The sequence below is a fragment of the Pedobacter sp. AK017 genome, from assembly GCF_014200825.1.
Lineage (GTDB): Bacteria > Bacteroidota > Bacteroidia > Sphingobacteriales > Sphingobacteriaceae > Pedobacter > Pedobacter heparinus.
The window spans coordinates 230687-288357 of the sequence record NZ_JACHCW010000002.1 but is presented as its reverse complement, the minus strand read 5'-3'; the positions used below and the strand labels follow the sequence as shown (position 1 = coordinate 288357).

Here is a 57671-nt window from a genome sequence, read left to right as displayed (position 1 = left end):
GCAACAGGGAAACCATTGCCCATGCCTTTTGCCATGGTGTATACATCGGCATCAACGCCTGCATAGTCGTGCGAATAAAATTTGCCGGTCCTGCCATAACCACATTGCACACTATCGGCAATGTAAACGGCGTTGTATGCATCGCAAAGTGAACGGATCTTCTGTAAAAAGCTTACCGAAGCTTCTTTTATTCCGCCAACGCCCTGTATGCCTTCAATAATTACTGCAGCAATTTCATTTCCATAAGCTGCAAAAGCCGCTGCTAATGCATCCTCATCGTTATGGGGCAAAAAAACGACATTGTCTGTTTCATTTACCGGGGCAATGATCTTTGGATTGTCTGTAGCCGCAACCGCTAAAGATGTTCTGCCATGGAAAGCGCCTTTAAAAGCAATTATTTTTTTTCTGCCATTATAAAATGAGGCCAGTTTTAAAGCATTTTCATTGGCCTCGGCACCTGAGTTACACAGGAACAACTGGTAGTCTGTTTTACCCGATACCTTACCCAGTTTCTCCGCAAGCTCAGCTTGCAATGGGATTAAAACGGAATTGGAGTAAAACCCAACCTTATTCAGCTGTTCGGTTAAACGCTTTACATAATGTGGATGGGTATGACCGATAGAAATTACAGCATGACCGCCATAAAGGTCAAGATATTCCTGACCTGTGGCATCCCACACTTTACTGCCTGATGCTTTTACTATTTCTATATTGTTTAGTGGATATACGTCGAATAAGTTCATTTTATTAAAAGTTGTTGCCCTTTAACAGAGCAGGGTTATACAAATTGTTTTTTGAATCGGGTAGGGAAAGGGCCCGGCTTAGAATGCCTGGGCCTTAAGCCGCAGTCCTTCAGCTTCCGGCAATCCAAAAATTAAATTCATATTCTGCACCGCCTGTCCGCTGGCACCTTTTAACAAATTATCGGTTATACTTACAATAAACAGCTTGTTACCATGTTTTTCCACATGTACCAGTGCTTTATTGGTGTTCACCACCTGTTTTAAATCAATATTTTTCCTGCTTACATGCGTAAAAGGATGTGCAGCATAATAATCTTCATAAATGCGCTGGGCCTCTTCAGCGGTTAAATCGCTTTCCAGATATATCGCAGCAAGTATGCCTCTGGTAAAATCTCCGCGCTGCGGTATAAAATTTATGACCTGATCAAATACAGGGTCCAGTTGTTTTAAACTCTCCCCAATTTCATTCAGGTGTTGATGTTCAAAAGCTTTATATACCGACAGGTTATTGTTACGCCAGCTGAAATGTGAGGTTGCCGACAAGCTTTGTCCCGCTCCTGTTGATCCTGTTGTGGCATTCAGGTGTACCTCGTTTTTCAATAATCCCTTAGCTGCCAATGGTAGCAGCCCCAGTTGAATACAGGTTGCAAAACAGCCCGGGTTGGCAATATAACTTGCCTTTTTGATCAGCTCACGATTTAATTCTGGCAAACCATACACCCATTTGCCACCAGCATTGGCCTTTAACCTGAAATCCTGGCTCAGGTCTATGATCTTAATCCCTGTGGCAATATCATTTGCCTCAAGAAATTTCCTGGCATCGCCATGGCCAACGCAGAGAAACAGCACATCAATATCCTGTGAAAGCGCATCCGTGAACCTTAAGTCCGTATCCCCGAGCAAGTCAGTATGCACATCAGCAATCCTATTGCCGGCATTGCTCTTGCTTTGCACAAACTTAATCTCAACCGAAGGATGGTTTACCAGTATACGGAGCATTTCACCCCCGGTATATCCGGCACCGCCAACTATACCTGCTCTAACCTTCATGACTGTTCACTTTATGCCAGATCATGACCTGGTTACCAAAAATTTTAGAGAAGCCTTTCACATCCTCACCACTCCAGGTATTGTTCATCTCGCCATAGCTGCCAAATTTATTGCTCATCAGGTCATGCTCCGATTCGATACCGATGATGTTAAAACGATAAGGCAACAGTTCAACAAACACCTTTCCACTAACCACTTTCTGTGTATCCGTTAAAAAAGCCTCAATATTGCGCATTATCGGATCATGAAACTGCCCCTCATGCAGCCAGTTACCATAGAAAGAAGACAATTGCTCTTTCCAGGAAAGCTGCCATTTGGTTAATGTATGTTTTTCCAGGGTATGGTGTGCTTTAATGATCAGCACCGGGGCCGCAGCTTCAAAACCTACACGTCCCTTTATACCAATAATCGTATCGCCCACATGAATGTCACGGCCAATCCCATAAGGTTGTGCAATAGCCTGTAATTTCTGGATGGCCCTTACCGGTTCAAACCTCTCCCCGTCAATAGCTACCAGTTCCCCTTTTTCAAAACTCAGCTCCAGTTTACGGGCCTTGCTTTCCGAAACCTGGGTAGGCCAGGCCTCTTCAGGCAAAGTTTCATTCGAGGTCAGCGTTTCTTTACCGCCTACAGAAGTACCCCAAAGTCCCTTGTTTATAGAATATCTTGCTTTCTCGGCACTATATTCAACACCATGTGCATTCAGGTACTCTATTTCCGCTTCGCGGGATAATTTTAAATCCCTTATCGGTGTAATGATCTCTACTTCAGGAATAATGATGTTAAAGATCATGTCAAAACGAACCTGGTCGTTACCAGCGCCCGTACTACCATGGGCTACATAGTCAGCCCCAATCTTTTTTACATAATTGGCAATGGCCGTAGCCTGGCTTACACGCTCTGCACTCACAGAAAGCGGGTAGGTTGCATTTTTAAGGACATTCCCGAATACCAGGTACCTGATACAGCTGTTATAATAGTTTTCGGTTTCATCCACCACTGCATGAGAAGCTACACCAAGGGCATAAGCACGTTTTTCTATTTCCTTTAGCTCTTCGTCAGAAAAACCACCTGTATTTACAATCACAGAATGAACTTCCAGTCCACGGTCCTGAGCAAGATAAATACAACAAAACGAGGTATCCAGACCTCCGCTAAATGCTAAAACAACTTTCTTCTTCATCTTAATATAACAGCTATTTAAATAATACAGTAAATAAAAAAAACAGAGATTTTAATCCCTTCTTATTGGGTTTGGACTTAAGCACCAATCGTTGCTTAATGCTCATAAAACGCTCATATAATGTAGGATTCTTATGCAGTTCTTCGGCAAACTTCTTTGCTGCATCATGCTTTTGCTCAACCGGATCGTACAGCATCGCCGTACACATACAGTTTTTACGTTCCTTCATTTTTAATATTTCGAAGTTCACACAGCTCTGACAGCCTTTCCAGAACTCTTCATCCTGGGTAAGCTCTGAATAGGTAACCGGTTCATAACCCAGATCTGAATTGATCTTCATTACAGCCAGTCCTGTTGTCAGGCCAAATATTTTCGCTTTAGGATATTTTTGCCTCGAAAGTTCAAAGATCTTTTCTTTAATGGCATGCGCCAATCCTGCCTTGCGGTACTTAGGGCTTACGATCAGGCCCGAATTGGCCACGAACTGTCCGTGTGTCCAGGTTTCGATATAACAGAACCCGGCCCATGAGCCATCTTTATGAAAGGCAATAACGGCTTTCCCGTCAGCCATTTTAGCCGCTACATACTCCGGAGAGCGTTTGGCGATACCTGTACCTCGTGCTTTCGCCGATTCAGCCATCTCTTCACAGATCTCTTCTGCAAAGACACGATGTTCAGGAAGTGCAACCTGCACTATAAAATCGTTTATATTCATTAATATGATAACGAAAAAATATAAATGTTCTGATTAATTGTTTTTTGAGAGGCAATCCTCTTCGTAAATGAGTTTTGTAAAAGATTTACTCAGATCCGCGGCGTGTAGTTTTGCCGGTTTGTTGTCACAAAAAATATGGGTCGCAAGCGCTCAATAAACAAACTTCTCGAAGCAATATTTTTTGCTTCAACAATAGAAAGTTTATGTGTTATGTGCTTAATCATTTTCTGTGTATAATAATTTTTTGAATGAGTTGAGGCGCAAAGGTTTAAATAAATATTGAGTTGTGCAATACGTTTTTCATTTTTTTACATTTTTATAATGAAACCATGCAATTAATTTAACGTTGAAACCTGAAATAGTGCGATAATAAGTCGGGCCTGCCTTCCATCATTTCCGTGATCATGTCCGCACCTGTTACCGAAAAGGTAATTCCGTTCCCTCCAAAGCCCAAAAGAAAATAACTATCCGCGAATTTAGGGTGTGCCCCTATATAGGGTAACCCGTCTTTTGTTTCACCAAAAGTTCCACACCAGCAAAAGTCTTCAATAAATTTGGTTTCGGGCAGATATTTTTTTAACGTTTTCATCAGCTTATCTCTCTTTTTATTCAGCAGCAGGTCCCGGCGTATTGCATTTTTGAAGTTTTCATCCTCCCCACCAACCAGCATGCGGCCTTCATCGGTGGTACGCATGTACAAATAAGGCTTATCCGTATTCCAGAATAAAGTATGCTCACAAATTTTTTCGTGTACATCTCCCCGCTCACTGATCATGGCATAAGTACTTTTTAAATCCACCACTTTATCGGGCAGCATGTTTTGTGTTTCGTAACCCGTACAGTAAATAATCTTTCCGGCCTTTATCTCTGCTCCGGTATCCAGCAGCACAGTAACACCATTTTTTTCATATTTTACCTTTTTCAGTGCTGTTTTATCAAAAACCTTCAGGCCTTTCTCCACATTGTAATGGATGAGGTCATGCGCCAGGCAAAATGCATCCACACTTCCTCCCTCAGCAGATAAGATCGCTCCTTCAGCCAGCAATCCATAAATAGCTTTTATCTCTTTTTTTTCCAGCCACTTTACTTCAAATCCGGCTAATTTACGGGCCTCATATTCTTTTTTCAGCCAGGCTACATCTTTACTTTTCCCCGCAAAATAAACCGACTCCTTTTTTTCAAAACTACATTCCGATCCGATCTCCTGCACCAGGTTTTCCAGTTTGTAAATCGCATCCCTGCAAGCTTTATAGCTGGCAATTGCCCCCTGCTCTCCAATCAGTTCTTTCAATTGGTACAAAGGAACATCTATTTCATACTGCAGCATAGAAGTAGTGGCAGATGTACTGCCATAAGCAATTTCTCTTTTGTCTATCAAAATAGTGTCATAGCCTTTTTTGATCAAAGCATGGGCCATTAATGCTCCGGTAATGCCAGCACCAACAACCAGCACTTCACAAGTTGCGCTTTCCCGCAAAGAAGGATAAGCATGTTTTATTCCATTTTTTACCAGCCAGAAGGGTTCATTAGACCGTATATCCATCATTTCAAATTAGTTCTTTTTATAACACCAACTTGTCCAATCTGTTTTAATCCCTCTTATTATTATATATTTTTGTCCAACAACAGAAAGAAACAACATACTTTAAACCAATTTCTCTTAATTTCGTTGTTTAATAAAAAAGACAAACACATTATGTTCGATAAACTGATGGCCGCGCAGCAAAAGGCCGATGAAATAAAAAAAAGGCTCGACACAATTTCGGTTTTCGCCGAAGTTGAAGGTGGTGCCATTCGCATAACGGCTACTGCAAACAAAGCCATTACTGCTGTAGAAATTAAAGAAGACTTTTATAAAGAGGCCGATAAAGAAGAATTGGAAGAGCTGTTGCTTACGGCCATAAACAAAGCCCTGACACAGGCAGAACAGGTAAGTGCTGCCGAAATGCAGGCCGCAACCAAAGACATGCTTGGAGGCCTGGGCGGCATGTTCGGTGGCTAACCATAAATAACCTTAAAAAATATACTCCAATGAAATATACCTATTACGGACAATCGTGTTTCTTATTGGAAGCCGATGGAAAAAAGTTTCTTTTCGATCCTTTTATTACCCATAATGCGCTTGCAAAAAACATAGACCTCAAAACCATAAAGGCCGATTATATCCTGGTAAGCCATGGTCATGGCGACCATATTGCAGACCTCGTCCAGGTTGCCAGCCAGACCGATGCACAGGTAATAGCCCTGGTTGAAGTGGCCGACTGGATAAGAAAACAGGGGGTAAAAAATGTAACCGATATTAACTTTGGCAAATCTAAATTCGACTTTGGCACCCTGCGTACCGTCTGGGCCGTACATTCCAGCAGCAATCCCGACGGCAGTTATGGAGGTAATCCAGCCGGTTTTGTATTGGAGCTAGGCGGAAAAACAGTTTACTTTGCCGGCGATACGGCGCTTACCCTTGAAATGAAGCTCCTTGCCGACCTCTATAACCTGGATTATGCTATCCTTCCCATAGGCGGACATTACACCATGGATGTAGATGATGCCTTAATCGCTACCAAATACCTGGAATGTGAAAAAGTAATAGGCGTGCATTACAATACCTTTCCACCTATACAAATTGATACGGCAGAAGCTGTTGCCAAGTTCAAAAGAGAAAATAAAACACTCTTATTACCAGCAATAGGTGAAACTATAGAACTTTAATGTGCAGCGAGCCAGTTTTCGCCCTCACCAATCTCTACTTCAATGGGTACTGTCGTTTTGATCGCTGTTTTCATCCGATGGGCAATGATCTTCTTCATGGCCTCAGCTTCTGATTTCAGCACATCAAACACCAACTCATCATGCACCTGCATCGTCATTTTAGATTGCAGGCCCTGATCCTGAATGTCCTTGTGGATATTGATCATCGCCACTTTGATCATATCTGCAGCTGATCCCTGGATCGGGGCATTTATCGCGTTTCGCTCGGCAAAACCACGTACAGTCTGGTTGGCAGAATTGATGTCGCGCAAATACCTTCTCCTGCCCAGAATGGTTTCTACAAAACCATTCTCACGGGCAAAGTTCATGGTGTCCGACATGTACCTTTTAATTCCAGGGTACTGCGTAAAATACTGTTCTATAATTTCTGCAGCTTCCTTACGTGGAATACCCAGATTTTGCGACAAGCCAAAAGCCGACTGACCATAAATGATCCCAAAATTTACCGCTTTGGCATTCCGGCGCTGTGTAGGTGTTACCTCCTCAATAGCAATCCCGTAAACCCTGGCTGCAGTAGCCGTATGAATATCAATTCCATTCTTAAAAGCATCCAGCATATTTTCTTCCTTGCTGATGTCGGCTATAATCCGCAGCTCTATCTGCGAATAATCCGCAGAAAGCAAAATATGGTTTTCATCTCTGGGAATAAATGCCTTACGTACTTCCCTGCCCCGTTCTGTACGGATCGGGATATTTTGCAGGTTTGGATTGTTGGAGCTCAACCTTCCTGTCGCAGCTACCGCCTGGTTAAAACTGGTATGTACACGCCCCGTTTTAGGGTTAACCAGCAATGGCAGTGCATCTACGTAAGTAGATTTTAACTTTTGCAGCTGACGGAAATCTAAAATATCCTGGACAATATCACTTTTATGTGCCAGGGCCAGCAACACATCTTCACCGGTCTGGTATTGCCCTGTTTTAGTCTTTTTTGCTTTAGGGTCAAGCTGTAACTTATCAAAAAGCACTTCCCCCAATTGTTTTGGCGAGGCCAGGTTAAACTTGATGCCACATTTATCATATACACTTTGTTCAAACTTCCTGATATCCAGCTCCAGCTCTTTTGAATAATTGATCAGGGTATCCATATCAATCCTCACCCCTTCCTTTTCAATATCTGCCAATACATAAATCAAGGGGTTTTCTACTTCTGTAGCCAGCTTTTCAGCATTTAACTGCTTCAACAGGGGCTCAAAAACATTGGCCAGCTGTAAGGTAATATCCGCATCTTCTGCTGCATAATCCACTACCTTTTCAACAGGCACATCACGCATAGTACCCTGCGATTTACCTTTAGGGCCAATCAGTGTGGTGATGGAGATGGGCGAATAATTTAAATAATTTTCCGACAGCACATCCATGTTGTGACGGGTATCCGGATCAATCAGGTAATGGGCCAGCATGGTATCAAACAACCGCCCCTTTACCGATATGCCATACCATTTCAGGATCAGCATATCATATTTAATGTTCTGTCCTATTTTAACAATATTTTCATTCTCCAGTACTGGTCTGAATTCTTCTACAATCTGCTGCGCAGCTTCCATTTCGGCAGGTACAGGGATATAATAACCCTCACCGGGCTTAATGCTGAAAGACAGCCCTACCAGTTCTGCCAGGTTTGCATCCGTACCCGTTGTTTCGGTGTCAAAAGAAATGCTTTCCTGCTTCAGCAGCAAATCAACCAGTTCCCTGCGCAGTTCCGGGGTATTGGCAAGCTGGTAATTGTGGCTTGTATTTTCTATGGTATTTAGTGGCTTTGTTTCCTCCAGCTCTGTGGTCTCGGGTACAGTTTGTACAACCGTTTCTACATAGCTGATGGTTTCACTAACCACATTTCCAAAAAGATCGGTTTGCTGCGAAACCACCATTGTTGCCCCTCTGTTGAAGCCCTCTCCAAATACCCTTTTACCTATGGTCCTGAATTCCAGCTCAGCAAATAAAGGTTCCAGCAATTCCCGGCTTGGCTCTTCCAATTCAAGGGCCTTCTCATCAAATTCTACCGGAACATTGAGTATAATGGTGGCCAGTTTTTTAGAGATCAGGCCCTGTTCAGCATAAGTTTCCACATTCTCACGCTGTTTGCCTTTTAATTCATGCGAATTGGCAATGATATTTTCTACCGAACCATATTGTTTAATGAGTGCTTTTGCCGTTTTTTCTCCTATGCCAGGTATGCCCGGAATATTATCTACCGCATCACCCCATAGTCCGAGGATATCAATGACTTGTTCAACACGTTCAATTTCCCATTTGGCCAGCACTTCTTTCACCCCCATTATTTCCATTTCATTGCCCATACGTGCTGGCTTATAAATAAAAATATTGTCCGATACCAATTGTGCAAAATCCTTATCCGGGGTCATGCAAAATACCTGGAAACCTTTTTTTTCTGCTTCTTTGGCCAAAGTTCCAATAATATCATCCGCCTCAAAACCGTCTTTTGTGATCACCGGGATCCTGAATCCTTCGATCAGTTTAAAAATATAGGGAAGCGCTGCAGAAAGGTCTTCCGGCATGGCCTCACGATGGGCTTTATACGCCTCAAAATCGGTATGCCTTTCAGTTGGGGCATCCGTATCAAAAACTACAGCTATATGTGTGGGGTTTTCTTTTTTTAACACTTCCATCAAAGTATTGGCAAAGCCCATTACTGCCGAAGTATTGATACCTGTTGAAGTAAATCTTGGGTTTTTACTCAGTGCAAAATGCGCCCTGTAAATCAGCGCCATACCGTCAAGAAGAAAAAGTTTTTTCATATACTCTATAATGTTACTCCGATAAAGGTACTAATAACCTAATAATTTCCGTTATTTGATCGCTATGAGATCAATAAAGGTATATGTGATGCTGTTGCTGCTTTTAACCACATCTATCGTGTTAAAAGCACAGGATGCGATAGTAATTTCCGAGGGAAATTTTGTTCGCGGCACCATTCAGGGCACAGATTTTTCGACTGTTGTGCTCAAAAATGAAGATGAGTCCCTCTCCCAGTTTAAGGCAAAGGACATCCGGGAATTTCTATGGAACGGTGAAACCTATGTAAGCAAGCCCATCGTGATCAAAAAAAAGATGGAACACCGCTTCTTTAAGCTGATAGAAAACGGTGCCGTAAACCTTTACAGCATTGGGGGCAGCACCGGCGGTGTTGAAGAAGTACAACCCAAAAGGGCACGCATAAGGCCAAGCGTAGGTATTGGTGGTGGTACAGGTGGTTTTGGCGGACTGGGTGGCGGTGTAGGAATTACCATTGGCGGGGGCAGGAACCGGCAGGAAGAACCGCAATCCAGGGTAACAGGGCCTACGGCCTACTTTATAGAAAAATTTGGCACCGGCCCAATGCTGGAAATTCCCGAAGGGGGAAATTCTGACAGCAAAAATCAACAGATTAAAAATATACTGCTGCTAAAGCTAACCAATGATGAAGACCTGGCCGAACGCATAAAAGCAACCGAAAGCTTCGATGCAAAACTGATCAGATCATTTGTAGCGGCTTACAACTCCATGCACAAACAATAAGTTAGCGACAAATACAGTCTGCAACATGGTCGTTCACCATTCCAGTAGCCTGCATGTGTGCATAACAAATGGTCGTACCAAAAAACTTAAAGCCTCTTTTTTTCATGTCCTTGCTAATGGCATCTGATATTTCTGTCCGTGCAGGAATATCTTTTAAAGTGCGGATGGGGTTCTGGATGGGCTTTTTATCCGGAAGGAAGCCCCACATATAATCAGCAAAAGAGCCAAACTCTTTTTGTATGGCTATAAAAAGTTTAGCATTGTTAATGGCAGCCTTTACTTTTAACCTGTTTCTGATGATCCCCGTATCGTTCATCAACCGCTCTTCATCTTTTTCATTAAATGCCGCTACCTTTTCAACATCAAACCCGGCAAAAGCTTTTCTGTAGCCTTCGCGCCGCTTCAATATTGTAATCCAGCTCAAGCCAGCCTGCGCCCCTTCTAAAATCAGGAACTCAAAAAGCGTTTGATCATCGTAAACAGGTTTACCCCATTCCTCATCATGATATTTTACATACAAAGGATCGGTACCACACCATCCGCATCTAACTACATCTGCCATAATATATTTGTTATAACTCTTGCAAGGGGTCCCAAAAGTACTTTTTAAAGTGCTGGATTTTATCGTCTTTTACAACAATGCCTTCCTTCTCGAGCAGCTCCTGCATTAAGTCGGGTGTTTTAAAATGAAACTTCCCCGTAAGCAGGCCACTACTGTTTACTACCCTGTGTGCCGGAACCGGCGGATCGGCAAGGCCGGCATTGCTCATGGCATAACCTACCATGCGGGCCGAGCCCCCGGCCCCTAAGCTTTTGGCAATGGCCCCATAAGAGGTTACCCTTCCTTTAGGGATCAGTCTCACCAATTCAAACACCTGGTCGTAAAACGATTGTTCCATTACTCAAAAGAGAATTGTATATAATTGATATTTTTATCATGCTTTAAATAAATCCGCTCGTAATGCGTTTTAATAGAAAGCACATCATCGTACAGCTCCGATTTATACAGCTGGTCTGTCTTTTTATGACATTTCAATCCCAGTTCTTCAACTTTCTCTACCGTATAAAGATACAGCCCGTCGTTGTCGGTTTTTAAATTAATTTTGCCCCCCGGTTTTAAGAACATTCTGTACCTGTCCAAAAATCCAGGAAAAGTAAGGCGTTTTTTTTCACGGCTGTCCTGTGGCTGGGGGTCAGGAAAGGTGATCCAGATCTCATCCACTTCATTTTCCCCAAAAAAATCTACAATATCCTCTATCTGTATCCTTAAAAAGGCAAGATTGGTAATCCCTTCATCTACCCCGGTACGGGCCCCTCTCCATATCCTGTTGCCTTTAAGGTCTACTCCAATAAAGTTCTTTTTAGGAAACATCTTCGCTAAACTAACGGCATATTCGCCTTTACCACAAGCCAGTTCAAGTACAACAGGATGGTCATTTTTAAAATGCTGTGCTGCCCATTTGCCCTTCAATTCTTTACCTTCATCCAGCTGGTACACATTTGGAAAAGTATCTATTTCAGCAAATTTTCTTAATTTATCTTTACCCACTATTTTTGTATTGTAATTTTCAAACAGCCTTTTTTTATTTCATACAAACTTAAATAAAACTTAGGTAAATATGTATTTTCAATTGCTTACCGTACTTTTGCAACAAATATTAAGGCATACGTGGAAAAAAACGCAAAAATATATGTTGCAGGACACCGGGGAATGGTTGGATCTGCTATTTACCGCAAATTACAAAAAGAGGGCTACCAAAACCTGATCGTCAGAACATCTGCAGAACTTGACCTGCGGGACCAGCTGGCCGTTACCGGTTTTTTCCAAAAAGAACAGCCCGAATATGTATTTCTGGCCGCAGCAAAAGTGGGCGGTATTGTTGCCAACAACACCTACAGGGCCGATTTTTTATATGAAAACCTTTGTATCCAGAACAATGTGATCCATCAGGCTTATAAAAATGAGGTTAAAAAGCTCATGTTCCTGGGTTCCAGCTGTATTTACCCAAAACTTGCCCCACAACCCTTAAAGGAAGAATACCTGCTGACCGACCTGCTCGAAGAAACCAATGAGCCCTATGCCATTGCAAAAATTGCAGGCATTAAAATGGCCGATGCCTACCGTGCCCAATATCACTGCAATTTCATTTCTGTGATGCCCACCAACCTTTACGGGTATAACGACAATTATCACCCCCAAAATTCCCATGTTTTGCCTGCCCTGATCCGCAAGTTCCACGAAGCCAAAATTAATGGCAGCGAAGAAGTCAACATCTGGGGTTCTGGTACACCAATGCGGGAATTCCTTTTTGCCGACGACCTGGCGGATGCCTGCTACTTCCTGATGCAAAACTTTAACGAACCTGGGTTTATCAATATTGGAACTGGCAAAGACCTGACCATTAAAGACCTTGCCCTGCTGATTAAAAACGTCATCGGCTTTGAAGGAAAACTGACCTTCGACAGCAGTAAACCAGATGGTACCCCACGCAAATTAATGGATGTATCCAAACTGCACAGCCTTGGCTGGAAACATAAAACAGAACTGGAAGAAGGGATAAAATTGGCTTACGCAGATTTTTTAGCCAAACATAGTTAAAACCAATATCTTTGCTAAAGAAAATAAACTTTAGCTATATGACATTGGTACAACTGGAATACATTGTAGCTGTAGATACTTACAGAAGTTTTGTAGGCGCTGCAGAAAAATGCTTTGTTACCCAACCTACTTTGAGCATGCAGGTCCAAAAACTGGAAGAAATGCTCAATGTAAAAATCTTCGACCGCAGCAAACAGCCCGTTATACCTACCGAAATTGGTACCCAGATTATTGAGCAGGCGCGCCTGGTTTTACAGGAAAGCCTGAAAATTAAAGAGATCATCAGCAACCAGCAGCAGGAGGTAAGTGGCGAGCTTAAGGTAGGCATCATCCCTACTGTAGCCCCTTATTTATTGCCTAAAGTGATTGCCGCAATGATGGAGAAATTTCCGGATCTGAAGTTATTGATCTGGGAGTATACCACTGAAGATATTATCCACCACCTTAAAACAGGGGTGCTCGACTGCGGGATCCTGGCAACCCCTTTGGTTGATGCGGTTATTGAAGAAATGCCGTTATATTATGAGAATTTTGTCACTTACATCAGTAAAAACAGTAAACTTTATAAAAAGAGGACCATCGACGCCGACGACCTGGAAGATGAGAATATCTGGCTGTTAAATGAAGGCCATTGCATGCGCTCACAGGTATTAAATATCTGTCGGTCAACCAAACACAACCGGCTTCAGGGCCTTACCTATAACACGGGAAGCGTAGAAACATTGATCCGTATGGTAGACAGGAACAATGGCGCGACATTATTACCCGAACTGGCGCTGGAAGAGCTGAGCAGCAGACAGCTGAGCAAAGTAAGACATTTCAAATCACCAGAACCGGTAAGGGAAATCAGCCTGGTCACGCATAAAAACTTCATTAAGAAACGGATGTTAAATGCCTTGAAAGAAGAAATCCTTGCCGTAGTCCCGAAAGCCATGAGGCAGAAAAAGAAAAGAGATGTTGTAGGGATATAAACAGGCCCCGGCGTTCTCACACCAGGGCCTCTTTATATATCAATGATCCTGTTCTTACACAGGAGAAATAAACTACGCTTTTTTGAAACGTTCTGCTACAGCATCCCAGTTTACTACACTCCAGAAAGCCGCAATATAATCAGGACGTCTGTTTTGATATTTCAGGTAATAAGCATGCTCCCATACATCCATACCTAAAATTGGTGTTCCTTTTACTTCAGCGATATCCATTAAAGGATTGTCCTGATTAGGCGTAGAGGAAACCACTAATTTCTTGTCAGCACCAACACTTAGCCAGGCCCAGCCTGAACCAAAGCGGGTTGCTCCTGCTTCCGCAAATTTAGTTTTGAAATCCGCAAACGAACCAAATGCAGCATTGATCGCATCAGCCAGTTCACCTGTTGGCTCTCCACCTTTATTTGGGCCTATCACTTCCCAGAACAAGGAGTGGTTAAAATGACCGCCACCGTTGTTTCTTACTGCTACAGGGAACTTAGAGATATTTTTAACAATTTCTTCGATGCTTTGGCTTGCCTCTGGCTTGCCTTCTAAAGCTTTATTTAGGTTGGTAACGTAAGCCTGATGGTGTTTACCATGGTGGATTTCCATAGTTTGTTTGTCGATATGCGGTTCTAGTGCATCTGTTGCGTAAGGTAACGCAGGTAATTCAAAAGCCATATTAGTATGATTTAAGTTTAAAAAATTTATTATTTCGGGCCCATTTGTTTATGCCAACGGGCTTCACCAGCAAATATAACAATCGGGGTTAAGTTTTGTTCAATACTTTGTCAAGTTTAGCCCCTTTTATCTGCAAAGAATTTTGTCATCAATGCCCCGCATTCCTGTGCCAAAACCCCGCTCTTCAAAACCGTTTTTGGATGCAGCAATTGATTGCTTTTTGTGGTAAAACCTCTTTTGGGTTCAGGGGCGCCATACACCAGCTTGCCGATCTGTGTCCAGTAACATGCCCCGGCACACATTACACAAGGCTCAATGGTTACGTACAGGGTGCAATCTTTTAAATATTTGCCCCCTAAGGTCTGTGATGCCGCTGTAAAAGCCTGCATTTCTGCATGTGCCGTCACATCGTTCAGCTGCTCAGTTAAATTATGCCCCCGGCCTACTATTTTGCCTTTACAAACCACAATGGCCCCAATCGGGATTTCCTTTAAATCATAAGCTTTTTGTGCTTCCTGCAAGGCCAGGCGCATAAAATGTTCATCCTCTGCCGCAGGGTTCTCTTCTGCTGAAAAATTATAATAACTCATTATATCATTTTACTCCCATTCGGCACTTTGCCGTTTAAGGTGGTCAACACTATATTCCCGTTTTCATCAGCAAAACCCGTTACCAGGAATTCTGACATGAACTTGCCGATCTGTTTTTTAGGGAAATTGACTACACCAACGATCTGTTGGCCGATCAGCTCTTCCCTAGCATACAGTGCTGTAATCTGCGCACTGCTCATTTTAATTCCAAACTCACCAAAATCTACTTTCACTTTATAGGCCGGCTTTCTGGCTTCAGGATAATCGAGGACTTCCAGGATTGTCCCTGCACGCAGTTCCACTTTTTCAAAATCGTTCCAGGTTATTTCTTCCATGCGATAAAATTACAACTTATCAGCAATACTGTCTACCATATCTCTGCTGTTCTCTATATATTTGTAAAGTCAGGGCCATAACCCCCTGATTCCTATACAAATGATACCACTCCAGGAAATTTCCTATTTTGCCCTGGCCGCCCTGCTCCTGGTGATCAGCCCCGGTCCTAACATGATCTATTTAATCTCCCGTTCCATTACCCAGGGACAGCGATCCGGGTTAATTTCACTGGCCGGCATCATTTCCGGTTTCCTTTTTCACATCATCATGGTCTCTGCCGGACTCACAGCAGTACTTTTTGCCGTTCCTTTTGTATACTCCACCATTAAAACCCTGGGGGTGTTGTACCTCCTGTACCTGGCCTACCAGGCCATTAAGCCCAACGGAAAAAGTCTTTTCGAAGTCAGACAAGACCTGCCAAACGACAAACCGGCTAAATTGTTCAAAATAGGGGTTCTTACTACCATCCTGAACCCTAAAGTTGCCGTATTCTATTTGTCATTCTTCCCCTATTTTATCAAACCGGAATATGGCTCGGTCTTCATACAAAGCCTTCAACTGGGCATTACCCAGGTAAGTATCAGCTTTACTGTTAACTTTATCATCGTTTTAACTGCATCAAAAGTTGCCCTGTTTTTTTCAAAAAGTCCCGGCTGGGTAAAAATCCAGAAATGGTTTATGGCAAGTATCCTGGCATCCCTTGCGATAAAAATGGCCTTAAGCAAGGAAAAATAAAACAGTTATACCGCTTCAAAGACGCTATGCCTTTCCAAAAAAATTGGATCTCCGAAAAGGCATAGCGTCTTTCGCCTTTTCGGCGAATTATGCAGCCTTAGAGGAGATACCAATTTTTTACCTTTATATTTGCGAAATGATCGATGTAATCCTAAAAAAAGGCAAAGAAAAAGCCGCTATGCTCCGTCACCCCTGGATCTTTTCTGGTGCAATTGATAAAATAAAGGGGAATCCTGAAAATGGAGAAGTGGTAACCCTAAGGTCAGCAGCAAAAGAATTTCTGGCCTATGCCTATTACAACAATCAATCGCGGGTAGCCCTTCGTTTGCTCGAATGGGATGAAAATACCACGATAAACAAGTCCTGGTACCGGGAAAAACTCAAAGCCGCCATCGCCTCAAGGGCCCATGTATTAAACGAAAATACCAACACCTGCAGGCTGGTATTCAGTGAAGCAGATTTTTTACCTGGCCTGATCGTAGATAAATATGCCGGCTTTCTTTCCCTGCAAATATTAAGTGCAGGCATGGAAAGCGTAAAAGCAACACTCATCGAGCTCCTCAGGGAATTGCTAAACCCAACAGGGATATTCGATAAAAGTGATGCCGGCGCACGTAAACATGAAAACCTGGAAGCTACACAAGGTCTTTTATGGGGAGAAACCCCTCCTGAATTTATTGAAGTAAAAGAAAACGGCATTCTTTACCACATCAACATTGCCGACGGCCAGAAATCAGGCTTCTATTGCGACCAGCGCGACAACCGGAAAATCCTGGCTGATTACACCAGGGGCAAATCCGTTCTGGATTGTTTCTGCTACAGTGGGGGATTTACCTTAAACAGCCTGAAATCCGGTGCCGCATCCGTTACCAGCGTAGACAGTTCTGCACTGGCCATTGAAACCCTGCAGCACAATCTGGAACTGAACGGTTTTAAAGGATCCGATCAGCATAGCATACAATCTGATGTCAACAAGCAACTGCGCATTTTTAAAGACGAAGGAAAAACCTTTGATGTATTGGTGTTAGACCCGCCAAAATACGCGCCTTCAAGATCCGCACTGGACCGGGCAGCAAGGGCTTACAAAGACCTCAACAGGCTGGGCATGCTCCTGCTTAAAAAAGGGGGCATCCTGGCTACATTTTCCTGCTCCGGAGCAGTAGACATGGAAACCTTTAAACAGATCATTGCATGGGCCGCATTGGATGCGGGCCGCGAAGTACAGGTCATCACACAGTTCTGTCAGCCTGAAGACCACCCGGTAAGCCTTTCTTTCCCTGAAGGAGAATATCTAAAAGGATTATTGCTAAGGACACTTTAAATTTATAAACTATCGTCGTCGGGTAGCTTGTCGTATTCACCTTTAAGTGCGTACCAGCCAAAAATAACCAGCCCCGCGCTGATGGGAATAAAGATAAACAAGATAATCCCCCACTGCAATGCAGTATTTGTTTTGTGTACACCTTCTTCAGCCAGGCCAACCTTTTCGAAAGCCTGCATAAACATAAATATAATGGATACCGGACCAAGTATGATCCAAAGTAATCCTAATGCTTTTTTTAATCCGTTCATGATTGAAATTCTTAAATGTTTTCAGATTCAGCCTCTTTGTGGTCCGGCTTCTTATTAGATAAATAAACTGTGCCTATAATTAAACTCAATGCCGCTATGCCGATCGGGTACCATAACCCCGATAAGGGAGTAGAACCCGAAAAGCTGGCAATAAGTGTAGCAATAAAAGGTACCAGTCCGCCAAAAACCCCATTGCCCACATGATAAGGTAAGGACATGGAAGTATACCTGATCTTGGTAGGGAACAATTCTACCAGGAATGCCGCTATTGGCCCGTAAACCATGGTTACCAGCAAAATCTGGAAAAAGATCAGGAATACAAATTTCCAGAAAACAGGTGTGGAAAGCTTTTTATCCTTATAGGCATCCGGTAACTCCACTATAGGCTTGCCCGCATCTGCAAATTTGGTGTGCGACTGTATCTTTTGGAAAGACGCGCCGTTCAGTAAGGTTACCGTTGAACTCGTGCTGATCAGACTGTCGGCAGTTCCGGTAACCGCAGTACGTGTAACCACAGGGTCAGATACGGAGGCAATATCCTTTTGTTCTATTTTGGTAACATCGGTATCATCTAAAAAGATCTGGTAAATGGGCCTGTAAAATATAACGCCCAACAACATCCCGGCCAGCATGATCCATTTTCGGCCAACCTTATCGCTCCAGGAGCCAAAGATCACAAAGAAAGGGGTAGCAAAGGCTATGCCCCACAAAAGAATATACCTGGAATCGTTAAAATCAACATGGCAGGTATTTTCAATAAAGGACTGCGCATAAAACTGCCCCGTGTACCAGATCACCCCCTGCCCCATCGTAGCGCCAAAAAGTGCGAGCAAAACCATTTTAAAATTGGCCTTATTGTTAAAACTCTCTTTTAAAGGGTTTTTCGAGACTTTACCTTCCGATTTCAGCTTGCTGAACATCGGCGATTCGTGCATTTTCATCCTGATATAGATGGAAACACCAACCAGCAGGATAGACAGCAAAAATGGGATTCTCCAGCCCCAGTCGGCAAAGCTTTCAGCGCCCACCAGGTTTTTGGTCAATACTATAATACCCAGAGAAAGAAATAAACCCCCGGTTGCTGTAGTCTGTATCCAGCTGGTAAAAAAACCTCTTTTATTGGCCGGTGCATGTTCTGCAACATAAGTGGCCGCACCACCATATTCACCGCCAAGGGCCAGGCCCTGGATTAGCCTCAAAATCAGCACCAGGATCGGCGCTGCATAACCTATACTTGAATAGGATGGTATTAAACCGATCAGAAAAGTAGAACCACCCATCAACACCAATGTGAGTAAAAAGGTATACTTCCGGCCTATCAAATCGCCTAACCGGCCAAACACCAGTGCACCAAAAGGCCGAACAATGAAGCCTGCGGCAAATATGGCCAGTGTGTTGATCAATGCAGAAGCACCGGCATCTGCGGGAAATAACTGTGATCCGATAATAGTGGCCAGACTTCCAAAAATATAGAAATCATACCATTCGATCAGCGTCCCCAGTGATGAGGCGCCTATAACTTTAAAAATACTGCTCTGTTGTGGTTCCTGGCTCATATTTGGTTTAAAAGGTTTGCTTAAAGAACTAAATCTACAATTTATTCTCAATTATAAGCAAGATTTTAAAACTATAAAAGCAAAAAAATTAACATCGTTACCGTACCCATGTTAATTATAGAGAGAAAAATCTATTGCTCTTCCCTAAAAAACACCTTATAATAATTCATAGATTTATCGTCATCAAAGCCTTTTTCAATCAGCTCTTTATCGCCATGAATATAGATGTGAAAGTTCTTGTCCAGCTTTAATACGCTTTTATAAACCCTGGCCTGTTTTTTTACCGCAGCCCCGGAAATGTCAAAGCTATCCGGAATAGGCTGGTCAAATTCTTCTTCAAAGCTTTTCTTATAGTTTTTAAAAGAGGCTATCCCTTCTGCATTGCCAATCACTTCATTCGAGAACTCTTCCAGGTCAAAGCTCTCCTTTTCCTTAAAGTACTTCATGGATTTGTTCAGCAGATCTATTTTATCTGCCTTTGAGATTTCAAATTCCTCATCCAGCTTTTCAGTGACAAAATTTTTATATACCCCCAGCACACTGCTGGTCTGGTTAAAATTATCATTCCTGATCTTCAGCTTCAAAAACTCATCCTTCCAGTATACCGCTTCTGCACTTCTGTTGGTCTGGTCAATCACTGCTACCCGAAAACCTTCTGCTTTATCTGTATTGAAAATCAGGCAGCCTTTATCCAGCTTATTGATGTTAATGGCTTCCTGCTCATAACTTAAGCCAAAGCCATCCTGCTCCGGAAAAACTTTTAAATAACTCTCCTTGGTCTCTGATTTAAAGATCCCGATAGCATCATGCAGCTCTCCTTCTATCTGCACATTTTCAAAATAGGCCACATACAGTTCACCGGGTTTAATCTTCGGATGACCCGAAACATCATACAGGTATTTAGCCAGTTGTTTGCTGTTCTCATGAAAGGTTTCTCCCTTTTCAAAAATGGCTGCGGCAAAATGATACGCTTCATTAAGGTTCAGGTCACCATTTGGATGAATAAAACGATATACTTCGTTCACCTTTTCGTAAGGGCCTAAAAAATATTGCTGCAATAGGTTACTCAGCATGGGGTCTTTAATCATTAAAGATTTTTCAGACAATACGTAAAACTCCTCTTCAGACTTGTTCCCGATTCGGTGTATAGATAATTCGGCCAGTGAGGCCTCAAAAAAAGAAATCATTAATTATTTTTCCTTGGGTTGTTTTTCATTAGGTGTATTGCGCAGCTCGACGGGCTTCTGCGCATTTTTTTTCATTTTAAGGTTCAGCATCTCTACCAGGATAGAGAAGGCCATGGCAAAATAAATATAGCCTTTTGGTATGTGCTGGTCCAGACCTTCTGCCAGCAGGGAAACCCCGATCAGCAACAGGAAGGAAAGGGCAAGCATTTTTACTGTAGGGTGGTTATTTACAAAATTACTGATGGCACTTGCCGACACCATCATCACAATTACCGCAATAACAACTGCGGCAATCATAATTTCAACATGCTCTGCCATGCCTACCGCTGTAATTACAGAGTCCAGGGAGAATACGATATCCAGCAGCAGGATTTGAACAATAACCCCACTAAAAGAATATACTTTCCCCTTAATCTCCTTCTCTTCCTCACTTTCCAGTTTATCATGGATCTCATGGGTACTTTTATAGATCAGGAACAAGCCCCCGATAATCAGGATCAGGTCGCGGCCCGATATGGCCAGCTTTTCCAGCCATTCCGTACTGCTGATATTGAACCATGAACCAATGTTAAACAATGGAGTAGTAAGGGTCATTACCCAGGTTAAGGACAGCAACAGCAAGACCCTGGTGATCATCGCAAGGGCCAGGCCAAGCTGCCTCCCTTTTTTCTGCTGATGCGCCGGTAACTTACCAGACAAAATGGAAATAAAGATGATGTTGTCTATGCCTAAAACGATCTCCAACACGGTCAGCGTTAATAAAGAGATCCAGGCTTCCGGGCTACTTAAAAATTCCATAGGTAAAAATTAGGTATGCGAAGATATAAAAAAAGCTTGCTGATTTTATCAACAAGCTTTGCCCCGTTTATGTTTTTAAGCAAATCTAGTTTAAATTCAATGAACCATAATCGGCCTTGAGCATAATTTGGGCTCCGCCACCGTTTCCTATGGTACCTGCATAATTTTTAATGTTCCCTTTTTCGGCTACCAGTTTCGAGCTTACTCCTGCACCTGCTTTGAATGGCGAATAGCTGGTCCTTAATTCAAAGTTCCCCTGGTAATTGTCGCTGAACTTTAAGGAAGTATGTGAATAACTGCTCAACAGGTTTAAATTTTTACACCCTGAGCCTATTTGCTCGACAGTCAGTTTGCCATAGGCAACACCAAAATTACCCGGGCCATTTAAATTCCCAATGGCAACTGTTGTGTACTGGCTCTTTAGGTTTAATGTGTTTACAGACCCGATCGAGAGTTTGTTGTATTGCTGTTTGATATTCGCATCCCCGATAACCGTTCCCAGTTTTACATTGGCATATTGTACATTCAGGTCCAGGTTACTTACCCTGCCAATGTCCAGTCCCGGTCCGTATTGCTGTTTAACCACAGCATCCCATTTAATGGTGCCAATGGTTACACCCGCATACTGTGCCTCCAGATTCAAGCTGCCAATGGTACCAATGTTAAGCCCCGCCCCGTATTGCTGTTTAATCGTAGCTGCATTTATTTCCTGAATTTTAGTAAAGCCATATTGAATTTCCAGGATATTGCTGGCGTTTTTCAGATTTCCCACCGTTAAACTCCCATATTGAACCTTAGCGATCAATGCGCCGGAAAAACTGCCTATATTTACATTTCCATATTGATTACTTAAGGTTAAAGCGTTGGTCGCAGGCATATATACGACGTAATTTACCCTGATTTCCCTTCTGGATATCGTTTTTCCATTCCTGAAACTGGCACCTGATTTACCACTCTCTGTTGCAAAATTGGTTTTAAATGAAACCTGGTCGCCGCTTTTATCTGCAGTTATAACTGTTCCATCTACCAAACGCTGCGCATCAGCCTCGTCCTTGCTGTAAGCTTTAATGTCAATGTCTACCCGTATTTCTTTTTTATCCCAGGTTTTGATCAGCATCTCCCCGTACCTGTTGTTCAGGTTTACCTTATCATTCCCATCTAATGGAAAACTTTTTGAAAAGGTTTTCGAACGAACGGGATCATTCGGATCTTTGGTGCCCGCAATGGCAAAATTTATTGCCATCATCAGCCCAATAGCTAAAATATAAGATTTCATAACTGGTTCTCCTCTTTGTACTGGTTCACATCATTAATAATTGACAGTTGCTGGTTGATCACCTGGAGCTGCAGCTCCAGGTTTTTTACCATAGCCCTTACTACTACCCTTTGGTTCGGACTTTGAGGCAATTCCCTTTTAAGGGCCTCATAATCGTTCCCCAACTCATTCAGGTCTGCATTAAAACGGGCATACAACTTGGGGTTCTTGCTGGCATATATCTGTAAACTGTCTTTTTTCTCTTCAATCAGACTGGCAAACCGCAGTTCCTTCCTTGCATATACCCGACTGATATCGGCCAGCTCCGGCTGATGAGCTGCCTTACGATGATTAAACATTAAAACTCCCAGCACCAGCAGCAAGGACGCTGCAACACCTACCCAAACCGGCCATTTAACCGTTTTTTTTTCCTTTTCTCTATCCAAAGCAGCATCTATCCTGCTCCATACCTCATCAGATGGCATTTTTACGTCAAACTCCTTTCGATGTGCCTTAATGAATTCTTCCATTCCCTTATCTTTCATCTTATACTCCTCTCTTTGCTAATAAGTCATTTAATTTCATCTTTGCCCGCATATACTGGGTGCGTGAAGTCCCTTCGGTAATTTTTAAAATATAAGCGATCTCTTCATGGTCATAGCCCTCAAACAGATACAGCGTCAACACCACCCGATACCTGTCAGGAAGCATTGCTACCGCTGTCCTGATTTCCTCTACCTTCCATTGCAGGTCTTCGGCCGGTTCATTTTCTTCCGCTACATCCACCTCCTCTATATTTACGAACTCCACCTTACGCTTCCGCAGCTGGTTGATCGATTTATTGATCACGATCTGCTTCAGCCACAAGCCAAAAGTAGCCTCTCCTTTAAAATTGTCTATCCTTGTAAACGCATCTAAAAAAGAATCCTGTAAAACATCTTCTGCCTCTTCTTCAAAATTTACGATCCGGAGGGCCACATTATACATAGCTTTAGCATACAATTTGTAAATTTCAAATTGTGCCTTACGGTCGCCCCGCCTGCAGCCGTTGATCAGTGCCGCATTTTTATCGATGTATACCGGTTCCAATGTTCTTCTTTCAAATAAATAGACACTTCATTTTTTAAAACGTTGCAGCTTTAACAAAAATATTTTCAATATACCAAGCTAAATTCATCGAAGGCTTAAATATCCCGTTCAAAATCAATATTTTTGCCGCTTAATACTTTAATAAGAATGTTAAGAACAACTACTTGCGGAGCTTTAACCATTAAGAACTTAGGAGAAAATGTAATCCTATGCGGTTGGGTACAAAAATCAAGAGATTTAGGAGGAATGACTTTTATAGACATTCGCGACAGATATGGTATTACCCAGTTGGTTTTCAATATGGATGACAACCGCGAACTGTGTGAGGCAGCCCGCAACCTTGGCCGTGAATTTGTAATCAAAGCAAGCGGCCTGGTAGTAGAGCGTTCCAATAAGAACCTGAAAATGCCAACCGGCGAGGTGGAAATAAAGATCACTGCCCTGGAAGTGTTAAACGCAGCTAAACTGCCCCCCTTTTTAATAGATGACGAAACGGACGGTGGTGACGACCTGCGCATGAAGTACCGTTACCTGGATTTACGCCGTAACCCGGTACGCAACAACATGATCATCCGTCATAAAATTGCTCAGGCGGTGAGACGTTATCTTGACGGACTCGACTTTATAGAAGTGGAAACGCCTGTCCTCATCAAATCAACGCCCGAAGGGGCAAGGGATTTTGTTGTGCCAAGCCGCATGAATGCAGGCGAGTTCTATGCTTTACCTCAGTCTCCGCAAACTTTTAAACAATTGTTAATGGTTTCGGGCTTCGACAGGTATTTCCAGATTGTGAAATGCTTTAGAGATGAGGACCTGCGTGCCGACAGGCAGCCCGAGTTTACACAGATCGACTGCGAAATGTCTTTCATTGAACAGGAAGATATATTGAATACATTTGAAGGCCTGATCCGAACTTTGTTTAAAGAAATTAAAGGAATAGACCTGCCCGAAGTACCAAGGATGCAATATGCAGATGCCATGCGCCTGTATGGATCTGACAAGCCTGATACCCGTTTTGACATGCAGTTTGTAGAATTAAACCACCTGGTTAAAGGCAAAGATTTTCCGGTATTTGACCATGCAGAGCTGGTGATCGGGATCAATGCCAAAGCTTGCGCAAGCTATACCCGCAAACAGGTGGATGAGCTCACAGACTTCATTAAAAGACCACAGGTCGGGGCAACAGGTTTAATCTACCTCAGACACAACGAAGATGGCTCCCTGAAATCATCTGTAGATAAATTCTATAACGAAGAAGATTTAAAGGGCTGGTCGGCCGCCCTGAATACCCAACCTGGGGATTTGGCACTGGTAATGGCCGGAACTACAGATAAAGTGCGCAAACAACTGAGTGAACTACGCCTGGAAATGGGTAACCGCTTAGGCTTACGCGATAAAAATGTTTTCAGTGCATTGTGGGTGCTCGACTTTCCTTTACTGGAATGGGATGAAGAAACGGAACGTTATCATGCCATGCACCACCCTTTTACCTCCCCTAAACCGGAAGATATTGTGCTGCTGGACACTAAACCTGCTGAGGTTAGGGCCAATGCTTATGATATGGTTATTAATGGCACCGAAGTAGGTGGGGGTTCGATCAGGATCCACGACAGGGCCCTGCAGGCTTTAATGTTCAAACACCTGGGCTTCTCAACAGAAGAGGCACAAAAGCAGTTTGGGTTTTTAATGGATGCCTTTGAATTTGGGGCACCTCCGCATGGTGGCATCGCTTTTGGATTTGACCGGTTATGCTCCATCTTTGCCGGACTGGACAGTATCCGCGATGTGATTGCTTTCCCTAAAAACAATTCAGGAAGAGATGTAATGATCGACAGCCCGTCAACAATTGACGAAAAACAACTGAACGAATTAAAAATAAAGTCTACTGTTTAATTTGCAGGCTTAAAATAAAAGGCCCCCATTTTAAAATGAGGGCCTTTTTTATTCAATAGGTTTCGCTATCGGGCGGAATCCCATAATCCACATATTGCTGTGATTTTTCTTTTTTATTTTTTGAACCGCTAAACCATGATTTTACAGAGTTAAAGATGGCCGACAGGTGTTCGGCATCAAGGGTCTTACCCACCTTATTTGAAGCCAGCCCAACAAGGGTCTTCGTTAAAAAACCCGAGCCTTTAAATAAAGTACTGTTCATTACAAAAGGTAACACCAGCGACATTAAACTGCTGCTGATGTTCAGTTTATCATCAATTTTAAGAAAAGAAGAAGGTGTGGCGTACTTTTTAATCAGTCCGCCCAAAGTAAACTGCTTTAAATACGCTCTGCTGTCTTTTAGGAGCAGTTCGCTTTTGCGCTGGTGTTCAGCCTTTAAACTGCACACCATCGCATGAAGCTCCTCTAAATTGTTGATGTTATATCTTCTGTTCATCTTCTTCATCCTTATCTGCCAGTTTGTTAAAGTAGTTTCTGATCGTAAAATTAATAATGGCCTTCTCTATGTACTTCTCCTTGGTATAATACACAATAAGTGCCAGCAGTATATAAATAACAGCCACACAGCCAAAGCCCCTGGCATAACTGCCCAGCACATCCGATAAAAATAAGGCAAGCGTAAACGTACCGAACAGGAAGGCCAGAATAAAACAGATGACCACCGCTGCATTGGTCACAATGTCAGCAAATATCTTCGATACCTTTTCTACCAGATACAACCTGGTATACTCTACCCGGGTATCAATATAGCTTTTAGCATCTTCGTATAGCTCTTCAATATTCTTTTCTTTATTTTCCTGCATCATTCAATCGGTTTAGCAAATAGTTTTAAGCGTGTTCCAAATCGTCGTCAATAAATTCTTCTTCAGATTGACGGAGTTTACTTTTAACAGAGCTAACAACTTTGTCTTTTAAATTACTCAGGTTATTGATCTCGTCTGCAGCCTTATCTTTTATAGAATCGCCCAGATCCTTTAACGACTGGCTCAATCTATCTCTTGTTTCACTACCCTTTTCCGGAGCAAACAATAAACCCAATGCGGCACCGGCAGCCAAACCTACCAACAATCCAACCAATACTTTTGAATTATCATTCATAACATTTAAATTTTTATGGTTAACGATATATTAATTATCCGGAACACCTTTATTATAACTCATCGTGCTCAGAAATTGTTTTAATTCTTTCCAATCTTTCAGAAGCCATAGCGCTTGTTTCGTATATTTTAATCAATAATATGAAATACGATAACAATAGCGGACCGAATACCAGTCCTAATATTCCGAATAAAGGCACACCAATAACTACGCCAATTACCGTAATGATGGGATGAATATTGCCAACTTTTTTTGCAATTATAAACCTCAGCACATTGTCAATGTTTATAATTACCACAAAACCAAATATGAGCATGGCCCAGCCTGCAAAATTATTGCCATTTGCTATTTGTATTAAAGCTGCAGGCACAAAAATTACAGGTGGTCCCAATAACGGGACAAAAGAGATAAAAGTAGTGATTACACCCCAGAATACAGGATCGGTATACCCGAGCACAAAAAAGCACAAGCTCAGCAACGAGCCCTGCACCATGGCAATAAACCCTTGTCCCAAAACATTTGCATAAGTTGTATTGCGCATTTCTTCAGCAAAACGTTGGGCATTCTGTGCCCTGAATGGCGCGTATTTGATCAATGCATTTTCAAAGCGCTCCCGGTCAACCAGCATAAAGTATAGCAAAAAGTACATGAGCAACAGGCCCAGCACGATGTTAAACGCTCCCGATATCAGTGAAGGAAACAGTTCAGTAGCCCAGGTACCTGCCTTTTTTAAACCCTCTTCAATCAGCCGCTGAACGTCATCGCCCACCGGGATCAGATGTTTCAACTTGAAAAGAAGGTTCTTAAAATAGATGGGGTCATTTTGCAGCTCAGCAATCTTATTGATCACCATCGCACTTAAGGTATAGAACGGGAGGATGATCACCACAACAGAAACAACAAGCAGCAAAAGGGCAGAAAAATTTTTATTGTAGCCCTTAACATCCACCATATAGATAAATGCAGGCCTTAAAATGGTAAACAAAACCAATGTACTCAGGATTGAACCAAAAATTCCCTGCAGGGAGTACGCAATCAAACAGCCCAATGCTATAATAATAACAAGGTTGATATTATTGCGCTGTTTATACGTAAATATCGACATAACTAATGACCAGCTATTTTTCCAGGTTTATGGCCCTCATTTTATTGTATAGTGTTTTACGGTCTATATTCAGGATTTTTGCAGCCTTGGTCTTATTAAAATTCACTTCCCTCAAAACCTTTAAAATGGCATCGTACTCCGCTTCTAAAGCTGCGTTTTTTAAATCCCTTGGCCGTTCATTGCGCGACATGGTATTTTCTATGGCATTTGCCCTGGCGTAAGTAGAAATTTCAAGTGGAAGGGCCTTTAGCTGAATTTCCTGATTCTCAGTAAGCAAGGTAGCCCTTCTGATCACATTTTTCAGTTCCCTTACATTACCTGGCCAGTTATAGGTCAGAAAACAATCTTCAACTTCCTGCGAAAAACCCTGTACACTCCTGCCCAGTTCCTGATTGGCCACTTCCAGAAAGGTATTGGCAAAAATCAGGATATCCCTTCCACGCTGGCTCAGCGGAGGAAGGTCGATAGAGAATTCATTAAAGCGATGGTACAGATCCTCCCTGAACTTCCCTTTTTGAATGGCATTGGCAAGGTTCTCGTTGGTCGCCACAATGATGCGGACATCCAGGTCAATTTCTTTAGTACTGCCAATACGTTTTATTTTGCGTTCCTGTACAGTCCTCAGTAAAGCCGCCTGTATGTCGTAAGAAAGGTTTCCAACCTCATCCAGAAACAGCGTACCGCCATTCGCCATTTCAAAATGGCCGATCTTGGTATATAAGGCTCCTGTAAAAGAACCTTTTTCATGTCCGAAAAACTCGCTTCCGGCAAGCTCCTTGGTCAGGGAACCGCAATCCATCGCCACAAATGGATTGTCTTTTCTCGGACTGTTTAAATGGATGGCCTTTGCCACAGATTCCTTACCTGTACCACTTTCTCCAGTCAAAATTACACTGTAAGAAGTTGGTGCCACCAATTGGATCTGTTTTAGCAAATGCCTCGAAGCATTGCTCTGGCCAGCAACAAAGTTATCCGTCTGGTTGTACAGCTGTTGTTTCTGGGCACGCTGTTTAGGCGCCTCAGAAACCTCTGGCAAGGCTGCATCATTCAGCGCCATCTGCGTTTCAATAGACTTATTGATCGTATTCAGGATCTCGTCCGGATAAAGGGGCTTGGTAATGTAATCGTAAGCGCCCAGCTTGATCAGTTCTACCGCAAGCTTAATATCAGAGTAGCCTGTGATGATGATCACTCCTGTTCTTGGATATTTCTCTTTTATTTTGATCAGCATTTCCTTGCCATCTGTATCTTCCAGACGATAATCGCATAAAACCAGATCATAATACTCTTTAGCCAGATATTCCATCGCCGAAACACCACTTGTAGCCGTCGACACACTAAAAGAATTTCGCGTTAAAAATTTAGATAATAGTATCCCAATATTTATTTCATCATCAACAATTAATATTTTTCTCATAGATATTTATTGAATAATACTGAGATAAATATAAGAGAGTTTTTTTGTTATGGGAAATATTCTCTACACTTTTTGCAAAGCAATTCCCCTCAAAAGCAAAAAGATGCGTTCAAAAAAATGTCAGGAGGACAAAAAAACGGGTCTAAACAGCTGTTAAGCGCCTATTTCCCGATAAACAGGGGTTTTCTCTTTTCTAAAAAAGCACCTGCCCCTTCCTTGAAATCCTGGGTGTTAAAACACTTTCCAAATTCTTCAATCTCCGTTTCAAAGCCGTTTACATCAAAAGTATGTGCGGCGTTGACAGCTTTTATTGCAGCAGCTATGGCCAGGGGAGCACGCAATTTAATTTTAGCAAAAATAGATGCTGCTTTGGCAATCAGTTCTGCCTGTGGAACTACATAATTTACCAGGCCAATTCTTTCTGCCTGTTCTGCAGAGATCATATCGGCAGTGGCAATCATTTCCAGGGCCCGCCCTTTCCCTACCAATTGGGTTAACCGCTGCGTTCCCCCATAACCCGGAATCAGGCCCAAAGAGGTCTCTGGTAAGCCCAATCTGGCATTTTCCGAAGCCACACGGATGTGACAGGCCATAGCCAGCTCCAGCCCCCCGCCCAGGGCAAAACCATTAATAGCAGCAACAACCGGCTTAGGGCATTTTTCTATCGCATCAAAAACATGCTCCTGCCCATTTCTGGCCAGCGCTTCTCCCTGCGCAGCATTGTAATCAGAAAACTCCGAAATATCAGCTCCGGCTACAAATGCCTTTTCTCCGGCACCGGTCAGCAAAACCCCTCTTATTTCATCATTTCCGGCTGCATATTCAATCACATGGGCCAGTTCGGCCAATGTTTCTTTATTTAAGGCATTTAACTTTTGCTCCCTGTTAATGGTGACATACAATACCTGTTCTTTTAATACGGATAAAATGTGCTGATAAGTCATGGTCTAAAAATTTCTGTTTTCGGTTACCCAGTTCCTGATATAGTTAACGATACTTTCCATAGTTGTTCCTGGGGCAAACAACTCCCCTACGCCAATCTCTTTAAGCTTTTTCATATCTCCCTCCGGAATAATTCCACCACCGGTAAGCAATACGTCTGTTACCTTTTTCTGCTTCATGAGCTCAACGATCTTTGGAAATACCGTCATGTGCGCGCCCGATAAAATCGAAATTCCTATGGCGTCAACATCTTCCTGTAATGCAGTGTTTACCACCATCTCTGGCGTTTGGCGCAAGCCGGTATAGATCACCTCCATGCCTGCATCCCTTAAGGAAGTTGCAATAACTTTTGCCCCCCTGTCATGACCGTCCAATCCAACCTTGGCCACTAAAACCCGGATAGGCCTGTTTAATGCATTGCTCATAATTTATGCTAATAAGTAGGTTGTAAATGTAAGTAAATTAGCGGTTTTATGTTAACTTTGACCACTAAAATTACAGTTTATATGAGTGAGGAAAGATCATTGAACTTTATTGAAGAGATCATTGAGAACGATTTAAATACCGGAAAATACGAAAAACTGATTACCCGTTTTCCACCGGAGCCTAATGGGTATTTACACATTGGCCACGCCAAAGCAATCTGCTTAAACTTTGGTTTAACCAAAAAATATGGCGGCTATACCAACCTTCGGTTCGACGATACGAACCCTGTTACCGAGAAAACAGAATATGTAAACAGTCAGCAGGCCGACATCCAGTGGCTTGGCTTCGAATGGAAAAACATTCATTATACTTCTGATTATTTTGATACCCTTTATGAATACGCAGTTAAACTGATCCATAAAGGCCTTGCTTATGTAGATGACAGTACAGCAGACGAAATTGCCCTGCTAAAAGGCACGCCCACAGAACCCGGCAAAGATAGTCCCTATCGCAGCCGCAGCATTGAAGAAAACCTGGAGCTGTTTACCCGCATGAAGAATGGCGAATTTCAGGATGGCGCCTGCACCTTAAGGGCTAAAATTGATATGGCCAGTCCGAATATGATTATGCGCGACCCGATCATTTACCGCATTAAACATGCTGCACATCACCGTACGGGAGACAAGTGGTGCATTTACCCGATGTACGATTTTGCACACGGACAAAGCGACAGCATCGAGCACATCACCCATTCTCTATGCTCCCTTGAGTACGTTTCGCACCGGGAACTGTACGATTGGTGCATAGAAAAACTGGAAATCTATCCTTCCAAACAATATGAATTTGCCCGCTTAAACCTTTCTTATACCGTAATGAGCAAGCGTAAACTGCTGCAACTGGTTAATGAAGGCGTGGTGAGCGGCTGGGATGACCCCCGCATGCCAACCATAAGTGGCTTAAAGCGCAGGGGTTATACCCCCGAAAGTATCCGTGAATTTTGCGAACGCATTGGTGTAGCCAAAAGGGAAAACCTGATTGAACTTGGCCTGCTGGAGTTTTGTATCAGGGAACACCTGAATAAAACGGCCACACGTGTTATGGCTGTTATGGATCCGATCAAACTGGTCATTACCAATTATCCGGAAGGTAAAAATGAAATCCTGATCGGCGAAAATAATCCTGAAGCTGAAGATAAAGGTGGCAACAGGGAAATCCCTTTCAGCAATGAACTTTGGATTGAACGGGAAGACTTCATGGAAGAACCCGCTAAAAAATGGTTCAGGCTAGCCCCGGGGGCAATGGTAAGACTGAAACACGCTTATATTGTAAAATGCGAAGATTTTGTAAAAGACGAAACCGGCAAGGTAACCGAAATACACTGTACCTATTTCCCTGAATCTAAAAGCGGGGAAGATACCAGTGGCATCAATGTAAAGGGAACCATCCACTGGGTAAGCACCAAACATGCAAAAAGCGCAGAGATCAGGATGTACGACCGCCTGTTCAGTGTGGAATCTCCTGACACTGAAGAAGGCGATTTTAAAGACTACCTGAACCCGAACAGCATTGAGGTAATCAAACGGGCCTATATAGAGCCCTACCTGAGCACCGCCAGTCAGGATGCCCGCTATCAGTTTATCAGAAAAGGTTATTACTGCCTCGATAAGGATTCTACAACAGCACACCTGGTGTTCAACCGTACGGTATCCTTAAAAGATGCCTGGGCAAAAGGAAACAAATAAAAAAAGCGCCTTAAAGGCGCTTTTTTTATTTACATGTATTTTTTATATACGTTAAACAGGATCAGCTTATCTGCCGGCGTAAGCACCTGGCTAATGTCTGTCTGCACAAAGTGGATCTTAAACGCTTCAATTGCAGCATTCAGGTTTTTTACATTATAACCTATAATCCTCAATGCAGCTACCGCATCAAAATCGTCAGGCGGCATCACCAGCACATCATCATACCAAAAGCCAAAACCTTCTGCCGCCATTCTTTTCCATGGAAAATTCCTCGGGTCGTTTTTACGTCCCGGCGCAATATCCGCATGGCCTATAAAATTTGCCGTAGGGATGCCGTATCTCTTTTTTAATGCCCGAAGTACCGTGATCAAACTTTTTATCTGTACTTCCGAATAAGGTTCTTTTCCATTATTGTCTATCTCTATCCCAATAGACGAAGAATTGAGGTCCATTTCATTTCCCCACCTGGACACGCCCGCATGGTTTGCCCTTAGGTAATCGTTTACCATCTGAAATACTTTTCCATCACGGCCAATTACATAATGAGAGCTTACCTGTGTCCGTGTAATGGTAAAGGTCTTTAAAGTTTGGGCCGAAGAATCCTGTGCGGTATGGTGCAGCACTACAAAATTTGGTTTACGGATGCCAAAATTAACGGAGCCTACCCAGGACAAAGGATTGGCCGGTAACGAATCTATGCCCTGGTTTAACGGCGGTGCCGCTTTTATGGTCTCGGCAAAGCCCGAAGCCTGTTTTTTGTACACCTTATTGGTAGCAGCATACTTGTTTGTTGAGCATGCCGTAAGTAAAAACAGCGGGATAAAGTAAAGGTAGTGGCGTTTAAAATGCAGTTGTATCATAATGGAAGTATATAGGATGTGAAATTACTATTTTTTACTAATTTCGTTGCCATCTATTAATGTATTAACAGCACAAGGAAATCAGCCCATGAAGATAAGTAAAATAACAATGATCATTGCCGCATGTACCATGCTTACCGGCATTGCCGCTTGTACCAATTCGCAGAAAAAAAGCAATAACGAAACTAAAAATAACAGTTCAGGCAACGATAGCCTTCAGCGCTATGTAAATGAGCGCCTGGGCATTTATGAAACGGTTAAACTGACCACCAACCTGAACGATTTAACGGTTAATGAACGCAAAATACTGCCCCTGCTCATCCAGGCAGCTAAAATTATGGACGAATTGTTCTGGAAACAGGCATACCCTCAGCGCGACAGCTTGTTAAGCACCATTAAAGACGAAAAAACAAAGGCCTTCGTAGAAATAAATTATGGCCCCTGGGACAGGCTGAACGGCGACAAACCTTTTATAGCTGGCATAGGCCCCAAGCCGGCCGCAGCTAATTTTTATCCTGCAGGGATGACCAAAGAAGAACTGGAAAAATCTGATGTAAAAGACAAATTCGGACTATATTCAGTTATTCAAAGAGACACGGCCGGAAAACTGACCGCCGTTCCCTATCACATCCTTTATGCGGCTGAACTGCAAAAAGCATCCAACCTGCTTAAACAGGCCGCACTGCTTGCCGAAGATGCGGGCTTTAAAAAATACCTGAACCTTCGTGCCGATGCATTGGTTACTGATGTTTACGCCCCAAGTGATTATGCCTGGCTGGACATGAAAACCAATACGCTTGACATCATTATTGGCCCTATAGAGAACTATGAGGACAAGCTTTTCAATGCAAGGGCCGCTTATGAATCGTATGTGCTGGTTAAAGATAAGGTATGGAGCAAACGGCTTGCGAAATACGTTAGCATGCTGCCGGATCTGCAAAAAGGCCTTCCGGTTGAAGCTAAGTATAAAACTGAAAAGCCAGGTACAGATTCTGAACTGAATGCCTATGATGTACTTTATTATGCCGGAGATTGTAATGCAGGATCCAAAACCATAGCAGTTAACCTGCCCAACGATGAAGTCATACAGCAAAAGAAAGGAACCAGGCGTTCGCAGCTAAAAAATGCGATGAAAGCCAAATTTGACAAGATCCTCGTTCCAATTGCAAAAGAGCTTATTGACAAAGAACAACAACAGTATGTCAATTTTGATGCTTTTTTTGCCAATGTGATGTTCCATGAGGTGGCACACGGACTGGGTATCAAGAAAACGGTTACCGGAAAAGGCTTTGTGAAAGAAGCACTGCAGGAACAATATTCATGGCTGGAAGAAGGAAAAGCAGATGTACTGGGTCTGTATATGGTTACCGGATTACTTAAAAAAGCTGAACTGCAGGGCGACATTAAAGCATTTTATACCACCTACATGGCAGGAATTTTACGTTCTGTAAGGTTTGGGGCTGCCAGCGCACATGGCAAGGCCAATATGCAGTGTTTCAACTTCTTTAAGGAAAATGGAGCCTTTATCAGGAACAGTGATGGCACCTACAAAGTCGATTTCAGCAAATTTGAAGGTGCAATGAACAAGCTGAGCCGGATGATCATTATGCTGCAGGGTAATGGAGATAAGGCCACTGTAGAAAGCACCCAGAAAAAGATGGCCGTAATTTCACCTGAATTACAGGGAGATCTGGATAAATTAACCAAAAGAGGAATTCCTGTTGATATTATTTTTGAACAGGGGGTCGATGTTTTAGGCGTTAAATAACCTACATGGCTAAATGCTTGCTGATGATATCTTCCAGCTCTTCTATATCGAAGGGCTTGGACAGGTAACCGTCGGCACCAGCCTGATCTGCGAGCGATTTGACATCATTGTTGGCCGAAAAATAGATCACAGGGATGTTTTTTAACAAGTCATGCGATTTTAATTCCCGTGTCGCATCAATGCCTCCCACATCAGGAAGCCAGTTGTCCATAAAAATGATATCAGGTGTATAGGCCATAACCTGGTCTATGATATGATTAGAGGTAGAGGAAGTTTTAATGTCATACCCGGCATCCTGTAAAATAATGGTACACAGCTCTAAAATGTCTGTATTGTCGTCAAACACGAATACTTTTTTATTCCTTGCCATTTATAATCTTAAGATTAGGGTAGCAAATTTATGAAATCTCCTATAGCTTCAATACTTAATTCATAATCTATTTGCACATTTAGCTTTGCCTGTGCCGGCATATAGGCAACCTGCGCGGTCTCCGGATCCTGTATTACAGTTGTTCCACCCCAGATTTTCACGCTTTTCAGCCCACTTACCCCGTCGGCATTAGAGCCCGAAAGCAACAGGCAAACCAGCTGCGACCGGTATACCTCTGCCGCCGTCTGGAAGGTCGCATCAATTGCAGGGCGCGAATAATTTATTTTCTCAGAATAATCCAGGGAAAAGGTCTGGTCCTGCTCAATCAGCAAATGGTAGTCTGAAGGTGCAATGTAAATGGTACCCGCCAATATGGCCTCTTTTTCATCCACTTCCTTAACCCTCATTTCAGTCCGTGTCGACAATAAAACAGGCAGTAAAGAATCTGTTCCATGTTTTCTGTGCACCACAATAATGATCGGGAAGCTAATGTCCGGCCTTACTACCGGCAATACTTTTAGCAATACATCTAAGCTACCGGCAGAACCGCCTATGATAAGTGCCTTACATTTTTCCATCAGCCTATCTTCCTCCATATCTTTTCTCCGGGTAACCGCTTATACCGCTTGGCAATCCTCGAAAAATCAACCGTTTCCTTACTGCCCAGGGCCAGATAACCCAGACCTTCCAAACTATTGTCAAAAAGATCAAGCACATTGTGCTGCAGGTCACGGTCAAAATAGATCAGCACATTTCTGCATAAAATCAGCTGGAACTCATTAAAAGAATGGTCGGACACCAGGTTATGGGTCGAAAATATAATCTTGCTTTTCAGGTCCTCATTAAACTTTGCCAGCGAATAGCTGGCCGTATAATAGCTCGAAAAATCTTTTAGCCCCCCTGAAAGGATATAATTTTCAGAGTACTGCTTCATCTGGCTCATGGCAAACATGCTTTGGGCCGCTTTTTCCAGCACAGCGGGGTTCAGATCGGTTGCATAGATCAAAGATTTATGCAACAAATTCAATTCTTTTAAAAGGATAGAAATAGAATAGGCTTCTTCTCCGGTTGAACAGCCTGCCAGCCAGATACGAATAAAGGGATAGGTGCCCAGCTTGGGCAGCACTTCCTCCCTTAATGTTCTAAAAAAAGAGGGGTCCCTGAACATTTCGGTCACATTTACGGTAATCTGCTCTACAAACCGCTTAAAATAAGCCTGATCATCCGAAATCCTGTACCTGAACTCGGCAAAGCTCAAGGCTTTATCCAAAGTGTACAACCTGGAAATCCTTCTTTTTAGCGAAGCCCGTGAATAACCCGTGAAATCATAGCCATATTGTTCCAGCAGATCGGAAAGCAGGATCTCTACATGTTCGTCTTGAATTACGGGGACCTCCAGCATCTGTTCCGTTAAATATAATCGTTTAACAAGCGGGTTAATTCATCAACATTTATCGGCTTGGAAATATAACCCACAGCTCCTGCATTTAAGCACCTTTCCCTATCACCCATCATTGCCTGGGCCGTAACCGCAATCACGGGGATATCCTTTAATGAAGGATCCTTACTCATCCTGTGCATCGCTTCATAACCATCCATTCCCGGCATCATCATGTCCATCAGTACTACAGTAATGTCTTTATCCTGTTCCAGTATGTCAAGTCCTTCCTGCCCGCCTATAGCAGACATACATTTATAACCTTTAGCTTTCAATACTGCCGTTAAGGCAAAGATATTCCTGCTGTCATCATCTACTATCAATATTTTATTAACTGCCATATATTTTAAAACATGGTTACTAAATTACACCCTATCGTAAAGCCACACCCTTAGCAATGAGATCAGCTGATCAATGTCAACCGGTTTGGAAATATAATCTGAAGCTCCGGCAGCAATACATTTCTCCCTGTCGCCCATCATTGCTTTTGCTGTAACAGCCAAAACAGGCAATTGTTTGTATGCTGCAATCTTTCTGATTTCCTTTGTAGTCTCATATCCGTCCATTTCAGGCATCATCATATCCATCAGCACAATATCCACCAAAGGGTTGTCTTTAAGCGTTTGCAGTGCCTCTTTACCGTCTGTCGCAGCCAGTACTTTCATTTTATGCTGTTCCAGCGCTTTGGTAAGGGAAAAGATATTGCGCACATCGTCATCGGCAATCAACACGGTTTTATGGTGCAGTACTTCATATAAACCGCCAAGCTTCTCAGATGGCGTTTTTTTCTGTTTCCCATCACCTTCTTTCTCTTCTACCAGGTGAAGAAACAAGGCCGCCTCATCCAGGATACGCTGATAAGAATGTGCTGTTTTTACAACAATAGAATCTGCATATTGCTTGATGCGGCTTTCCTCTCCTTTCGAAAGGTTTTTACCGGTAAAAATAATAATGGGCAGGTTTTCCAGCCCCTTGCTTTTCTTTATGGTATCCAGGGTTTCATAAGCACTCTTGTCAGGAATACCCATATCCAGGATCACACAGTCTACTTCCTGTTTGTTTAATGCGCCAATGCTTTGTGTTACATTGTCTGCTACCTCTGTCTGAATGTTGTAATTGCTCAGGAAATAACTCAAAGCCTCTGCATGCTGCTTATTTTCCTCAACGATCAGCACCTTTTTAGGATGGCGGCTCAAGGCCAGCTCCAGCTTTTGAAAAATCTGCTGCATCTGTTCCAGAGCAACAGGTTTATTGATAAAATCGACAGCCCCCTTCAACAAACTCTCTTTTTTTACTTCCAGGGAAGACATGATGTGAACAGGTATTGGCCTTGTCAAAGGGTTAGATTTCAATTCCTCCATCACCTGCCAGCCATCCTTTACAGGAAGTTGTATATCCAGCAGTATAGCCAATGGCCGGTAATGATTGGCCAGCTCTATTCCTGCATCTCCCCGGACCGCAACGATACCTTTATAATTCCGCTTACGCGTAAAGCGCAGCAGTGTTTTTGCAAAATTAGTGTCGTCTTCAATAATCAGGATTACCCTGTCATCCGGCTTAATGTCGTTCCGGTCATCCTCAATCTCCTGCGGAATATGATCTACAGTAAACCGCTCTGCTGCAACAAGTTCTCCTCGGTCTATATAAAGGGGCGAGGCTATAACATCCTGCCCTGTCTCAACCTGCACAATTGTCTTCCGGTCTACCGGTAAAGCAAGGGTAAACTCACTGCCTACATTTTCCTTGCTTGTCAGCTCTATCTCGCCCCCCAAAAGCTTGGATAGCTCCCTGCTGATGGACAGGCCCAGACCAGTTCCGCCAAATTTACGGCGCGTTGATCCATCCGCCTGCTGAAAAGCCTCAAAGATCAGTCCCTGTTTATCCAGCGGAATACCAATACCGGTATCTGTCACTTTAAATAAAATGGCCTTACCAGCATCGTCCTGCTTCACTGTTAAAGCAACTTTTCCTGTTGAGGTGAACTTAATCGCATTGGATAGCAGGTTTTTTAAAATCTGCTCCAGCCTCATCCTGTCCGTATTGATCCCTGAAATATCACTTTCAACATCAATCACCAGATCCAGGTTTTTATTTTTTGCAAGCGGACTAAACAGCGAACGCATATCTGTTGCCACCTCTGTAATATTGACATCAGTAAATTCCAGCTTCATTTTACCCGCCTCAATTTTAGACAGGTCAAGGATTTCATCAATCAGGCCCAGAAGTCCCTGTCCGGAGCTTTGTATCACCTCCGCATATTCAATATATTCCTTATCCAGTTCCTTGTTTTCAGACATCAGCTTCGACAGCAACAGGATGGAATTTAATGGCGTGCGGAGCTCGTGCGACATATTGGCCAGGAATTCCGACTTGTACTTGGTACTCTGTTCCAGCTGTTCGGCCTTGTGCTGTATATCCAGGTTCCGCTCCTGTATCAGCTGGTTCTTTTCTTCCAGTAAACTTGTTCGCTCTTCCAGTTCCTGGTTGCTTTGTAAAAGTTCCTCCTGCTGTACCCTTAATTCTTCTTCCGAAGTCTGGATCCTTTGGGTTTGTGCTTCCAGTTCCGCATTCAGGCCTTCCAGCTCTCTATGCTGCGCCTGTAATTCTTCGGCCTGTGCCTGTGTTTCCTCCAAAAACTCCTGCAACTTCTTACGGTTCTGGGAAACATGGATGGCAATACCAATATTGGTTGAAATGCTGTTTAAAAAGTCGAGCTGCAAAGGGGTATAACTTTGTAAAGCGCCAAACTCCATTGCCCCAACAACCACCCCATCTCTAAAAACCGGAACAGCAACCACATTGCGTGGCTTGGTATGGCCGGTCGCATAGCTGATCGTCAGCCCATCTTCAGCAATATCGTTGATTAAGATTTGCCTGCCCGATTGTGCAACCTGTCCGATTAAACCCTCACCCAGGCTCAGACTTTTCTTTTTCTGGTCTTCCATCAGTGCATATCCCCCGGTAAGATATAGCCTTTCATCCTCTTCAAGCAGATAAAATGCCCCTACCTGACTATGGGTAAGCCCCGCAATACTTTCCAGAATATCGTGAGTAAGCTCTTTTACGCTTTTTTCTCCCACCATTTTATCATTCAGGGTAGCGATCCCCGATTGTAACCACTCTTTATCTGCCAGCAAAGAAAAAGAGTACTGCAAAGACTCAGCCATGGCATTTAATGATCCGGCCAGACTGCCCAGCCCATCTTTTTCCTCCTCATCAAGCCTGATCCGGTAATCACCGCTCGAGATCTGAGCCGCAATGCCTTGTATCACCTCTATCCTGTTGTCTATTTCATCATTTTTATCCTGTAGCTCCTGCTGCAACCTTGTCCGGGTATTAAAATCAGCCGAAACTTTCCGGTAAAAAAAGAAAGTAATCAGAATAGCTAAAAAAGCGGCCAGCACAATCAATGAAGGCGTATAACCTGCCAGCTTGTTCAAATCGGCAGTCCTGAGCTCCAGCAATCTTTTCTCTTCGGCCTGCATTACCCTGATGAGATCGCGGGCCGAATCCATATAGGTCTTACCATTGATCAGCTCCCCAACACTTACATTTCCACCCCTGCTTTTTATCGCCACTGTTTTTTTTAATATCTGCAACCTGCCTGTAATCACCTCCCGCAATTTTTTTACGTTCCTTTGCTGAACCGGATTGTCTTTGGTTTCAGCAGCTACCTCATCCAGCAAAGCAATTGCTTGCTGTTCGGCTCCGTTATAGGGCTCCAGAAAGTCTTTATCTCCTGTAAGCAGGTAGCCCCGCTGCCCGGTTTCTGCATCTTTCAATACCGAGATCACCCCATCCAGATTGGTCATCACATCATTGCTGTGCTGCACAAGGTCGGCACTGCCGATCAGGTTCTTTATACTTAAATAAGAAGCCAGGGAAGTGATAAACAGGATCAGCAGGGATAGCCCCAAACCGATCCTCAGATTATTTTTAATCGTTCTTTTACTCATAAAATTCCTTTTTAATCTGCTTCAGGAACAGCATTTAACGGCAGGGTAAAATAAAACTCCGATCCCTCTCCGGGCTTGCTCTTCACCCCTACCTCTCCTCCATGCCTGTTAATAATTTCGGCCGAAATATATAAGCCTATACCCAGCCCCTGAAAATGAATTGCTGTTTCTTCTACCCTATAAAATTTCTCAAATACATTTTTTTGTAGTTCAGGTGCTATACCTATCCCAAAATCACGGACACCAAGGTACAATTGGCCTTCTCCCACCTTCACATTAACTTCTATCTCATTTGTTCCCGGCGAATATTTTATGGCATTGGTTAAAAAATTAACAATTACCTGTTCAATGCGCATTTCATCTGCATAAATTTCTTGTGGGGCATTCCCCTTTCTGACGATGTTGAAGGTCGGGTTCGCCTGATGAATCACTTCCAATACCCCGTCAAGCAAGGCATCAAGTACAAAATACTTTTTGTTGAACTTTAATTTTCCGCTTTCTATTTTTGAAATGTCCAGCAAATCTGCAATCAGCTCATTTAACTTTTCCAGCTGTACCTGCGCCTTGGCCAGGTGTTTTTTTACCGTAGGGATATCTCCCTTATCTACGCTCCTGCCCAGCAACTGCACATAACCTTTAACACTGGTAAGCGGGGTTTTTAATTCGTGGCTCGCAATGCTGATAAATTCATCCTTTTTCCTTTCTGCCATTTTTCTGAACTCAATTTCATCCAGCAAGGCTTTTTGTATTTCTATCAGTTTCCGGCTCTGTTCATAAATCCGGTAAAATGTTTTCACTTTTAACAGTAAAACCCCCATATCTACAGGCTTGGTAATGTAATCCAGTCCACCTGATGAATAGCCCTTGGTAATAAATTTAAGCTCTGTATTTGCTGCAGATAAAAAGATGATCGCTGTTTCTTTCGCCTTGCTATAGCCAGAAATTGCTTCTGCTACCTCAAAGCCATCCATTCCGGGCATCTGAACATCCAGAATGATCAGTACATATTCATTTTTAAGTACTTTTTTTAAGGCTTCTTCGCCTGATGATGCAGTATCAACTTCAAAGTTATGTCTCTCCAGAACCTTCTTTAATGAAATCAGGTTCTCGGGGGTATCATCTACTATTAATATCATTATTAAAAATAAATAAGGCTTTTAGCATCTTGTGTAATTGTTAAACATTAATTTATACAAGTTTATAAGTTTAAACTTATATATAACCATTTTGTTGCAGAAACATCACAGACTACTGGAATTAAAGGTATCACCCTGCCTTATGTCTCCGGTATCAAAGCCTTTTTTAAACCAGTACATCCGTTGTGCCGATGTACCATGGGTAAATGCATCTGGCACCACCTCTCCCTGTGCCTGTTTCTGAAGCTTATCGTCGCCAATGGCATTGGCAGCCGTCAAAGCCTCTTCAATATCGCCTTCTTCCAGTTTAAAATCTTTTAAATTCTGTGCCTGATGGGCCCAAAGCCCTGCAAAAAAATCTGCCTGTAATTCCAGTTTAACAGACAGGCGGTTGTACTCCTTTTCACTTACACGGCCCCTGGCCTGCTGAAGTTTGTCAGAAATCCCCAGCAGGTTCTGTACATGATGCCCAACCTCATGTGCAATCACATAGGCCTGAGCAAAATCTCCTGCGGCACCAAAACGGTCCTTTAAATCCTGATAAAATGTTAGATCTATGTATACTTTATGGTCTGCGGGACAGTAAAAAGGGCCTACAGCCGAACTCGCATTTCCACAGGCGGATTGTACCATATTGGAAAACAGCACCATCCTGGGTTTTTCATATTGCTGACCCATGGTTTCAAACTGCTTTTCCCAAACCTGGTTGGTCGACTCCAGCACGCCGTCAACAAATTTACCCTCTGCGTCCGTAGGATCGCCGGTCTTGCCCTCTGTTTGTGTTACCTCTCCAACAGGCAACTGACTAACTACTCCTGTAAGGTCTTTACCAAAAAGTAAACCTAAAACAATAATGATAATACCAACACCACCCCCGAGTTTTGCGCCTCCGCTCATGCCTCTTCTGTCGTCAATATTACCACTTCCTTTACCGAACCACTGCATATCAATTTTTTTAGTTTTGTTTATAAAAATTGCGACAATTGTTATACCAAAAATAAAAGAAAATGCAGATTAATTAAACGCGGCTATCGCTTTATGGATTCTTTTGATGGTTTCTGCTGCGCCAAGGTTTACTGCAATATCAAAAACCCCAGGTCCAAATTTTCCGCCTACCAGCATAATCCTTAAAGGGAGCATCAGTTCTCCCGGTTTAAAATTATGCGCTCCGGCAAGTTCTTTAAACTTTTCTTCCAGTTCCGCTGCAGCCGGTCCATCTTTTACGTCCAGGGTATAAGCTTCAAAAAAAGCCGCCTTTTCCGGTGTCCATTTTGGCTTCACCGAAGCCAGGTCATAAACTTCGGGTGCAATAAAAAAATAGCTGCTTTGTGGTACAAAATCAGTTAGCAGATTACAGCGATCTTTAATTAGGTCAATGACCTGTTCCAATCTTACATCATCATTCAGCACCATGCCCTCGGCAGTAAAGGAATCTTTCACAAAAGGGAGCAGCTTTTTTGCTGTCGCATTTTTGATCCATTCGTGGTTATACCATTTTGCTTTCTCAAAATCAAATTTAGCCCCGGCCTTGCTGATCCGCTCCACAGAAAATTTATCAATCAATTCCGCTAAAGTGAACAACTCCTGGTCTGTTCCATCATTCCAGCCCTGCATGGCCAGCAGGTTAACAAATGCTTCCGGCATAAAGCCAAGTTCCTTAAAGCCTCTAGTCAGATCGCCTGTTTTGGGGTCTGTCCAGTTTTGTGCATATACCGGAAAGCCCAGCCTGTCGCCATCCCTTTTGCTTAATTTACCATTACCATCCGGCTTTAAGATCAGGGGCAGGTGCACCCATTGCGGCATTTCAGTCTCCCAGCCTAAATACCGCCACAATAAAATATGGATGGGTGCCGATGGGAGCCATTCTTCACCCCTGAAAACATGGCTGATCTCCATTGCCCTGTCGTCTGCCACAACCGCCAGATGATAGGTCGGCATACCATCTGCCTTCAGTAAAACTTTGTCGTCAACTAAATTGGTATCAAAACTAACATATCCTCTTATCAGGTCTGTAAAAGAAACCAGTTCGTCCGCAGGCATTTTAATCCGTACCACATAAGGGGTATGATTTGCAAGCAGCACATTTACCTCTTCTGCTGTCAGGCTCAGGGAATTCCTCATTTCCAACCTGTTGGCCAGGCCATAGGTAAAATTCGGCACCGCTTTGCGCTTTGCCTCCAGTTCTTCAGGAGTATCAAAAGCATAATAAGCATAGCCATCTGCAATCAGCTGATCTGCGTATTGTTTATAAGTAGATTTTCTTTCGCTTTGGCGATAAGGCCCGAACGCCCCACCTTGTTCCGGACTTTCGTCGGGAGTTAAGCCACACCAATCCAGGCAGGAAGTAATGTATTCTTCCGCACCGGCTACAAAACGGGTCTGGTCTGTATCCTCAACCCGTAAAATAAATGTGCCATTGTGTTTTTTGGCAAACAGATAATTGAATAAAGCAGTGCGTACACCACCCAAATGCAATCCCCCTGTTGGGCTGGGGGCAAATCTTACTCTTACTTTCTTTTCCATATTACTTCTGCAAAGATATATTTTTTACGCGTTTGCCAGCCCATTGATCTGATGTGTTCCAACATTAAAAAAGCAGGCTGTTTAGTATCAGTACGGTTGTATATTTGTCTTGCTTTTCTCCTGCTTTCCTCTTGCTATTCTCTTGCTATCCTCTTGCTCAAGCAGGTTAAAAACCAGTAATTACCAAAATAAAGTAAATAGCATGTCAGCCTTTTTCTGCTTTGCAGGTGCTTTACACCTATTGCCCGATTATTTAATTGCTTAATCCTGCATTTTTAAATGCTATTTTGTAATTTGCCCTTATAATCTATGAACCCGTACGAGAAAAAGCGCCGCTGGAAATTCTTCTTACTGATCTTTGCCATTGTTATAGGCACAGCTTCTGTCTTTTACAGCGATTTCTTTGTTAAAAAAATGGAAAGGGAAGAGCAGCTTCAGTTCCAGCTGTATGTAAAGGTAACTGAACAAACCCTGGCTATGTACGACGACGACCGTTATACCGGTCTGATCGACCTGATCAGAACAAATACCAAACTGCCCGTCATCATGACGGATTCGAAAGGGGACATCATCAGTTACCAGGGGCTTGATTCTACCAAGACCAATTACGATCTGGAAAAAAAGGCCAACGTCAATTACGACCCTGCTTATTTTGCCAGGGAACTCAGGAAAATGAAGAAGCAACACCCCGCAACCCCCATTTTAGGGGGCGATGATACGCGGTGGTATATTTATCATAAAGACTCCGCAACCTTAACCCAGCTCCGATATTTCCCTTACATCCAGCTTGCCGTAATCGGCCTGTTTTTACTTACAGCATATATTGCTTTCAGTTCGGCCCGCAAAGCAGAACAGGACCAGGTATGGGTAGGGATGGCCAAAGAAACCGCACATCAGCTGGGCACGCCCATCTCATCACTCATGGCCTGGGTTGAACTGATCAAGTCGCGCTTCGATGCAGAAGATGACCCCTTAATTGCCGAAATGGAAAACGACATCAAACGGCTCGAAGTGATTACCGACCGTTTTTCCAAAATCGGCTCCAAACCCATTGTGGAAGACCATGTGGTGTATACCGTGATTTATAATTTCATGGAGTATTTTAAACTCCGCACCTCAGACAAGATCGTGTTCAGCATTATTGGCGATGAGCAGGTACGCGCTTTGCTCAATGTTCCGCTTTTCGACTGGGTTATAGAAAACCTGCTTAAAAATGCCGCCAATGCCATCGAGAACGAAGGCAACATTACCATTAACATCATAGAAAACTTAACCAAGGAGGAAGTATTCATAGACGTGACCGATACCGGCAAAGGCATTGCACGCTCAAAGTTTGATGCTGTATTTCAGCCTGGTTATACCACACGAAAACGTGGCTGGGGACTGGGCCTCTCGCTTACCAAACGGATCATTGAAAATTACCACAACGGACAGATCTTTGTCAAAGATTCCGAACTGGGCAAAGGCACAACCTTTCGTATCATTTTAAAAAGTAGCATTACCTATGAACCGACCTCAAATACATGAGTATCCCGCATGGGGTGAAAAATACATCAGCCTGGTAGAAGGGGATGTATTGGAAGTCCTTAAAAAACAGGCTTCAGATTTCCCGGATTTTATAAACAGTCTGGTCGAAAAAGCAGATTACGCCTATGCCCCTGGAAAATGGACCATTAAGGAGCTCATTGGCCATATTATTGATACGGAACGGATCCTTACTTACCGTCTGACTTGTTTCGCACGTGCCGAAAACCATGCGCTTCCCGGATTTGAAGAAGATGATTATGTAGCCAATGCGCATTTTAAGGACAGGAGCCTGTTGAGTTTTTCGGAAGAATTCGCTTTGTTAAGGAAATCGGGTCTGTACCTCTTTGGTTCTTTGACGGAGCCTGAACTGAACAGGAGCGGAACAGCCGCTGAAAGACAGATTACGGTAAGGGCCTTACTTTTCGTCATTGCAGGTCATATCATCCACCATACCCAAATCATTAAAAGCCGCTACCTCTAAGCCGGATTACCGGTTTCACATCGGAAAATGCTTAGGCCCTGAGCTCTGCCCTGATCCTGCTTAAAGTTACCTGGGTTACTCCAAGGTAAGAAGCAATATATCCCAGCTGGATCCTTTGGATCAGTGCCGGGTTGTCGCGCAAAAGGTCAGCATAACGTTCGGATGCCGTTTTAAAGAGCCGCCCTATAAAACAAGCTTCCGATTTGATCAGTTCCAGCTCGGCAAGCTTCCTTCCCCAGTTCGCAAATGCAGCATCCTGTTGAAAAAGAACTTCCAGTGCTGCTGTCTTGATTTCATATAATGTACTGTTTTCCAGCAACTCTATACTCTCATAGCCCGGCAACCCATTGATGTAGCTGTTGTAAGAAAACAACAGGTCTCCCTCCATCCCAAACCAAAAGGTGATCTGGCTTTCAGGGCCCTCACAAAAAGCCCGGGCAATTCCCTTTTCAATAAAAAAAACCGACTTTTCGACACGACCTGTATGAATAACCAGCCGGCCTTTGGGCAATTCTATCTTTTCCATCAGCTCCAGCAATTGATTTAGTTGCTGTTCTTTTAAGGGATAAATGCTTTTTATTTTTTTTAGGATATTTTGCAAGTGCAGGTTGTTTTTGTAAAGATAAAATACCGGAAGCCTTATTTTTTAACATTTGTAAAAAACTTCCTGTTTAATTCGGGGTATTTTTGCAGAAAATATTTAGATTATGAGTTGGATCATTTTAGTTATTGCAGGTCTTTTTGAAGTTGGTTTTACCACCTGCTTAAAGCTGTCAAACAATTTTAGCAATATAAAATGGAGTGCTGCATTTTTTGTTTGCATCTCCCTTAGTTTTTTATTGTTAAACAAAGCCATACAAACATTACCTATGGGTACTGCTTATGCCGTTTGGACAGGCATAGGTGCAGTAGGCACTGTACTTGTTGGTATCCTCTTTTTTGAGGAACCGGTTAATTTTTGGAGGATCTTTTTTATTGCAACGCTGATTGGCTCTATTTTAGGCTTAAAGTTCATTGCCGGCAGCCATTAAGGTTGCCGTTTAAGTATTACTTTATAGCAATAGGAAGTTCAACCTGCGTACGGTCCCAGGCCAATACCATATTGGCCCCTTGTGGCTGGGCTGTAAAGGTGACAGACAAAACCTCGACCGGTTTGTCCAGTGTTTTAACCGGCACTTCAACCCGTACCACATCCTGGTCCTGGTTGTAGCTAAAAGCGCCCCAGCGATCCGTTTGTCTGTTGATGATCAGCGTCCATTTATCCCGGGCAGGGATGGCAAACAGGCTATAAGTACCTGCTTTTATAGATTTGCCCCCAATGCTGGCCCGGGTGTAAAACCTGATCTCTGTACATTCATTTGCACCTACACGCCATACCTTGTCAAACTGCTCCAGCACACCAAAAATTTCCCTTCCTTTCTTGGAAGGCCTGGAATAGATCAGTTTGATCAGGGGCGTAGAACCGTCTTTTACTTTGGCCGCGTTTAAAGAATAGTATACAATATCAGCGGGGCTGGCATCTACAGGTGCAAATTTAGGTTCCTGTCCGTAAACAGCTAAGGCAAAGATCGCAAGTATTGCGAATAAACTTAATCTTTTCATCAAACCAATCCCTTTAATGTAATAAGTATTAACTAGTACTGACGTCCTTTAACAATACCGTTTAAGAAAACAGCACCGAATATAAATCCTATAACTCCTCCAAGGATAGACCAGCCAAAGCTACCCGATATAATTGCAGCAGTTAAAATACCAAAAAACAGGCCTAAAACGTAATAAACCCAATCAAAAGTGTTGTTGTTCTCTTCTTTAATCATCTTATGAATTCTTAGGCCTCAAAGATATTGAATTATTTTTTTATTTCCCGCTCGTCCTGCTATCAAAAGCAGCCAGTAAATAGATCAGCGAAGCTGTACCGTCCATTGTGGGCTCATTTGTGCTGTAATCACCGAAATCATCATGGTAAACCACCAAACCGGATTGAAATCCTGCATATTCATCCGGCTGTACCAGTTTAATACCAATCAGGTTTTTATAAATACTCCCATACACGGGGCCATCAACCAGGCCTCCGTCAACAGGATATTGATACAGGTGCGTTAGTGCCGAATGGGGGTCTTTGGGCGTATCGCCCCAGGCAGGTAAGCCGTATACCATACTGGTGCCCCATGGGTTGCAACCAAAAAGCCAGTCAAAATTGGCCTGTACCAGCTCCTCAAACTGCGGGTCGCCGCTCAGCTTTCCATACAGATATCCCTGAATGGCAAAAGAAGCCGTCAAATTGTTGGAACACCAGATAAAAGGGACGCCTCTGTAAAAAGCATTGTTCCTGGCCTTGTCCCAAACCTTTTCCAGGCCCGCCCTGTAATAACCGGTTGCCTGTTCCGAAATTCCCTGCTGCTTTACCTTTGCAATTTCATAATGCCCAAAATTATGGAAAGGGTACCACTGATAATGCCTGGCAGTGTCGGCACCCATCCAAGGGGTCACCGGCTCTTTACTGGCATAATGCACTGCCTGCTGAAAATATTTTTTCCCCCCAAAAGTCTGGTACAATTCTGCCGCAGCCAGTTCCATATCATCCGTCCAATTGTCCTCTTCATAAAAATATGGGGCCCGGTTTGGCGCTGTTTGCTGCACCCCGGGTTGTTTTAAGCCAAAAGCATAGGCAGATCTGGCTTTTTCACCCAGCAATTTGGCATATGCTGCGTCTGTTCCCTTAAATAATCGCTGCCCCAAGGCAAAGGCGCTGCTAAATTTACCGGCAACTGAAGCCGTTCCGGTTGCCCTGTTCTTATATTTACCCAGGCCCTGCGGTTTCCCATTGGCAAAATAAACCGGTCTCTCGCTTCCTTTCCCATAATCTACATTGTCTTTTGTAGGCAGCCGCAAGCCCTGGTGGTCCCTGTCGTCTGCAATCTGATTAAACATCCAATCCTTACGAGGGTGCATTTTCAGTAACCACTGCAATCCCCAGCTGGCTTCATCCAGTATGTCTGCCCGGCCATTTTTACCTTCAAGGCCATTGGCAAGGTACTGGTCTGTAAAAACACCTGGAAAATCGCGATAAGCGGCCAGCAAATGATAAGTAGCATTGGCCGATGTGGTGGCATATTGCAGGTAATCAGAGGCATCATGCCAGCCTCCGCTAACATCTATATGTGTACTGTCGGGCATTGGCCCGTACATCGTATAACCATCCCGGGTATGGCAGCTGTCTTTCAGATAGGGGTTATACCCGCTTCGCTGCTGGCGCATATACCTCAGGGCAAAATCGGCAGTATGGTTATAAACATGCTTGTCAATGATCAGTTCAGGAGATTGCACACTTCCTGCTTTGATAAAGTAGCGTCCCGGAAGGGTAAAATCACTAAAGTTTAACCTGGCCGATCTTTTAAAAGGTCCGTAAGCACCAAAAAGCTTAATGTTTCCAGAGGTATAGACTACTTTTCCGCTTTCCTTTTCTATAATTTCAAACTTTTGCGGCAGCTCAGTTTCATCCTGACTTACCCAAACAGCCACTTTTATGGCTTGCGGCTGATAGCCTAGCAGATTGATCCGCAGCCAGGCAGCCCTGGTTTCAGGCGACTTAATGTCGGCCCGAAAGGAAAGCAATAACAGGCCAGCGTATACTGCACAAAACTTGATTACATTAGTTCTCATCAGCTTAAATTTATATTTCCACCCACAATGGTCCTCATCGCCCCAAATCTTGGCGCACATTAAAAATAGCAAACACTTGTCAGCTTTTGGTCAATTATTTAAAATATCCTGAGCAATTATTAAATTAATCAATCGATTGATTAATTTTGTCAGTACAAATTTTCAAATGGAAAAAATAGACAAGAAGGCCAATATCCTGGAAGCAGCAGAAAAGCTGTTTGCCGAACTCGGTTATGAGGCAACTTCTACACGTCACATTGCAAAAGAGGCCGGTGCCAACATGGCCATGATCAATTACTACTTTGGCTCAAAGGAAGGGGTATTCATGGAGATCATGAGCAAAAGGATAGCCGATTTTAACACCCAGCTCACCAGCATTACCCAGGACAGGTTATCGGGCATGGAAAAATTACTTAAAGTAATTGAAGGCTATGCCTCAAGGATCCTCTGCAATCATGGCCTGCATAAAATGATGCACAGGGAACTCTCTTTACCACACCGCCCTGAAATGTTTTTTAAAATAAAAAACTCCATGGCCGAGAATTTGTTTGTCATCGAAAGGATTATTAATGAAGGCATTGCCGATGGAAGTTTCCGGCAGGTAGATGTCAGGATGCTGATCGCTACCTTAATGGGCACCATCAGCAATGTAGCCATCTCTCCGTCTAAAATTACTTCAGGAACAACGCTCGACATCAACAACGAAGAAGACCGTAAAGTGATCACAGCACGGTTGATTACCCATTTAAAAGACCTCATCATCACGTATTTAACACCAAAAAATGATACATAAATCAATCAGATTAAGCTTCTTAACATTTATTATCCCGGGAATCCTCTACGCCCAGGACATAAAAAAATTAAGCTTGCAGGAGGCTATCGCCCTTGGGATAGAGAACAGCAAAAATCTAAAACTATCGCAAAATAAAGTAGAGCAGGCCATTGCGCAGTTAAACATGGTTAAAGACAATGCTTTACCAAGCGCAAAGGCATCGTTTTTGTACAACCATGCCGAAATCCCCACCAACACCTTAAGCATTGGCGGCGGCAACCCGATCCATCTGCCCAAGCGCGCAGATGCCTTTATCGGTACTGCTGCTGTTGAAGAGCTGGTTTATGGCGGCGGAAAATTGAAATATGCCGAAGAATCTACCCGGCTGCTTTCCGATGTGGCGCGCCTGGATGCGGATAAAAACAAAGAAGAGATCAGCTACGCTGTCATCAACACCTATTATTCCTTGTTTAAAGTGATGCAAAGCAAAAAAGTTATTGCACAAAACCTGGAGTCTATCGACAGTCAGCTTAAACAGGCGCAGCGCTTTTTTGAACAGGGAATTGTAACCAAAAATGATGTATTGAGGTTCCAGCTGCAACAGGCAAATATCTCGCTAACCGATATGGAGGCAGAAAACAACCGCAAGATCATTAACTACAACCTGGATATTTTACTCGGATTAAACGAAAATACGCAGATCGAAATTGCCGATCCGGATGCCGCAGCAAAAGCCATCGGGCCTTTAAACAGTTACATCGACCTCGCCTTGGGCAGCAGACAGGAACTCAGACAGCTGGACCTTCAAAACAAGGTGGCCGATGTCAATATCAAGTCGGTAAAAGCCAATACCCTTCCTACTGTTGGGGTAGGCGCTAACCTCTATTACATTAACCCGAGTGGCAAATTTGTGCCGCCAACAGACCAGTACATTATGCCGGTAACCCTGGGGGCCAACATCTCCTGGAATATTGGTAACCTGTGGACCAACAAACACAAGGTAACTGATGCCAGAATTCAGCAAAAAGAGGTAGAGCTACAAAAAGACATCCTTTCTGACCAGGTTAAAACAGAGATCAACAGCAATTACCAGCGCTACCAGCTGGCCCTAAATAAGATCAGGGTACTGGAAACATCCATTGCCCAGGCTACAGAAAACGACAAATTGCTGGCCTCAAAATATAAAAACAATGTCGCTTCGGCAATAGACAGGATTGATGCCGAAACCCTGCTTTATCAGGCTAAAATTAACCTCGAACTGGCTAAAGCCGATGCAGGTCTGGCTTATTATACTTTACTAAAATCTACCGGAAAAATTTCTCAATAAACACCAAAACAAATCAGGCAATGACAACTGAAAAGAAAAAAAAGAATAAAGTTATCCCTATCATATTGGGCGTACTGATCATTTTAGGCGCCATATTTGGTACCAAAGAATACCTCTATTACAGCAAACATGTAGATACGGACGATGCCCAGATCGATGGCGACATCAGCCCGGTAGTTTCCCGCGTTGGGGGTTATGTTCAGGAAATAAACTTCGAAGAAAACACCCATGTTACCGAAGGACAGGTACTGGTTAAACTGGACGACCGTGACTATAAGCTAAAACTGGAACAAGCCCTGGCCGGACAAAAAGGGGCCAGTGCAGGTGTTGGTGTTTCTGAATCGCAGATTGCTGCCACAGCAGCAAATACCAGTACGGCCAAAGCCAATATTGAGGCCGCCAAAGTTAAGCTGAACCTTGCCCAGAAAGATTATGAGCGCTATGCCAACCTGGTAAAAGACGGTTCTGTAACCCAGCAGCAATTTGATCAGGCCAAAGCACAAAAAGAATCTGCGCAGGCTGCTTTTACCGCTGCAAACGATCAGTACAATGCGGCAGTAAAACAAGTAGGCACCAGCCAGTCGCAGCTTGCAGTAAGCAGCAATACCGTCACCCAGCACCAGGCCGATGTCGATTTTGCACGCCTGCAGCTGTCGTACACCGAGATCAAAGCTCCGGCAACGGGCATCGTTTCTAAAAAGAATGTACAGAAAGGGCAGTTGGTACAAGCCGGACAGGCTTTGTTTTCCATTGTAAACGACAACAGCATCTACATTACCGCAAACTTTAAAGAAACCCAGCTGGAAGATATCAAAACAGGCTCAAAAGTTAAAATAGATGTGGATGCCTATCCCAGCGACGAGGTATTGGGCGAAGTGTACAATTTTGCGCCCATCACCGGCGCAAAGGGTTCATTGCTCCCACCCGATAATGCTACCGGAAACTTTGTAAAGGTAGTGCAGCGTGTACCTGTGAAAATAAAAATAACCAAAGCCCCCAAAGAGATCCTTGCCAAACTGCGCCCCGGAATGAGCGTTAAGGTTTCTGTCTCTATAAAAGATTAAACAATGGCCGAGAAAGGTTTAAAAAAGTGGATCATCACCTTTACAGTGATCACAGCTTCTCTTTTGGAGCTGATTGATACCACCATTGTAAACGTGGCGATCCCTCAGATACAGGGCAACCTGGGCGCAACACTCGAAGATGTGGCCTGGTTGTCTACCGGTTATGCAGTTGCCAATGTAATTGTATTGCCGATGTCCGGCTGGCTTGGCAGCCGCTTCGGGCGAAAAAACTATTTCCTGTTTTCCATCGTCCTGTTCACCGTAGCCTCTTTTCTCTGTGGTAATGCAACTAACCTGGAAGAGCTGATCGCTTTCCGCATTTTGCAGGGTCTTGCAGGTGGGGGTTTAATTTCAACTGCCCAGGCCATCTTAATTGAAACCTGGCCCCGCGAGGATGTGGGTATCGCAACTGCTTTATTTGGTTTGGGTGCGGTAGTAGGCCCCACTGTTGGCCCCACAATTGGTGGTTACCTGCTCGAGATCAGCACCTGGCCGCTTATATTTTATGTAAACATTCCCGTCGGCATCCTCGCCGCGTACTGTACGTATATGTTTGTACGGGAAACGCCGAAGGATGGCAAAGGTATGCCGGTCGACTGGTGGGGAATTGTACTATTGGCCGTTGCGGTAGGTAGTTTACAGACCGTATTGGAAAAAGGGGAAAGTGAGGACTGGTTTGCTACGCCTTACATCACGGCGCTCGCCGTAACTTCGGTACTTGGCCTGCTCCTGTTCATCTGGAGAGAGCTGAGTACAGACCACCCTATTGTAAACTTCAAGATCATGCGCCACCGCAGTTTTTCTGTGGGGATGTTCACCTCATTTATTTTAGGCTTTGGTTTATACGGATCCGTATTCGTGTTCCCTGTATTCTGCCAGAATTTACTGGGCTTCTCTCCGCTTCAGACAGGAGAACTGCTCTTTCCCGGGGGGCTCTGTACCATCGTGATGATGCCTTTTATCGGAATTATGCTCAAGAAAAACATTCCTGCCCAGTTTATGGCAACCATAGGGATGTTCCTCTTTTTTGTATTCTGCTCTATGCTCAGCAAGTCCACCCTGCAATCGGGCACCAATGATTTCTTCCTGCCCCTGATGATCAGAGGTGTGGGTATGGCCCTGTTATTTGTACCGCTTACCACCTTGGCCATTCAGGACCTTAAAGGGGCTGAAATTGGCCAGGGTTCAGGCCTCAATAACATGATGAGACAGTTGGGTGGTTCATTTGGTATTGCCGCTTTAACTACCCTCATCCATGTGCGTCAGGGTTTTCACCGCAGCAATCTGCTGGTCAACATCAACGAATACAATCCGGCTTTTACCGACCGCTTTAACGGCTTTATCCAAAATTTTATGGCCAAAGGCTATACTTATCTGGATGCAAAGGCCCTGGCCACAAAAGCTATAGAAGGCACTGTAACCAAACAGGCATTGCTGCTCACTTACAGTGATGCGTACTGGGTGGCTGGACTGATCCTTTTGTGTTCTATCCCGCTCCTGTATCTTCAGAAATTTAAAAAGAACGTTGCCGTTCCGGCAGATCTGCATTAAAAAAAACAGCCGTCAGAAAAATCCTGACGGCTGTTTTACCCCAAAAAAATAACAATTAAGATTTATTTAATCTTTATGTATCTAAGTTAAAGATTAAAAAAAACAAATCAAAATAAATTTATTGCCCTGTTTAAGCCGTTATTTCGATGATTTGTGGTAAATTAAGCGCGAAAATATTTCGTTTAAATTATGATGCAGAAACAGCGAGCAAAAGGTCAGAGAGAGTCTATATTTAACAATGAGGTCGTATCCCGGTTCGAGCTTTACAATAGTCTTTTTCTTACCCTTCCGTTTTACAAGGTGAAAGATACCGGTACCTTATTACCCTTATTTATTAAATACTGTGAAGATGGCATAAACAACCACCAGACTCCGGCAACTATTATTGATGCTTTTTTTAAGAAGTATACCCAAAACAACTCAAATAAAGACATTATTGACCTCCTGTTCCGCTTTATCCAGTACATAGAACGTCAGGTGGTATTGTTTGATGCGGTAGAAGATGCTTCATTTAATAAACTGAATGCCGCTGATGAGCACAATGCCCTGCTGTCTTACCTTAAAAAGGGAATAGACAACAAAGCCCTGAACGATAAGATCGAAAAACTCATTGATGAGTTTTCTTTGCGCCTGGTGCTCACCGCACACCCCACCCAGTTTTACCCTGGCAGTGTACTTTCTATCATTACAGACCTCACTACGGCCCTTAAAACCAACGACATCTCTACCATAAACCTGTTGTTGCAGCAATTGGGCAAAACACCCTTTTTCAATAAAAAATCACCCACTCCGGTTGATGAGGCCCTAAGCCTGGCCTGGTACCTGGAAAATGTATTTTACTTTGCCGCAGCCAACATACAGTCTGAAATAGACAAAAGCCTCAACGATTATAACCTCGAATCTAAAAAGATCATCGAGCTGGGCTTCTGGCCTGGTGGCGACCGTGACGGTAATCCAAATGTACATACCGATTCTACCATACAGGTTTCAAAAATGCTGAGACAGATCCTGTTCAGGTGTTATTACCGCGATTTCAGGAACCTGAAACGTCGCATTACCTTCCGTGGTGTAGAAGAACATATTGCCATTGTACAGGATGTATTGTACAAAAACGCCTTTGATCCCAATATAGAAACGGAAAACATTGCCGATTTTTTAATCGAAAATCTCAATAACATCCGGGCTACACTGATGGACGACCACGACGGCCTGTTTGCAGACCTTGCCTCAGACCTCATCCGTAAGGTAGAGCTATATGGCAGTCATTTTGCCTCTCTCGACATCAGACAGGACAGCCGTGTGCTCAGGGATGTACATGCCTTCTGCCGTCAGCGCAAACCGATCATTTCTTTATTCCCTGAAAACTACGACAGCCTTTCCGAAGCGGAAAAGATCAAGGCCCTTTCTTTTAAAAGTGCGAGGATCAATTATAGTGAAAACAAAGATTCCCTGATCAATGATACCCTGCAAACCATTACAGAGATCAAACAGATCCAGGAAAGCAACGGAGAACTGGCCTGCCACCGTTTCATCATCAGCAATTGCCAGCAGGCCAGCGATATCCTGCAGCTGATGGAACTTTTCCTTTGGAACGGCTGGGAAGAGACAGACCTTTCCATAGATTTTGTACCCCTCTTTGAGACTGTACATGATCTTGCCGATGCTGGAGGGATTATGGAAACCCTGTACGCCCATCCTTTTTACAAAAAACACCTGAAAAGAAGAGGCAATAAACAACACATCATGCTGGGCTTCTCCGACAGTACAAAAGACGGAGGTTACCTGATGGCCAACTGGTCTATTTTTAACGCAAAAGTAGCTTTAACAGAAACGGCAAATAAACACAACATACAACTTGCCTTTTTTGACGGCCGTGGGGGCCCGCCTTCAAGGGGCGGAGGCAAAACACACCGTTTTTATGCCTCGATGGGTAAAGAGATTGCGAACAAAAACATCCAGCTTACCATTCAGGGCCAAACCATCAGTTCACAATACGGATCTATCGATAGTGCTGAGTTCAACATTGAGCAACTGATCAATGCAGGAATATCTGCCGGCATCAAAGAAACCCATAACATCCTGCTCGACCCGCTGCACAAGGAACTGCTGGATGTAATGGCAAAAGAGAGTTATGAAGCCTTTGTAGACCTGCGCAAACATCCTTTATTTTTAAGCTATCTGGAAAAATTCTCTCCGTTAAGCCTTCTTTCAAAAATTACCATCAGCAGCAGGCCTGTAAAACGGAATTCCGGAGGGGCTTTAAAACTGGAAGACCTCAGGGCCATCAGCTTTGTAACCGCATGGAGTCAGTTAAAGCAAAACATACCTGGCTTTTATGGCATGGGCACGGCCCTGAAGAACCAGGAAAAACTGGGCAACTGGGACAAGGTGGTAAAAACCTATCAGGAATCAGGGTATTTCAAAACCATCATCGACAATTGTATGATGTCTATGAGCAAGTCCGATTTTGCCATCACCGCCCACTTTGCAAACGACAAAGAATACGGGGCTTTCTGGAAAATGCTGCACGATGAATTTGAGCTGTCCAAAAGCATGCTGCTGAAGCTTTCGGGTCATGAGACTTTAATGGAAAATTATCCTGTAGAGAAGCGCTCTATTGCCGTAAGGGAGAAAATTGTATTGCCATTGGTATTGATCCAGCATTATGCCCTGGAAAGATTGCAAACTGAAATCACTGCTGAGGAACAACAATCTTACGAAAAGCTGGCCATCAGAACTGTATATGGCATTGTAAATGCCGGACGGAACCTCGCTTAAAGAATCCGTGGCCAGCTTATAATAAAAAAGGGAGGTTCCAATGGAACCTCCCTTTTTTATATGTTACAGGCTAAATTATCGATCAATAGAGCCCATTACCTTCTGCCCAAAAGCATTCAGTGCATCTCTTTCGGCCATTCCCGATTTTACGCTCTCATGCACCTCAAGTGCGCCGCAGATATTGGTGATCAGCTCTCCTGCCACATCAATCTCCTGCTCATTTACGCCCCTGAACTCACAATAAGCCTCTAAAACCGTTAAAGTAGCTTCCAGATTTTCAGGCGTGCTGTTTTCAAACAGCTGTCTTATTACTGGTATCTTCATGATCTTATCTTATCAAATAACTCATTTAAAACTTCTGCCTTATTGGTCTGAACCTGATCAACCAGGACTCCGCCTTCAAAGGCCGCAAAAGTTGGCAAATTATCAACG

Annotated in this window: 59 protein-coding genes (2 of these 59 running past the window's edge); 18 read left to right on the top strand and 41 right to left on the bottom strand. The window is 43.4% G+C overall.

Annotated features, from left to right (window positions below; all coding sequences use genetic code 11):
* The 5 genes from HDC92_RS04375 to HDC92_RS04355 all read right to left on the bottom strand — a co-directional run.
* Positions 1-743, bottom strand: partial view of an aspartate aminotransferase family protein gene (locus HDC92_RS04375; protein ID WP_183872574.1) — the 5' portion only. Its footprint begins 391 nt before the window's first position; 743 of the gene's 1134 nt are visible here — the first part of the coding sequence; its start codon is at positions 741-743; its stop codon lies beyond the left edge, outside the window.
* Positions 744-821: 78 nt separating this feature from the next.
* A complete protein-coding gene (gene argC / locus HDC92_RS04370) occupies positions 822-1793 on the bottom strand; it encodes an N-acetyl-gamma-glutamyl-phosphate reductase (protein WP_015810006.1) in 972 nt (323 codons plus the stop codon).
* Positions 1783-2976 (bottom strand): argininosuccinate synthase, encoded by a 1194-nt coding sequence (gene argG, locus HDC92_RS04365; protein WP_015810007.1) that lies wholly within the window; start codon positions 2974-2976, stop codon positions 1783-1785. Before argG ends, argC begins: the two co-directional genes overlap by 11 nt.
* 13 nt (positions 2977-2989) lie before the next feature.
* The gene (locus tag HDC92_RS04360) at positions 2990-3691 is read right to left on the bottom strand and encodes an N-acetyltransferase (protein WP_015810008.1); all 702 of its coding nucleotides are present in this window, start codon (positions 3689-3691) and stop codon (positions 2990-2992) included.
* 340 nt (positions 3692-4031) lie between these two features.
* Entirely contained in the window at positions 4032-5237 is a 1206-nt protein-coding gene (locus tag HDC92_RS04355; protein WP_221270917.1) for an NAD(P)/FAD-dependent oxidoreductase, read from the bottom strand.
* Between the two features lie 150 nt (positions 5238-5387).
* Here HDC92_RS04355 and HDC92_RS04350 point away from each other — a divergent pair, with 150 nt between their 5' ends.
* Positions 5388-5693, top strand: a complete 306-nt coding sequence (locus HDC92_RS04350; protein ID WP_015810010.1) for a YbaB/EbfC family nucleoid-associated protein — start codon at positions 5388-5390, stop codon at positions 5691-5693.
* 29 nt (positions 5694-5722) lie between these two features.
* Positions 5723-6400 (top strand): metal-dependent hydrolase, encoded by a 678-nt coding sequence (locus tag HDC92_RS04345; RefSeq protein ID WP_183872572.1) that lies wholly within the window; start codon positions 5723-5725, stop codon positions 6398-6400.
* Here HDC92_RS04345 and polA read toward each other — a convergent pair.
* Positions 6397-9216, bottom strand: a complete 2820-nt coding sequence (gene polA, locus HDC92_RS04340; RefSeq protein ID WP_183872570.1) for a DNA polymerase I — start codon at positions 9214-9216, stop codon at positions 6397-6399. The two genes, HDC92_RS04345 and polA, sit on opposite strands and share 4 nt — an antisense overlap.
* Positions 9217-9280: 64 nt before the next feature.
* On the opposite strand from polA, the gene HDC92_RS04335 reads away from it, so the two are divergent.
* Positions 9281-9976: a hypothetical protein gene (locus tag HDC92_RS04335; protein WP_015810013.1), complete on the top strand. Its 696-nt coding sequence runs from the start codon at positions 9281-9283 to the stop codon at positions 9974-9976.
* A gap of 1 nt (position 9977) precedes the next feature.
* On the opposite strand, the gene HDC92_RS04330 is transcribed toward HDC92_RS04335, so the two are convergent.
* From HDC92_RS04330 to trmB, 3 genes are read right to left on the bottom strand one after another with little or no spacing between them, the layout of a single operon-like run.
* Complete coding sequence (locus HDC92_RS04330) at positions 9978-10538, bottom strand: DNA-3-methyladenine glycosylase I (RefSeq protein WP_183872568.1); 561 nt, start codon at positions 10536-10538, stop codon at positions 9978-9980.
* A 10-nt stretch (positions 10539-10548) separates the two neighbouring features.
* Complete coding sequence (locus HDC92_RS04325) at positions 10549-10875, bottom strand: MGMT family protein (RefSeq protein ID WP_015810015.1); 327 nt, start codon at positions 10873-10875, stop codon at positions 10549-10551.
* Complete coding sequence (gene trmB / locus HDC92_RS04320) at positions 10875-11525, bottom strand: tRNA (guanosine(46)-N7)-methyltransferase TrmB (protein WP_015810016.1); 651 nt, start codon at positions 11523-11525, stop codon at positions 10875-10877. The genes HDC92_RS04325 and trmB overlap by 1 nt, the downstream gene beginning before the upstream one ends.
* 120 nt (positions 11526-11645) lie before the next feature.
* Between trmB and HDC92_RS04315 the strand changes: the two genes are divergently transcribed.
* Both HDC92_RS04315 and HDC92_RS04310 read left to right on the top strand, forming a co-directional pair.
* Positions 11646-12575, top strand: a complete 930-nt coding sequence (locus HDC92_RS04315) for a GDP-L-fucose synthase family protein (protein WP_183872566.1) — start codon at positions 11646-11648, stop codon at positions 12573-12575.
* 38 nt (positions 12576-12613) lie between these two features.
* Positions 12614-13546 (top strand): hydrogen peroxide-inducible genes activator, encoded by a 933-nt coding sequence (locus HDC92_RS04310; protein WP_183872564.1) that lies wholly within the window; start codon positions 12614-12616, stop codon positions 13544-13546.
* Positions 13547-13618: 72 nt separating this feature from the next.
* Here HDC92_RS04310 and HDC92_RS04305 read toward each other — a convergent pair whose 3' ends face one another.
* The 3 genes from HDC92_RS04305 to HDC92_RS04295 all read right to left on the bottom strand — a co-directional run bounded on the left by HDC92_RS04305 (position 13619) and on the right by HDC92_RS04295 (position 15149).
* A complete protein-coding gene (locus tag HDC92_RS04305; protein ID WP_183872562.1) occupies positions 13619-14224 on the bottom strand; it encodes a superoxide dismutase in 606 nt (201 codons plus the stop codon).
* A gap of 116 nt (positions 14225-14340) precedes the next feature.
* Positions 14341-14814: a nucleoside deaminase gene (locus tag HDC92_RS04300; protein ID WP_183872560.1), complete on the bottom strand. Its 474-nt coding sequence runs from the start codon at positions 14812-14814 to the stop codon at positions 14341-14343.
* A complete protein-coding gene (locus HDC92_RS04295) occupies positions 14814-15149 on the bottom strand; it encodes a tRNA-binding protein (RefSeq protein ID WP_183872558.1) in 336 nt (111 codons plus the stop codon). The genes HDC92_RS04300 and HDC92_RS04295 overlap by 1 nt, the downstream gene beginning before the upstream one ends.
* Positions 15150-15249: 100 nt before the next feature.
* Here HDC92_RS04295 and HDC92_RS04290 point away from each other — a divergent pair, with 100 nt between their 5' ends.
* Complete coding sequence (locus HDC92_RS04290) at positions 15250-15885, top strand: LysE family translocator (RefSeq protein ID WP_015810022.1); 636 nt, start codon at positions 15250-15252, stop codon at positions 15883-15885.
* A 136-nt stretch (positions 15886-16021) separates the two neighbouring features.
* Entirely contained in the window at positions 16022-17206 is a 1185-nt protein-coding gene (locus tag HDC92_RS04285) for a class I SAM-dependent rRNA methyltransferase (RefSeq protein ID WP_183872557.1), read from the top strand.
* Positions 17207-17208: 2 nt separating this feature from the next.
* Here the strand turns inward: HDC92_RS04285 and HDC92_RS04280 are convergent, their stop codons facing one another.
* The 7 genes from HDC92_RS04280 to HDC92_RS04250 all read right to left on the bottom strand — a co-directional run bounded on the left by HDC92_RS04280 (position 17209) and on the right by HDC92_RS04250 (position 23342).
* Positions 17209-17457 (bottom strand): DUF6814 family protein, encoded by a 249-nt coding sequence (locus HDC92_RS04280; protein WP_015810024.1) that lies wholly within the window; start codon positions 17455-17457, stop codon positions 17209-17211.
* A gap of 11 nt (positions 17458-17468) precedes the next feature.
* Positions 17469-19013, bottom strand: a complete 1545-nt coding sequence (locus HDC92_RS04275) for an MFS transporter (protein ID WP_183872555.1) — start codon at positions 19011-19013, stop codon at positions 17469-17471.
* A 131-nt stretch (positions 19014-19144) separates the two neighbouring features.
* On the bottom strand, positions 19145-20200 hold the full coding sequence (locus HDC92_RS04270; RefSeq protein WP_015810026.1) for a nucleoid-associated protein: 1056 nt from the start codon (positions 20198-20200) through the stop codon (positions 19145-19147).
* A 3-nt stretch (positions 20201-20203) separates the two neighbouring features.
* On the bottom strand, positions 20204-20998 hold the full coding sequence (locus HDC92_RS04265; RefSeq protein ID WP_015810027.1) for a TerC family protein: 795 nt from the start codon (positions 20996-20998) through the stop codon (positions 20204-20206).
* Between the two features lie 85 nt (positions 20999-21083).
* A complete protein-coding gene (locus HDC92_RS04260; RefSeq protein WP_255484450.1) occupies positions 21084-22244 on the bottom strand; it encodes a hypothetical protein in 1161 nt (386 codons plus the stop codon).
* A 26-nt stretch (positions 22245-22270) separates the two neighbouring features.
* Positions 22271-22798, bottom strand: coding sequence for a hypothetical protein (locus HDC92_RS04255; protein ID WP_015810029.1), 528 nt, complete (start codon positions 22796-22798; stop codon positions 22271-22273).
* Position 22799: 1 nt separating this feature from the next.
* Positions 22800-23342: an RNA polymerase sigma factor gene (locus tag HDC92_RS04250; protein ID WP_183872550.1), complete on the bottom strand. Its 543-nt coding sequence runs from the start codon at positions 23340-23342 to the stop codon at positions 22800-22802.
* Positions 23343-23489: 147 nt separating this feature from the next.
* Here HDC92_RS04250 and aspS point away from each other — a divergent pair, with 147 nt between their 5' ends.
* The gene (aspS, locus tag HDC92_RS04245; protein WP_183872548.1) at positions 23490-25235 is read left to right on the top strand and encodes an aspartate--tRNA ligase; all 1746 of its coding nucleotides are present in this window, start codon (positions 23490-23492) and stop codon (positions 25233-25235) included.
* A gap of 52 nt (positions 25236-25287) precedes the next feature.
* Here aspS and HDC92_RS04240 read toward each other — a convergent pair whose 3' ends face one another.
* The 7 genes from HDC92_RS04240 to HDC92_RS04210 all read right to left on the bottom strand — a co-directional run bounded on the left by HDC92_RS04240 (position 25288) and on the right by HDC92_RS04210 (position 30282).
* Positions 25288-25740, bottom strand: a complete 453-nt coding sequence (locus tag HDC92_RS04240) for a hypothetical protein (RefSeq protein WP_238326521.1) — start codon at positions 25738-25740, stop codon at positions 25288-25290.
* Positions 25715-26101, bottom strand: a complete 387-nt coding sequence (locus tag HDC92_RS04235) for a phage holin family protein (RefSeq protein WP_015810033.1) — start codon at positions 26099-26101, stop codon at positions 25715-25717. The genes HDC92_RS04240 and HDC92_RS04235 overlap by 26 nt, the downstream gene beginning before the upstream one ends.
* A gap of 22 nt (positions 26102-26123) precedes the next feature.
* On the bottom strand, positions 26124-26393 hold the full coding sequence (locus HDC92_RS04230; RefSeq protein WP_015810034.1) for a YtxH domain-containing protein: 270 nt from the start codon (positions 26391-26393) through the stop codon (positions 26124-26126).
* Positions 26394-26445: 52 nt separating this feature from the next.
* Positions 26446-27498, bottom strand: coding sequence for an AI-2E family transporter (locus tag HDC92_RS04225; RefSeq protein ID WP_183872546.1), 1053 nt, complete (start codon positions 27496-27498; stop codon positions 26446-26448).
* A 13-nt stretch (positions 27499-27511) separates the two neighbouring features.
* Complete coding sequence (locus HDC92_RS04220; protein WP_015810036.1) at positions 27512-28915, bottom strand: sigma-54-dependent transcriptional regulator; 1404 nt, start codon at positions 28913-28915, stop codon at positions 27512-27514.
* A gap of 161 nt (positions 28916-29076) precedes the next feature.
* On the bottom strand, positions 29077-29859 hold the full coding sequence (locus tag HDC92_RS04215; RefSeq protein WP_183872544.1) for an enoyl-CoA hydratase/isomerase family protein: 783 nt from the start codon (positions 29857-29859) through the stop codon (positions 29077-29079).
* A 3-nt stretch (positions 29860-29862) separates the two neighbouring features.
* Positions 29863-30282, bottom strand: coding sequence for a cobalamin B12-binding domain-containing protein (locus tag HDC92_RS04210; RefSeq protein WP_015810038.1), 420 nt, complete (start codon positions 30280-30282; stop codon positions 29863-29865).
* 81 nt (positions 30283-30363) lie between these two features.
* Between HDC92_RS04210 and HDC92_RS04205 the strand changes: the two genes are divergently transcribed.
* Positions 30364-32025 (top strand): glutamine--tRNA ligase/YqeY domain fusion protein, encoded by a 1662-nt coding sequence (locus tag HDC92_RS04205; protein ID WP_036675009.1) that lies wholly within the window; start codon positions 30364-30366, stop codon positions 32023-32025.
* Between the two features lie 29 nt (positions 32026-32054).
* Here HDC92_RS04205 and HDC92_RS04200 read toward each other — a convergent pair whose 3' ends face one another.
* Positions 32055-32885: an N-acetylmuramoyl-L-alanine amidase gene (locus tag HDC92_RS04200; protein WP_183872542.1), complete on the bottom strand. Its 831-nt coding sequence runs from the start codon at positions 32883-32885 to the stop codon at positions 32055-32057.
* A gap of 88 nt (positions 32886-32973) precedes the next feature.
* On the opposite strand from HDC92_RS04200, the gene HDC92_RS04195 reads away from it, so the two are divergent.
* Positions 32974-34653 (top strand): dipeptidyl-peptidase 3 family protein, encoded by a 1680-nt coding sequence (locus HDC92_RS04195; protein WP_183872540.1) that lies wholly within the window; start codon positions 32974-32976, stop codon positions 34651-34653.
* Between the two features lies 1 nt (position 34654).
* Here HDC92_RS04195 and HDC92_RS04190 read toward each other — a convergent pair whose 3' ends face one another.
* The 8 genes from HDC92_RS04190 to gltX form a co-directional block, all read right to left on the bottom strand.
* Entirely contained in the window at positions 34655-35023 is a 369-nt protein-coding gene (locus HDC92_RS04190; RefSeq protein WP_183872538.1) for a response regulator, read from the bottom strand.
* A 14-nt stretch (positions 35024-35037) separates the two neighbouring features.
* Positions 35038-35619 carry a chemotaxis protein CheB gene (locus HDC92_RS04185; protein WP_183872536.1) on the bottom strand — a complete coding sequence of 194 codons (582 nt, stop codon included), beginning with the start codon at positions 35617-35619 and terminating at the stop codon, positions 35038-35040.
* On the bottom strand, positions 35601-36425 hold the full coding sequence (locus tag HDC92_RS04180) for a CheR family methyltransferase (protein WP_015810044.1): 825 nt from the start codon (positions 36423-36425) through the stop codon (positions 35601-35603). Before HDC92_RS04180 ends, HDC92_RS04185 begins: the two co-directional genes overlap by 19 nt.
* An 8-nt stretch (positions 36426-36433) precedes the next feature.
* Positions 36434-36802, bottom strand: coding sequence for a two-component system response regulator (locus HDC92_RS04175; RefSeq protein ID WP_015810045.1), 369 nt, complete (start codon positions 36800-36802; stop codon positions 36434-36436).
* A 24-nt stretch (positions 36803-36826) separates the two neighbouring features.
* Positions 36827-40417 carry a response regulator gene (locus HDC92_RS04170; RefSeq protein ID WP_183872535.1) on the bottom strand — a complete coding sequence of 1197 codons (3591 nt, stop codon included), beginning with the start codon at positions 40415-40417 and terminating at the stop codon, positions 36827-36829.
* An 11-nt stretch (positions 40418-40428) separates the two neighbouring features.
* On the bottom strand, positions 40429-41553 hold the full coding sequence (locus HDC92_RS04165) for a hybrid sensor histidine kinase/response regulator (RefSeq protein ID WP_183872533.1): 1125 nt from the start codon (positions 41551-41553) through the stop codon (positions 40429-40431).
* A gap of 105 nt (positions 41554-41658) precedes the next feature.
* Entirely contained in the window at positions 41659-42498 is an 840-nt protein-coding gene (locus HDC92_RS04160) for a neutral zinc metallopeptidase (protein WP_015810048.1), read from the bottom strand.
* Between the two features lie 69 nt (positions 42499-42567).
* Positions 42568-44076, bottom strand: coding sequence for a glutamate--tRNA ligase (gene gltX / locus HDC92_RS04155; RefSeq protein ID WP_183872531.1), 1509 nt, complete (start codon positions 44074-44076; stop codon positions 42568-42570).
* A gap of 309 nt (positions 44077-44385) precedes the next feature.
* Here gltX and HDC92_RS04150 point away from each other — a divergent pair, with 309 nt between their 5' ends.
* On the top strand, positions 44386-45603 hold the full coding sequence (locus tag HDC92_RS04150; RefSeq protein ID WP_015810050.1) for a sensor histidine kinase: 1218 nt from the start codon (positions 44386-44388) through the stop codon (positions 45601-45603).
* A complete protein-coding gene (locus tag HDC92_RS04145) occupies positions 45581-46084 on the top strand; it encodes a DinB family protein (RefSeq protein WP_183872529.1) in 504 nt (167 codons plus the stop codon). The genes HDC92_RS04150 and HDC92_RS04145 overlap by 23 nt, the downstream gene beginning before the upstream one ends.
* Before the next feature lie 31 nt (positions 46085-46115).
* Here HDC92_RS04145 and HDC92_RS04140 read toward each other — a convergent pair whose 3' ends face one another.
* On the bottom strand, positions 46116-46685 hold the full coding sequence (locus tag HDC92_RS04140; RefSeq protein WP_183872527.1) for a Crp/Fnr family transcriptional regulator: 570 nt from the start codon (positions 46683-46685) through the stop codon (positions 46116-46118).
* A 106-nt stretch (positions 46686-46791) separates the two neighbouring features.
* Here HDC92_RS04140 and HDC92_RS04135 point away from each other — a divergent pair, with 106 nt between their 5' ends.
* Positions 46792-47115: a DMT family transporter gene (locus tag HDC92_RS04135; protein ID WP_183872525.1), complete on the top strand. Its 324-nt coding sequence runs from the start codon at positions 46792-46794 to the stop codon at positions 47113-47115.
* 16 nt (positions 47116-47131) lie between these two features.
* Here the strand turns inward: HDC92_RS04135 and HDC92_RS04130 are convergent, their stop codons facing one another.
* Genes HDC92_RS04130 through HDC92_RS04120 form a run of 3 tightly spaced genes read right to left on the bottom strand, consistent with a single transcriptional unit; the run spans position 47132 to position 49747 of the window.
* Complete coding sequence (locus HDC92_RS04130; RefSeq protein WP_183872523.1) at positions 47132-47686, bottom strand: DUF2911 domain-containing protein; 555 nt, start codon at positions 47684-47686, stop codon at positions 47132-47134.
* 32 nt (positions 47687-47718) lie between these two features.
* Positions 47719-47901, bottom strand: a complete 183-nt coding sequence (locus tag HDC92_RS04125) for a hypothetical protein (RefSeq protein ID WP_015810055.1) — start codon at positions 47899-47901, stop codon at positions 47719-47721.
* Between the two features lie 40 nt (positions 47902-47941).
* Complete coding sequence (locus HDC92_RS04120) at positions 47942-49747, bottom strand: glycoside hydrolase family 9 protein (RefSeq protein ID WP_255484449.1); 1806 nt, start codon at positions 49745-49747, stop codon at positions 47942-47944.
* A gap of 166 nt (positions 49748-49913) precedes the next feature.
* Between HDC92_RS04120 and HDC92_RS04115 the strand changes: the two genes are divergently transcribed.
* The 5 genes from HDC92_RS04115 (at position 49914) to HDC92_RS04095 (ending at position 57239) form a co-directional block, all read left to right on the top strand.
* Positions 49914-50540: a TetR/AcrR family transcriptional regulator gene (locus tag HDC92_RS04115; RefSeq protein ID WP_015810057.1), complete on the top strand. Its 627-nt coding sequence runs from the start codon at positions 49914-49916 to the stop codon at positions 50538-50540.
* The gene (locus HDC92_RS04110; protein WP_183872519.1) at positions 50530-51846 is read left to right on the top strand and encodes a TolC family protein; all 1317 of its coding nucleotides are present in this window, start codon (positions 50530-50532) and stop codon (positions 51844-51846) included. Before HDC92_RS04115 ends, HDC92_RS04110 begins: the two co-directional genes overlap by 11 nt.
* A 20-nt stretch (positions 51847-51866) precedes the next feature.
* Entirely contained in the window at positions 51867-52910 is a 1044-nt protein-coding gene (locus HDC92_RS04105) for an HlyD family secretion protein (protein ID WP_015810059.1), read from the top strand.
* A gap of 3 nt (positions 52911-52913) precedes the next feature.
* Positions 52914-54461 carry a DHA2 family efflux MFS transporter permease subunit gene (locus HDC92_RS04100; RefSeq protein WP_015810060.1) on the top strand — a complete coding sequence of 516 codons (1548 nt, stop codon included), beginning with the start codon at positions 52914-52916 and terminating at the stop codon, positions 54459-54461.
* A 189-nt stretch (positions 54462-54650) separates the two neighbouring features.
* A complete protein-coding gene (locus HDC92_RS04095; RefSeq protein WP_015810061.1) occupies positions 54651-57239 on the top strand; it encodes a phosphoenolpyruvate carboxylase in 2589 nt (862 codons plus the stop codon).
* 75 nt (positions 57240-57314) lie between these two features.
* Here HDC92_RS04095 and HDC92_RS04090 read toward each other — a convergent pair whose 3' ends face one another.
* Both HDC92_RS04090 and HDC92_RS04085 read right to left on the bottom strand, forming a co-directional pair.
* A complete protein-coding gene (locus HDC92_RS04090) occupies positions 57315-57563 on the bottom strand; it encodes a DUF6952 family protein (protein WP_015810062.1) in 249 nt (82 codons plus the stop codon).
* Positions 57560-57671, bottom strand: partial view of a thioredoxin family protein gene (locus tag HDC92_RS04085; RefSeq protein WP_183872517.1) — the 3' end only. The gene runs 200 nt beyond the window's last position; the window shows 112 of its 312 coding nt (coding positions 201-312); its start codon lies beyond the right edge, outside the window; the stop codon is at positions 57560-57562. Before HDC92_RS04085 ends, HDC92_RS04090 begins: the two co-directional genes overlap by 4 nt.

Bases quoted from the DNA above. Each gene is read 5' to 3' on its own strand.
- argC (WP_015810006.1), bottom strand. From the start codon at position 1,793: ATGAAGGTTAGAGCAGGTATAGTTGGCGGTGCCGGATATACCGGGGGT.
- argG (WP_015810007.1), bottom strand. From the start codon at position 2,976: ATGAAGAAGAAAGTTGTTTTAGCATTTAGCGGAGGTCTGGATACCTCG.
- HDC92_RS04360 (WP_015810008.1), bottom strand. From the start codon at position 3,691: ATGAATATAAACGATTTTATAGTGCAGGTTGCACTTCCTGAACATCGT.
- HDC92_RS04355 (WP_221270917.1), bottom strand. From the start codon at position 5,237: ATGATGGATATACGGTCTAATGAACCCTTCTGGCTGGTAAAAAATGGA.
- HDC92_RS04350 (WP_015810010.1), top strand. From the start codon at position 5,388: ATGTTCGATAAACTGATGGCCGCGCAGCAAAAGGCCGATGAAATAAAA.
- HDC92_RS04345 (WP_183872572.1), top strand. From the start codon at position 5,723: ATGAAATATACCTATTACGGACAATCGTGTTTCTTATTGGAAGCCGAT.
- polA (WP_183872570.1), bottom strand. From the start codon at position 9,216: ATGAAAAAACTTTTTCTTCTTGACGGTATGGCGCTGATTTACAGGGCG.
- HDC92_RS04335 (WP_015810013.1), top strand. From the start codon at position 9,281: ATGAGATCAATAAAGGTATATGTGATGCTGTTGCTGCTTTTAACCACA.
- HDC92_RS04330 (WP_183872568.1), bottom strand. From the start codon at position 10,538: ATGGCAGATGTAGTTAGATGCGGATGGTGTGGTACCGATCCTTTGTAT.
- HDC92_RS04325 (WP_015810015.1), bottom strand. From the start codon at position 10,875: ATGGAACAATCGTTTTACGACCAGGTGTTTGAATTGGTGAGACTGATC.
- HDC92_RS04310 (WP_183872564.1), top strand. From the start codon at position 12,614: ATGACATTGGTACAACTGGAATACATTGTAGCTGTAGATACTTACAGA.
- HDC92_RS04305 (WP_183872562.1), bottom strand. From the start codon at position 14,224: ATGGCTTTTGAATTACCTGCGTTACCTTACGCAACAGATGCACTAGAA.
- HDC92_RS04300 (WP_183872560.1), bottom strand. From the start codon at position 14,814: ATGAGTTATTATAATTTTTCAGCAGAAGAGAACCCTGCGGCAGAGGAT.
- HDC92_RS04295 (WP_183872558.1), bottom strand. From the start codon at position 15,149: ATGGAAGAAATAACCTGGAACGATTTTGAAAAAGTGGAACTGCGTGCA.
- HDC92_RS04290 (WP_015810022.1), top strand. From the start codon at position 15,250: ATGATACCACTCCAGGAAATTTCCTATTTTGCCCTGGCCGCCCTGCTC.
- HDC92_RS04285 (WP_183872557.1), top strand. From the start codon at position 16,022: ATGATCGATGTAATCCTAAAAAAAGGCAAAGAAAAAGCCGCTATGCTC.
- HDC92_RS04280 (WP_015810024.1), bottom strand. From the start codon at position 17,457: ATGAACGGATTAAAAAAAGCATTAGGATTACTTTGGATCATACTTGGT.
- HDC92_RS04275 (WP_183872555.1), bottom strand. From the start codon at position 19,013: ATGAGCCAGGAACCACAACAGAGCAGTATTTTTAAAGTTATAGGCGCC.
- HDC92_RS04270 (WP_015810026.1), bottom strand. From the start codon at position 20,200: ATGATTTCTTTTTTTGAGGCCTCACTGGCCGAATTATCTATACACCGA.
- HDC92_RS04265 (WP_015810027.1), bottom strand. From the start codon at position 20,998: ATGGAATTTTTAAGTAGCCCGGAAGCCTGGATCTCTTTATTAACGCTG.
- HDC92_RS04260 (WP_255484450.1), bottom strand. From the start codon at position 22,244: ATGATGGCAATAAATTTTGCCATTGCGGGCACCAAAGATCCGAATGAT.
- HDC92_RS04255 (WP_015810029.1), bottom strand. From the start codon at position 22,798: ATGAAAGATAAGGGAATGGAAGAATTCATTAAGGCACATCGAAAGGAG.
- aspS (WP_183872548.1), top strand. From the start codon at position 23,490: ATGTTAAGAACAACTACTTGCGGAGCTTTAACCATTAAGAACTTAGGA.
- HDC92_RS04240 (WP_238326521.1), bottom strand. From the start codon at position 25,740: ATGAAGAAGATGAACAGAAGATATAACATCAACAATTTAGAGGAGCTT.
- HDC92_RS04235 (WP_015810033.1), bottom strand. From the start codon at position 26,101: ATGATGCAGGAAAATAAAGAAAAGAATATTGAAGAGCTATACGAAGAT.
- HDC92_RS04230 (WP_015810034.1), bottom strand. From the start codon at position 26,393: ATGAATGATAATTCAAAAGTATTGGTTGGATTGTTGGTAGGTTTGGCT.
- HDC92_RS04225 (WP_183872546.1), bottom strand. From the start codon at position 27,498: ATGTCGATATTTACGTATAAACAGCGCAATAATATCAACCTTGTTATT.
- HDC92_RS04220 (WP_015810036.1), bottom strand. From the start codon at position 28,915: ATGAGAAAAATATTAATTGTTGATGATGAAATAAATATTGGGATACTA.
- HDC92_RS04215 (WP_183872544.1), bottom strand. From the start codon at position 29,859: ATGACTTATCAGCACATTTTATCCGTATTAAAAGAACAGGTATTGTAT.
- HDC92_RS04210 (WP_015810038.1), bottom strand. From the start codon at position 30,282: ATGAGCAATGCATTAAACAGGCCTATCCGGGTTTTAGTGGCCAAGGTT.
- HDC92_RS04205 (WP_036675009.1), top strand. From the start codon at position 30,364: ATGAGTGAGGAAAGATCATTGAACTTTATTGAAGAGATCATTGAGAAC.
- HDC92_RS04200 (WP_183872542.1), bottom strand. From the start codon at position 32,885: ATGATACAACTGCATTTTAAACGCCACTACCTTTACTTTATCCCGCTG.
- HDC92_RS04195 (WP_183872540.1), top strand. From the start codon at position 32,974: ATGAAGATAAGTAAAATAACAATGATCATTGCCGCATGTACCATGCTT.
- HDC92_RS04190 (WP_183872538.1), bottom strand. From the start codon at position 35,023: ATGGCAAGGAATAAAAAAGTATTCGTGTTTGACGACAATACAGACATT.
- HDC92_RS04185 (WP_183872536.1), bottom strand. From the start codon at position 35,619: ATGGAGGAAGATAGGCTGATGGAAAAATGTAAGGCACTTATCATAGGC.
- HDC92_RS04180 (WP_015810044.1), bottom strand. From the start codon at position 36,425: ATGCTGGAGGTCCCCGTAATTCAAGACGAACATGTAGAGATCCTGCTT.
- HDC92_RS04175 (WP_015810045.1), bottom strand. From the start codon at position 36,802: ATGGCAGTTAATAAAATATTGATAGTAGATGATGACAGCAGGAATATC.
- HDC92_RS04170 (WP_183872535.1), bottom strand. From the start codon at position 40,417: ATGAGTAAAAGAACGATTAAAAATAATCTGAGGATCGGTTTGGGGCTA.
- HDC92_RS04165 (WP_183872533.1), bottom strand. From the start codon at position 41,553: ATGATATTAATAGTAGATGATACCCCCGAGAACCTGATTTCATTAAAG.
- HDC92_RS04160 (WP_015810048.1), bottom strand. From the start codon at position 42,498: ATGCAGTGGTTCGGTAAAGGAAGTGGTAATATTGACGACAGAAGAGGC.
- gltX (WP_183872531.1), bottom strand. From the start codon at position 44,076: ATGGAAAAGAAAGTAAGAGTAAGATTTGCCCCCAGCCCAACAGGGGGA.
- HDC92_RS04150 (WP_015810050.1), top strand. From the start codon at position 44,386: ATGAACCCGTACGAGAAAAAGCGCCGCTGGAAATTCTTCTTACTGATC.
- HDC92_RS04145 (WP_183872529.1), top strand. From the start codon at position 45,581: ATGAACCGACCTCAAATACATGAGTATCCCGCATGGGGTGAAAAATAC.
- HDC92_RS04135 (WP_183872525.1), top strand. From the start codon at position 46,792: ATGAGTTGGATCATTTTAGTTATTGCAGGTCTTTTTGAAGTTGGTTTT.
- HDC92_RS04130 (WP_183872523.1), bottom strand. From the start codon at position 47,686: ATGAAAAGATTAAGTTTATTCGCAATACTTGCGATCTTTGCCTTAGCT.
- HDC92_RS04125 (WP_015810055.1), bottom strand. From the start codon at position 47,901: ATGATTAAAGAAGAGAACAACAACACTTTTGATTGGGTTTATTACGTT.
- HDC92_RS04120 (WP_255484449.1), bottom strand. From the start codon at position 49,747: ATGAGAACTAATGTAATCAAGTTTTGTGCAGTATACGCTGGCCTGTTA.
- HDC92_RS04115 (WP_015810057.1), top strand. From the start codon at position 49,914: ATGGAAAAAATAGACAAGAAGGCCAATATCCTGGAAGCAGCAGAAAAG.
- HDC92_RS04110 (WP_183872519.1), top strand. From the start codon at position 50,530: ATGATACATAAATCAATCAGATTAAGCTTCTTAACATTTATTATCCCG.
- HDC92_RS04105 (WP_015810059.1), top strand. From the start codon at position 51,867: ATGACAACTGAAAAGAAAAAAAAGAATAAAGTTATCCCTATCATATTG.
- HDC92_RS04100 (WP_015810060.1), top strand. From the start codon at position 52,914: ATGGCCGAGAAAGGTTTAAAAAAGTGGATCATCACCTTTACAGTGATC.
- HDC92_RS04095 (WP_015810061.1), top strand. From the start codon at position 54,651: ATGATGCAGAAACAGCGAGCAAAAGGTCAGAGAGAGTCTATATTTAAC.
- HDC92_RS04090 (WP_015810062.1), bottom strand. From the start codon at position 57,563: ATGAAGATACCAGTAATAAGACAGCTGTTTGAAAACAGCACGCCTGAA.